At 57.7% G+C, this 57,671-nt stretch carries 50 protein-coding genes and 1 pseudogene (1 of these 51 running past the window's edge); 28 read left to right on the top strand and 23 right to left on the bottom strand.

The window, feature by feature from the left end; all coding sequences use genetic code 11:
* Nucleotides 1-233: the 3' portion of an MATE family efflux transporter gene (locus HC757_RS17345; RefSeq protein WP_169565654.1), read on the top strand. 1,120 nt of this gene lie to the left of the window's left edge; 233 of the gene's 1,353 nt are visible here — the last part of the coding sequence; the start codon falls outside the window, past its left edge; its stop codon occupies nt 231-233.
* Between the two features lie 151 nt (nt 234-384).
* On the opposite strand, the gene HC757_RS17340 is transcribed toward HC757_RS17345, so the two are convergent.
* The gene (locus tag HC757_RS17340) at nt 385-1,296 is read right to left on the bottom strand and encodes a LysR family transcriptional regulator (protein WP_169565653.1); all 912 of its coding nucleotides are present in this window, start codon (nt 1,294-1,296) and stop codon (nt 385-387) included.
* Nucleotides 1,297-1,417: 121 nt separating this feature from the next.
* On the opposite strand from HC757_RS17340, the gene HC757_RS17335 reads away from it, so the two are divergent.
* Nucleotides 1,418-2,500 (top strand): efflux RND transporter periplasmic adaptor subunit, encoded by a 1,083-nt coding sequence (locus HC757_RS17335; RefSeq protein WP_169565652.1) that lies wholly within the window; start codon nt 1,418-1,420, stop codon nt 2,498-2,500.
* Nucleotide 2,501: 1 nt separating this feature from the next.
* Entirely contained in the window at nt 2,502-5,594 is a 3,093-nt protein-coding gene (locus HC757_RS17330) for an efflux RND transporter permease subunit (RefSeq protein WP_169565651.1), read from the top strand.
* A 119-nt stretch (nt 5,595-5,713) separates the two neighbouring features.
* Here HC757_RS17330 and HC757_RS17325 read toward each other — a convergent pair whose 3' ends face one another.
* Nucleotides 5,714-6,403: an FxsA family protein gene (locus tag HC757_RS17325; protein ID WP_169565650.1), complete on the bottom strand. Its 690-nt coding sequence runs from the start codon at nt 6,401-6,403 to the stop codon at nt 5,714-5,716.
* Between the two features lie 245 nt (nt 6,404-6,648).
* Here HC757_RS17325 and cutA point away from each other — a divergent pair, with 245 nt between their 5' ends.
* The 6 genes from cutA to HC757_RS17295 all read left to right on the top strand — a co-directional run bounded on the left by cutA (nt 6,649) and on the right by HC757_RS17295 (nt 13,654).
* Nucleotides 6,649-6,972, top strand: coding sequence for a divalent-cation tolerance protein CutA (cutA, locus tag HC757_RS17320; RefSeq protein WP_169565649.1), 324 nt, complete (start codon nt 6,649-6,651; stop codon nt 6,970-6,972).
* A complete protein-coding gene (locus HC757_RS17315) occupies nt 6,969-8,804 on the top strand; it encodes a protein-disulfide reductase DsbD (protein WP_169565648.1) in 1,836 nt (611 codons plus the stop codon). Before cutA ends, HC757_RS17315 begins: the two co-directional genes overlap by 4 nt.
* A gap of 135 nt (nt 8,805-8,939) precedes the next feature.
* A complete protein-coding gene (locus HC757_RS17310) occupies nt 8,940-10,574 on the top strand; it encodes a cation:proton antiporter family protein (protein ID WP_169565647.1) in 1,635 nt (544 codons plus the stop codon).
* Nucleotides 10,575-10,782: 208 nt separating this feature from the next.
* Entirely contained in the window at nt 10,783-11,940 is a 1,158-nt protein-coding gene (gene galK, locus HC757_RS17305; protein ID WP_169565646.1) for a galactokinase, read from the top strand.
* A 162-nt stretch (nt 11,941-12,102) separates the two neighbouring features.
* Nucleotides 12,103-13,134: an aldose epimerase family protein gene (locus tag HC757_RS17300; protein ID WP_169565645.1), complete on the top strand. Its 1,032-nt coding sequence runs from the start codon at nt 12,103-12,105 to the stop codon at nt 13,132-13,134.
* A 124-nt stretch (nt 13,135-13,258) separates the two neighbouring features.
* On the top strand, nt 13,259-13,654 hold the full coding sequence (locus tag HC757_RS17295) for a DUF2391 family protein (RefSeq protein ID WP_169565644.1): 396 nt from the start codon (nt 13,259-13,261) through the stop codon (nt 13,652-13,654).
* A 152-nt stretch (nt 13,655-13,806) separates the two neighbouring features.
* Here HC757_RS17295 and HC757_RS17290 read toward each other — a convergent pair whose 3' ends face one another.
* Together HC757_RS17290 and HC757_RS17285 are read right to left on the bottom strand one after the other, a co-directional pair.
* Nucleotides 13,807-14,211, bottom strand: coding sequence for a hypothetical protein (locus tag HC757_RS17290; protein ID WP_169565643.1), 405 nt, complete (start codon nt 14,209-14,211; stop codon nt 13,807-13,809).
* Between the two features lie 296 nt (nt 14,212-14,507).
* Nucleotides 14,508-15,506, bottom strand: a complete 999-nt coding sequence (locus tag HC757_RS17285; protein WP_169565642.1) for an NAD(P)H-quinone oxidoreductase — start codon at nt 15,504-15,506, stop codon at nt 14,508-14,510.
* 391 nt (nt 15,507-15,897) lie between these two features.
* Between HC757_RS17285 and HC757_RS17280 the strand changes: the two genes are divergently transcribed.
* On the top strand, nt 15,898-18,990 hold the full coding sequence (locus HC757_RS17280) for a M9 family metallopeptidase (protein WP_169565641.1): 3,093 nt from the start codon (nt 15,898-15,900) through the stop codon (nt 18,988-18,990).
* Nucleotides 18,991-19,097: 107 nt separating this feature from the next.
* Here HC757_RS17280 and HC757_RS17275 read toward each other — a convergent pair whose 3' ends face one another.
* From HC757_RS17275 to HC757_RS17265, 3 genes are all read right to left on the bottom strand, one after another.
* Nucleotides 19,098-20,417, bottom strand: a complete 1,320-nt coding sequence (locus tag HC757_RS17275) for a leucine-rich repeat-containing protein kinase family protein (RefSeq protein ID WP_169565640.1) — start codon at nt 20,415-20,417, stop codon at nt 19,098-19,100.
* 208 nt (nt 20,418-20,625) lie between these two features.
* On the bottom strand, nt 20,626-21,252 hold the full coding sequence (ycaC, locus tag HC757_RS17270) for an isochorismate family cysteine hydrolase YcaC (protein ID WP_169565639.1): 627 nt from the start codon (nt 21,250-21,252) through the stop codon (nt 20,626-20,628).
* Nucleotides 21,253-21,315: 63 nt separating this feature from the next.
* Nucleotides 21,316-22,197, bottom strand: a complete 882-nt coding sequence (locus tag HC757_RS17265; protein ID WP_169565638.1) for a pirin family protein — start codon at nt 22,195-22,197, stop codon at nt 21,316-21,318.
* Nucleotides 22,198-22,331: 134 nt separating this feature from the next.
* On the opposite strand from HC757_RS17265, the gene HC757_RS17260 reads away from it, so the two are divergent.
* Nucleotides 22,332-23,261 (top strand): LysR substrate-binding domain-containing protein, encoded by a 930-nt coding sequence (locus tag HC757_RS17260; RefSeq protein WP_169565637.1) that lies wholly within the window; start codon nt 22,332-22,334, stop codon nt 23,259-23,261.
* A gap of 219 nt (nt 23,262-23,480) precedes the next feature.
* Here the strand turns inward: HC757_RS17260 and HC757_RS17255 are convergent, their stop codons facing one another.
* The 3 genes from HC757_RS17255 to HC757_RS17245 are packed head-to-tail and all read right to left on the bottom strand — an operon-like array spanning nt 23,481 to nt 25,829.
* Entirely contained in the window at nt 23,481-24,413 is a 933-nt protein-coding gene (locus tag HC757_RS17255) for an SPFH domain-containing protein (protein ID WP_169565636.1), read from the bottom strand.
* Entirely contained in the window at nt 24,410-25,348 is a 939-nt protein-coding gene (locus HC757_RS17250) for an SPFH domain-containing protein (protein ID WP_169565635.1), read from the bottom strand. Before HC757_RS17250 ends, HC757_RS17255 begins: the two co-directional genes overlap by 4 nt.
* Nucleotides 25,349-25,373: 25 nt before the next feature.
* Complete coding sequence (locus HC757_RS17245; RefSeq protein ID WP_169565634.1) at nt 25,374-25,829, bottom strand: NfeD family protein; 456 nt, start codon at nt 25,827-25,829, stop codon at nt 25,374-25,376.
* Between the two features lie 318 nt (nt 25,830-26,147).
* On the opposite strand from HC757_RS17245, the gene HC757_RS17240 reads away from it, so the two are divergent.
* Nucleotides 26,148-26,900 (top strand): outer membrane protein OmpK, encoded by a 753-nt coding sequence (locus HC757_RS17240; protein ID WP_169565633.1) that lies wholly within the window; start codon nt 26,148-26,150, stop codon nt 26,898-26,900.
* Between the two features lie 73 nt (nt 26,901-26,973).
* On the opposite strand, the gene udp is transcribed toward HC757_RS17240, so the two are convergent.
* Nucleotides 26,974-27,732, bottom strand: coding sequence for a uridine phosphorylase (gene udp, locus HC757_RS17235; protein ID WP_169565632.1), 759 nt, complete (start codon nt 27,730-27,732; stop codon nt 26,974-26,976).
* A gap of 278 nt (nt 27,733-28,010) precedes the next feature.
* Nucleotides 28,011-29,186, bottom strand: coding sequence for a type III PLP-dependent enzyme (locus HC757_RS17230; protein WP_169565631.1), 1,176 nt, complete (start codon nt 29,184-29,186; stop codon nt 28,011-28,013).
* A gap of 534 nt (nt 29,187-29,720) precedes the next feature.
* On the opposite strand from HC757_RS17230, the gene HC757_RS17225 reads away from it, so the two are divergent.
* A complete protein-coding gene (locus tag HC757_RS17225) occupies nt 29,721-30,560 on the top strand; it encodes a mechanosensitive ion channel family protein (protein WP_169565630.1) in 840 nt (279 codons plus the stop codon).
* 97 nt (nt 30,561-30,657) lie between these two features.
* Here HC757_RS17225 and HC757_RS17220 read toward each other — a convergent pair whose 3' ends face one another.
* From HC757_RS17220 to HC757_RS17205, 4 genes are all read right to left on the bottom strand, one after another.
* Entirely contained in the window at nt 30,658-30,975 is a 318-nt protein-coding gene (locus HC757_RS17220) for a putative quinol monooxygenase (RefSeq protein WP_169565629.1), read from the bottom strand.
* Nucleotides 30,976-30,984: 9 nt separating this feature from the next.
* A complete protein-coding gene (locus tag HC757_RS17215) occupies nt 30,985-31,458 on the bottom strand; it encodes a GNAT family N-acetyltransferase (protein WP_169565628.1) in 474 nt (157 codons plus the stop codon).
* Nucleotides 31,459-31,596: 138 nt separating this feature from the next.
* Nucleotides 31,597-33,180 (bottom strand): DHA2 family efflux MFS transporter permease subunit, encoded by a 1,584-nt coding sequence (locus HC757_RS17210; RefSeq protein WP_169565627.1) that lies wholly within the window; start codon nt 33,178-33,180, stop codon nt 31,597-31,599.
* A 3-nt stretch (nt 33,181-33,183) separates the two neighbouring features.
* A complete protein-coding gene (locus HC757_RS17205) occupies nt 33,184-34,242 on the bottom strand; it encodes an HlyD family secretion protein (RefSeq protein WP_169565626.1) in 1,059 nt (352 codons plus the stop codon).
* Between the two features lie 121 nt (nt 34,243-34,363).
* On the opposite strand from HC757_RS17205, the gene HC757_RS17200 reads away from it, so the two are divergent.
* On the top strand, nt 34,364-35,290 hold the full coding sequence (locus tag HC757_RS17200) for a LysR family transcriptional regulator (protein ID WP_169565625.1): 927 nt from the start codon (nt 34,364-34,366) through the stop codon (nt 35,288-35,290).
* Nucleotides 35,291-35,355: 65 nt separating this feature from the next.
* On the opposite strand, the gene HC757_RS17195 is transcribed toward HC757_RS17200, so the two are convergent.
* Nucleotides 35,356-36,273: an alpha/beta hydrolase gene (locus tag HC757_RS17195; protein ID WP_169565624.1), complete on the bottom strand. Its 918-nt coding sequence runs from the start codon at nt 36,271-36,273 to the stop codon at nt 35,356-35,358.
* A gap of 290 nt (nt 36,274-36,563) precedes the next feature.
* Here HC757_RS17195 and HC757_RS17190 point away from each other — a divergent pair, with 290 nt between their 5' ends.
* From HC757_RS17190 to HC757_RS17150, 9 genes are all read left to right on the top strand, one after another.
* Nucleotides 36,564-36,779, top strand: coding sequence for a hypothetical protein (locus HC757_RS17190; protein ID WP_169565607.1), 216 nt, complete (start codon nt 36,564-36,566; stop codon nt 36,777-36,779).
* 387 nt (nt 36,780-37,166) lie between these two features.
* Entirely contained in the window at nt 37,167-38,189 is a 1,023-nt protein-coding gene (locus HC757_RS17185; RefSeq protein ID WP_169565623.1) for a DUF4382 domain-containing protein, read from the top strand.
* A 237-nt stretch (nt 38,190-38,426) separates the two neighbouring features.
* On the top strand, nt 38,427-38,723 hold the full coding sequence (locus HC757_RS17180) for a c-type cytochrome (RefSeq protein ID WP_169565622.1): 297 nt from the start codon (nt 38,427-38,429) through the stop codon (nt 38,721-38,723).
* A 367-nt stretch (nt 38,724-39,090) separates the two neighbouring features.
* Complete coding sequence (gene nosR, locus HC757_RS17175; protein WP_211164478.1) at nt 39,091-41,190, top strand: transcriptional regulator NosR; 2,100 nt, start codon at nt 39,091-39,093, stop codon at nt 41,188-41,190.
* Between the two features lie 101 nt (nt 41,191-41,291).
* A complete protein-coding gene (nosZ, locus tag HC757_RS17170; RefSeq protein ID WP_169565620.1) occupies nt 41,292-43,187 on the top strand; it encodes a TAT-dependent nitrous-oxide reductase in 1,896 nt (631 codons plus the stop codon).
* Nucleotides 43,188-43,342: 155 nt separating this feature from the next.
* Nucleotides 43,343-44,659: a nitrous oxide reductase family maturation protein NosD gene (locus tag HC757_RS17165; protein ID WP_169565619.1), complete on the top strand. Its 1,317-nt coding sequence runs from the start codon at nt 43,343-43,345 to the stop codon at nt 44,657-44,659.
* A gap of 4 nt (nt 44,660-44,663) precedes the next feature.
* Nucleotides 44,664-45,650 carry an ABC transporter ATP-binding protein gene (locus HC757_RS17160; RefSeq protein ID WP_169565618.1) on the top strand — a complete coding sequence of 329 codons (987 nt, stop codon included), beginning with the start codon at nt 44,664-44,666 and terminating at the stop codon, nt 45,648-45,650.
* Nucleotides 45,647-46,465 (top strand): ABC transporter permease, encoded by an 819-nt coding sequence (locus tag HC757_RS17155; protein WP_169565617.1) that lies wholly within the window; start codon nt 45,647-45,649, stop codon nt 46,463-46,465. The genes HC757_RS17160 and HC757_RS17155 overlap by 4 nt, the downstream gene beginning before the upstream one ends.
* Nucleotides 46,466-46,473: 8 nt before the next feature.
* Nucleotides 46,474-46,968, top strand: coding sequence for a nitrous oxide reductase accessory protein NosL (locus HC757_RS17150; protein WP_169565616.1), 495 nt, complete (start codon nt 46,474-46,476; stop codon nt 46,966-46,968).
* A gap of 33 nt (nt 46,969-47,001) precedes the next feature.
* Here HC757_RS17150 and HC757_RS17145 read toward each other — a convergent pair whose 3' ends face one another.
* Nucleotides 47,002-47,781 (bottom strand): AraC family transcriptional regulator, encoded by a 780-nt coding sequence (locus HC757_RS17145; RefSeq protein WP_169565615.1) that lies wholly within the window; start codon nt 47,779-47,781, stop codon nt 47,002-47,004.
* A 190-nt stretch (nt 47,782-47,971) separates the two neighbouring features.
* Here HC757_RS17145 and HC757_RS17140 point away from each other — a divergent pair, with 190 nt between their 5' ends.
* Nucleotides 47,972-48,862: a DMT family transporter gene (locus tag HC757_RS17140; protein WP_169565614.1), complete on the top strand. Its 891-nt coding sequence runs from the start codon at nt 47,972-47,974 to the stop codon at nt 48,860-48,862.
* 48 nt (nt 48,863-48,910) lie between these two features.
* Here HC757_RS17140 and HC757_RS17135 read toward each other — a convergent pair whose 3' ends face one another.
* From HC757_RS17135 to HC757_RS17120, 4 genes are all read right to left on the bottom strand, one after another.
* Nucleotides 48,911-49,210, bottom strand: coding sequence for a hypothetical protein (locus tag HC757_RS17135; protein ID WP_169565613.1), 300 nt, complete (start codon nt 49,208-49,210; stop codon nt 48,911-48,913).
* A 99-nt stretch (nt 49,211-49,309) separates the two neighbouring features.
* On the bottom strand, nt 49,310-50,329 hold the full coding sequence (locus tag HC757_RS17130; protein ID WP_169565612.1) for an alpha/beta hydrolase: 1,020 nt from the start codon (nt 50,327-50,329) through the stop codon (nt 49,310-49,312).
* 88 nt (nt 50,330-50,417) lie between these two features.
* Nucleotides 50,418-50,939, bottom strand: a complete 522-nt coding sequence (locus tag HC757_RS17125) for a DUF1697 domain-containing protein (RefSeq protein ID WP_244623588.1) — start codon at nt 50,937-50,939, stop codon at nt 50,418-50,420.
* 121 nt (nt 50,940-51,060) lie between these two features.
* Nucleotides 51,061-51,498 carry an excinuclease gene (locus HC757_RS17120; RefSeq protein WP_169565611.1) on the bottom strand — a complete coding sequence of 146 codons (438 nt, stop codon included), beginning with the start codon at nt 51,496-51,498 and terminating at the stop codon, nt 51,061-51,063.
* A 376-nt stretch (nt 51,499-51,874) separates the two neighbouring features.
* Between HC757_RS17120 and HC757_RS17115 the strand changes: the two genes are divergently transcribed.
* From HC757_RS17115 to HC757_RS17100, 4 genes are all read left to right on the top strand, one after another.
* Nucleotides 51,875-53,167 (top strand): oligosaccharide flippase family protein, encoded by a 1,293-nt coding sequence (locus HC757_RS17115; RefSeq protein WP_169565610.1) that lies wholly within the window; start codon nt 51,875-51,877, stop codon nt 53,165-53,167.
* A 243-nt stretch (nt 53,168-53,410) separates the two neighbouring features.
* On the top strand, nt 53,411-54,427 hold the full coding sequence (locus tag HC757_RS17110; protein WP_169565658.1) for a phospholipase C/P1 nuclease family protein: 1,017 nt from the start codon (nt 53,411-53,413) through the stop codon (nt 54,425-54,427).
* A gap of 1 nt (nt 54,428) precedes the next feature.
* On the top strand, nt 54,429-55,793 hold the full coding sequence (locus tag HC757_RS17105) for a peptidylprolyl isomerase (RefSeq protein WP_169565609.1): 1,365 nt from the start codon (nt 54,429-54,431) through the stop codon (nt 55,791-55,793).
* Nucleotides 55,790-56,458 (top strand): hypothetical protein, encoded by a 669-nt coding sequence (locus tag HC757_RS17100; protein WP_169565608.1) that lies wholly within the window; start codon nt 55,790-55,792, stop codon nt 56,456-56,458. The genes HC757_RS17105 and HC757_RS17100 overlap by 4 nt, the downstream gene beginning before the upstream one ends.
* Nucleotides 56,459-57,450: 992 nt before the next feature.
* Here the strand turns inward: HC757_RS17100 and HC757_RS17095 are convergent.
* Nucleotides 57,451-57,671, bottom strand: a pseudogene (locus HC757_RS17095) (transposase); the annotation flags it as partial.

The following is a 57,671-nucleotide window of genomic DNA, read 5'->3' as shown; positions in this document are numbered from 1 at the left end:
TGATCATAGTGGCCACGGCGCTGAACGCCTACCACAGGCCCATGAGTTCGCTGGTGATCAACCTCTGCCGCCTGCTGCTGATCATGTTGCCGCTGGCGGCACTGGGCTCCTACATAGGCGGGGTCAAGGGCCTGTTGCTGGCGCTGCCGATCACCAACATCTTCATGGGGCTGGCCTGTTATGTGCTGGCGACCCGCATCAGCGAGCCCCCCAAGGTCGCCGCCCTGGCCTAGCCGGCGCCGCCCCGTCCCCCCTCCCTGGATGTGAGCCAGAGATTGAGCCAGAAGTTGAACCAAAAGTTGAGCCAAAAGTTGAGCCAGGAGCTGAGCCCAATTTGCAGGCCAGGGGCTAACTCCAACTGCCATCATCGCAGCAGTGGGCACTTTACATCGGCGTGGGCAGGCCATCCGGGGTCAATTCCTGCAAGATGAAATCGATGAAACGCCGACAGGCCAGGCTGACGAAACGCCGCGACGGATACACCAGGAAGCACTCGCCCACATGGGGCTCGTAGTTCGACAGCAGCTGCCGCAGTTGCCCCCCGGCCTCGTATTCACGACACATTTCCATCGGCAGATAGGCTATGCCCTTGCCCTGCAGGGCAAACTCACGTGCCAATATCAGGTTGTTGGTGCAGAAGTTACCCTGAACCGCGACCTTGAGGGTATTCTTGCCGGTTCCCACCTCCACCTCGTTGAACACCCTGCCGTTGACCAGGCGATACAGGGCAACGTTGTGTTCGGCCATTTCCGTCAGGGTCCCTGGCTCGCCTCTCTGGGCAAGATAGTCCGGGCTGGCGAAGAAACCCAGCGCAGTGGTCAGCACTGGCCTGGCCACCAGGTCCTGGGCCTCGATGGAGTGCTCGATGAGAAACGCCACATCCAGGTTGTGCTTGACCATGTCGACCACTTCGGTGCTGTCTATCACCTCCACCGTCAGCCTGGGATGCAGGCTCATGAAGCGGAAGATCAGATGGTTCAGAATGCTGTTCTCGGGCAGGGGAAACATCTGAATGCGCAGATGGCCGCTGAGCTCGGCATCGTCTTCGGTCATCTCTATCAGGGTTTCATCCAGCTGTGCCAGGATCCCCTGGGATCTCTGGTAGAAGTGACTCCCGGCCGATGTCAGGCTCATGGCCCGGCTCTGGCGATGGAATAGCTTGACCTTCAACTCCTCTTCCAGGGTCTGCAAACGGCGGCTCACAGTGGACTTGGGCAGATTAAGCAGATCGGCGGCGGCAACCAGGCTGCCGGTCTCGACTATGCGGTGGAATAGAGCCAGATCTTCGGTTTTCATTTTTTCACCAACAATCCCAAATAATGGAACTTATGATTCCAAACAATCCCATTTAATGCAACTCATTAAGCTGTTATCTTCGCGCCTGATAAATTTTTGACCTTACCAAGGAATAGCGCCGATGAGATCTGCCTTTATACTCCCACTCGCACTCACCCTGCCCCTGCTCGTTGCCGGCTGTATGCAGGCCGAGAGTGCCGTGCAAGCGCCGGTGATCCGCCCGGTGAAATTATTCGCCGTCGACAATCTCATCGCCAAGGACTACCGCAGCTTCCCGGCCAGTGTGACGGCCAACAGCCGCGCTGAGCTGTCGTTTCGGATCTCCGGGCAGTTGACCGAACTCGCGCTGCTGGAAGGCCAGCAGGTCACAGAGGGGAGTCTGCTCGCCAGACTCGATGACAGGGATGCCCGCAATAACCTGATGACCCGCGAGGCCGAGCATGAACTCCTGGCCGCGGATTATCAGCGCAAGGCGGCGCTGCTCAAGCGCAAACTGATTTCCCAGGCCGAATTTGACAGCACCCAGGCCCAGTTGAAAGCCGCCAAGGCGGCCCTGGCGGCTGCGCGCGATCAGCTGAGCTACACCCGACTGACCGCGCCCTTCGGCGGCACCATCGCCAAACGCCTGGTGGATAACCACCAACAGGTGCAGCCCAACCAGGCGGTGCTGACACTGCAGAATAACCGCCTGCTGGATGTGAGCGTTCAGCTGCCGGAGACACTGATCGCCGGCCTGAAACGGGTCACGGCCCCGGCAGATCTGGATGCCAGCGTCAGCTTCAGCGCCTTTCCCGGCCACAAGTTCAAGGCCAGCTTCAAGGAATACTCCACTCAGATAACCCCTGGCACCCAGGCCTATGAGGTGGTGTTCTCGCTGCCGCAGCCCGACACTTTCCAGCTGTTGCCCGGCATGAGCGCCGAACTGACCCTCAGGCTTGGCACCATGGAGGCCGGCAAAACCGCGGCCATAGTGCCAGTGAGTGCCATAGACAAACGCGATCTGGATGGGCTGGTCCAGGTATGGCGCTACCAGGCCGACTCGGGGCTGGTGACCCCGGTGCCCGTCACTCTGGGGCGGGTCAGCACCCAGGGCATTGAAGTCCTCAGCGGCCTGAGCCAGGGGGATGAGATAGTCAGCGCCGGAGTGAACCAGCTCAGGGTCGGCATGAAGGTCAAGCCATTGCATTGGCAGCGTGGAGTCTGAGATGAATCTTGCTGAATATTCGATTCGCCATAAAGTCATCAGCTGGATGTTTGCCCTGCTGTTGCTGCTCGGTGGCGGCATCGCCTTCACCGGCCTGGGGCAGCTGGAGTTCCCGGAATTTACCATCAAGGAAGCCCTGGTCGTCACGGCTTACCCCGGCGCCTCGCCGGAGCAGGTGGAAGAGGAAGTCACACTGCCGCTGGAAGATGCCCTGCAGCAGCTGGACGGCGTCAAGCATATCACCTCGATCAACAGCGCCGGCCTGTCGCAGATACGCATAGAGATCAAGGACAGTTACGACAAACACCGCCTGCCGCAGGTGTGGGACGAGGTGCGCCGCAAGGTGAATGACACCGCCGGGCAACTGCCGTCGGGCACGGCCACGCCCAAGGTGCTGGACGACTTCGGCGATGTTTACGGGATCTTGCTTAACCTCTCGGGCGCCGATTACAGCAACCGCGAGCTGAGCAACTATGCCGACTACCTGCGCCGTGAACTCGTGCTGGTCCCCGGGGTCAAGAAGGTCTCGGTCGCCGGCAAGGTGACAGAGCAGGTAGCGATTGAAATATCCCAGCAAAAGCTCTCGGCGCTGGGACTGGATCAGAGCTATATCTATGGCCTGATCAACAATCAAAACGTGGTCTCCAACGCCGGCAGCATAGTGGTTGGCGACAACCGCATCCGCATCCATCCCACGGGTGAATTCGGCAGCGTGCAGGAGCTGGCGCGGCTGATTGTCAGCCCACAGGGCAGCACAGAGCTGATCCACCTGGGTGACATCGCCCACATAGAAAAAGTGTACGACGAGACCCCGAATGTGCTGTATCACAACCAGGGGCAGTCGGCCCTGTCGCTGGGGATCTCCTTCTCCAGCGGGGTGAATGTGGTCGAGGTGGGTAACAAGATAGAAGAGCGTCTGGCCGAGCTCGAGTCGGAGCGGCCGCTGGGGATGACCCTGGATACCGTCTACAACCAAAGCCTGGCGGTCGATGACACTGTCAGCGGCTTCCTGGTCAATTTGCTGGAATCCATCGCCATCGTCATCACCGTATTGTTGCTGTTCATGGGGCTGAGATCCGGCCTACTGATGGGCCTGATATTGCTGCTGACCATACTGGGCACCTTCATAGTGATGAAACTCCTGGGTATCGACCTGCAGCTGATCTCCCTGGGGGCACTTATCATAGCCCTGGGTATGCTGGTCGATAACGCCATAGTGGTCACCGAAGGCATACTCATAGGCCTGCGCCGCGGCAAGAGCCGCCTCGAAGCCGCCAGCCAGATAGTGGCCCAGACCCAGTGGCCGCTGCTGGGGGCAACGGTGATCGCCATCATCGCCTTCGCGCCCATAGGCCTGTCGCAGAATGCCGCCGGTGAGTTTTGTCGCTCCCTGTTCCAGGTATTGATGATCTCCCTGTTTATCAGCTGGATAACTGCCATCACCCTCACGCCCTTCTTCTGCCACCTGCTGTTCAAGGATGCGGCACCGTTGGAGGATGAGGCCGCCGATCCCTATCAGGGCTGGTTCTTCGGCTTGTACAGCAGCTGCCTGAGGTTCGCGCTGCGCTTTCGCCTGGCGAGCCTGCTGCTGGTGCTGGCCATGCTGGTGTCGGCCGTGGTCGGCTTCGGCCACATCAAGAATGTGTTCTTCCCGGCGTCGAACACCCCCATCTTCTTCGTCGATGTCTGGATGCCGGAAGGCACGGATATCAAGGCCACAGAGCGCTTCAGCGCCGAGATAGAAGCGGCGCTGCTGAGGGAGAACGGCAAACAAGACGTTGGCCTGCAGCATATCACCACAGTGATAGGCCAGGGGGCCCAACGTTTCGTCTTGCCCTACCAGCCGGAGAAAGGCTACCCGGCGTTTGCGCAACTGATAGTGGACATGCGGGATCTGGACTCGCTCAAGGCCTATATGCCGCAACTGGAGCGTTTCCTGAAGCAGCACTATCCCCAGGCCCAGTACAGATTCAAGAACATGGAAAACGGCCCCTCACCGGCGGCCAAGATAGAGGCCCGCTTCTACGGCGATGATCCCAAGGTATTGAGATCCCTGGCCGCCCAGGCCGAAGCCGTGTTCAATGCCGAACCCAGCATGGATGGTGTACGGCACAACTGGCGCAACCAGGTGACCCTGATCCGGCCGCAACTGCAGACCGCCAGGGCAAGAGAGAGCGGCATCAGCAAGCAAGATCTGGATCAAGCGCTGCTGATCAATTTCAGCGGCAAACAGGTCGGCCTCTATCGCGAGGCCAGCCACTCGCTGCCCATCATAGCCAGGGCGCCGGCCGACGAGCGGCTGCAGGCCGACAACCTGTGGCAACTGCAGATCTGGAGCAGCGAACACGCCGGCTTCGTGCCCGTGTCCCAGCTGGTGAGTGACTTCAGCACCGAATGGGAAAACCCGCTGCTGATGCGCCGCGACCGCAAGCGCACCCTGACCGTGATGGCCGATCCCAAGCTGGGGTCGAACGAGACCGCAGATTCAGTGCTGAGAAAGGTCAAGGCCAAGGTCGAGGCCATCAGCCTGCCGGCGGGCTACAGCCTTGAGTGGGGCGGCGAGTACGAGACAGCAGGCGAGGCACAGGCCGCGGTGTTCAGCTCCATCCCCATGGGCTATCTGGTGATGTTCCTGATCACCGTGTTCCTGTTCAACTCGGTGCGCCAACCTCTGGTGATCTGGCTGACGGTGCCGCTGGCGCTGATAGGGGTATCTGCGGGTCTCTTGCTGTTCGATGCCCCCTTCAGCTTCATGGCGCTGCTGGGACTGCTGAGCCTGTCCGGGATGGTGATCAAGAACGGCATAGTGCTGGTGGATCAGATCAACCTGGAACTCAGTGAAGGCAAGCCGGCCTATGCCGCCCTGGTGGACTCCTGTGTCAGCCGGGTAAGACCCGTGATGATGGCGGCGATCACCACCATGCTGGGGATGATCCCGCTGATCTCCGACGCCTTCTTCGGCTCGATGGCGATCACCATCATCTTCGGCCTGGGGTTCGCCTCACTGTTGACGCTGATCGTCTTGCCGGTTCTCTACAGCTTGGCCTTCAAGATCACCGGCCTTAAGGAGGAGCGCACCCAGGAAAAACCTTAAGCTATTCGCTTCACCTTGCTTCCCGGCAACGCCGGCCAGTCTCCTGGCCGGCACTTTCACCCAGCTTCCCGAACTCGACAGCAAACTCTCTCCCCGCTTACCCTGCGCCCGGTGCGACCCTACTGCTTAGGGGGGTTGTCTTCGTCCGCTTGGCCCTGCTTTGGCTTTGGTTCAGGCTTGGGCGTTGACTCGGACTTGGGCTCAGAATCAGGCTTTGGTTCAGGCTTTGACTTGGGTTCAGGCTCGGACTTGGGTTCAGGCTTGGACTTGAGCTCAGATGCGGGCTTGGACGCATCCTGTCCCAGCTGCGCATCTGTCTCTGGCTTATGTTCATAATCCCCCTCCAGCGTGGTGCCCCGCCGGCCAGGCTCATCCCGACCATGGGCATCACCCTCGCCATGCGAAGGGGGCCGCGGCCCCAGGCCGCCGAAGAAGGGATCACCGGCAATCACCTTGAGTTGCAAGCGTTTATAGAGGTAGCTGGCGATGGGAACCCGGCTCAGGGGGGTCAGGAGCAGCAAGCCGATGAAGTCGGTCACAAAGCCGGGGATCAACAGCAAGACCCCGGCCAGCGCCAGCATCATGCCCTCGACAATTTCCTGCCCCGGGACCTCTCCCCTGGCCAGTTTTTGCTGCACCTGCATCAGGGTATGCAGCCCCTGGCTGCGCACCAGAGACACCCCCACTATGGCGGTGAGCAGCACCAGGGCTATTGTGGTCCAACTGCCGAGCACTTCCCCGACCCGGATCAGCACAGACAACTCTATCACCGGCAGCAATACCAGGAGTAAGAATAGGATCAGCAACATGTTGGCCTCATTTCGTTTGCGAGTGAAACTCTATTGCCCCAAGACGGGTCTACTAAGGCGAGTCCGTAAACCTGACTGGCCAGAGAAACCCAACGGGATTCACTATTTTAGCTAAGTCTTGATGCACACAAGAATTAAAACACGTAAAGTAGCTTAACTTAATTTGCTTGAGCGTTGGTCAGTATTTTCCGGCGCCCATGGCAGGCAAGCACGCTGGAAATCGGCGCGGGAAAGATGATAGCCGAATGCAAACAGAATTTTTGTTGGTCCTGACCACATGCCCGGATACAGAGCAGGCGAACGCCTTGGCCAAGGCCCTGGTGCAGGCGGGTGTTGCCGCCTGCGTGCAGATCTCACCCGGGCTGACCTCTGTCTATCACTGGCAGGGCGAGCTGTGTGAGAGCCGGGAGGCGGGCCTGCAGATCAAGTGTGCCGCCAACCACTATGCCGAACTGGAGCGACTCGTGCTTGAGCTGCATCCCTACCAGGTACCCGAGTTGATTGCCCTGCCCGTATCCCATGGGCTGCCGGCCTATTTAGATTGGATAAAAGAAACGACACTAAGATGAAGAACCTACTTAACTTACTCCTGAGCTCGTTACTCCTGCTGACCCCCCTGGCCCATGGCGATGGCATCTTCGGTGCAGGCAAGAATTTCCTTGGCGCCGAGCCCGAGCTGTTGCCGGTCGAACAGGCCTTCGATCTGGATTTTGAGCAACAAGGCAATCGACTCAAACTCAGCTGGGTGATAGCCGACGGCTATTACATGTACAAGGACAAGCTCAAATTCGAGACCCATAATGCCACCCTGGCAGAGATAGTCTTGCCCGAAGGCAGTGCCCATGAGGATGAGTATTTTGGCGAGCAGCAGGTCTATTACACCTATGTGGATATACCGCTGACCCTGCAACAGGCGGCCGACGACGCCAGCCTCACTGTCACCTTCATGGGCTGTGCCGAAGACAAGCTATGTTATCCGCCGACCAAACGCACCCTGGCGCTGACCCGCTTCGACCCCAAGGCGGCTCAGCCTGCCGGCTCAGGGACCGCGGGCGCCCAGGCCCCAGAAACCCAAGCCCCTGAGTCCAAGGCCGGCGCGACATCCGTCCCTGTGACCGAGCAGGACAGGCTTAACCAGATGCTGTCCAGCGGCAGTCTCTGGCTCACCCTGCTGGCCTTCTTCGGCCTGGGTATCGGCCTGGCATTGACCCCCTGTGTCTTCCCCATGTACCCCATATTATCCGGCATCATAGTGGGCCAGGGGCAGAAACTGTCCACCGCCAAGGCCTTCGGCCTGTCCATGGCCTATGTCCAGGGAATGGCGATCACCTATTCGCTGCTGGGATTGGTGGTGGCCTCGGCGGGGATGAAGTACCAGGCGGCGCTGCAACATCCCGTGGTGCTGGTGCTGCTGGCCCTGTTATTCCTGGTGCTCAGCCTGTCGATGTTCGGCCTGTACGATCTCAAGCTGCCCTCCTCCTGGCAGGATCGGCTGAACTCGGCCGCCAACCAACAGAAGGGCGGCCAGCTGCTGGGGGTGTTCCTCATGGGGGTGCTCTCGGGTCTGGTGGCTTCGCCCTGCACCACGGCGCCCCTGTCCGGCGCGCTCATCTATGTCGCCCAGACGGGCGATCTCCAGCTGGGCTTCCTCGCCCTGTATGTGCTGAGCATGGGCATGGGCTTGCCTTTGCTGATCATGGGCACCTCGGGCGGCAAGTTATTGCCCAAGGCCGGCCACTGGATGGATGTGGTCAAGACAATATTCGGTTTCCTGCTGCTCGCCGTGTCCATCGTGATGCTGGGCCGCATCTGGCCCGGGCTGGTGTCGGATCTGCTCTGGTCGCTGTGGGCCATAGTCCTGGTTGGCTATCTGATGCACCAGAACAAACTCAGCGAATTTAACTGGAAGCAAACCACCCGCTCGGTGCTCCTGCTGTTGGGCCTGCTGGCGAGTTTCTCCTATGGCTTGCAGGCGCTGATGCAGGGCCTGGGTTTCGACTCCGGCCGTCAGGGCTTGCAGAGCCAGAGCCAGCAGAGCCACGGCTTCAAGCGGATCAAGTCGCTGGCGGATCTCAAACAGGAACTGGCGACGGCGGCGGCCCAGGGCAAGCCCGTGATGCTCGACTTATATGCCGACTGGTGCGTGGCCTGCAAAGAATTCGAAGCCATTACCTTCAAGGCGCCCCAGGTGGTGCAACGCATGGATCATCTGGTCTTGCTGCAGGCGGATGTGACCGACAGCGATGCCATAGATGTCGAGCTGCTGGAGGCCTTCCAGGTGCTGGGGTTACCGACCCTGCTGCTGTTCGATTCCCGCGGCGAGCAACGCCAGGATCTCAGGGTCACTGGCTTCATGGGGCCGGACGACTTCGCCACCCACCTGGATCGCCTGCTGCAATAATAAAGCGACGGCCTTGGCTGTCGGCTAACAATAAGAAAAAGTGAACTTTTTTATCGAGTTCACTTTTTTTTTCATCTTAAGCACGCCGATTTCTTATAGAATGGTCTCATCCCTTCACCTGCCATTCGGTGCCCCATGGAACCTGCGATCCTCATCATCACTCTCATCTGCGGCCTGCTCGTCAGCCGGATAGGCCTGCCGCCACTGATAGGCTATCTGGCCGCCGGCTTCGTGCTGTTCGTCTTCGGCATAGAAGCCCAAAGCCTGCCGCTGTTACAGCAATTGGCCAGCCTGGGGGTGACGCTGCTGCTGTTCGCCATAGGGTTGAAGCTGGATATCCGCAGCCTGTTCAAGGCCGAAGTCTGGGCCGGCTCCAGTGTGCATCTGCTGCTGTCCATGCTATTTCTGGTGCCCGTGCTGAAACTCCTTGGGTTGCTGGGGCTGAGTCAGTTGACCCAGCTTGGGCTGGAACAATTGACCCTGGTGGCCTTCGCCCTGAGTTTTTCCAGCACAGTCTTCGCGGTCAAGGTGCTCGAAGACAAGGGCGACATGCAATCCCTCTATGGCAGGGTGGCCATAGGCATATTGATCATGCAGGACATTTTTGCCGTGCTGTTCCTCACCATCTCCAAGGGCCAGTTCCCTTCCGTCTGGGCCGCAGGTCTGTTGCTGCTGCCCCTGCTCAGACCCTTGATTTACAAGATATTCGATCGTGTCGGCCACGGCGAGTTGCTGGTACTCTTCGGCCTGGTGATGGCGCTGGTGGTGGGCGCCTGGTTATTCGAGGCCGTCGGCCTGAAACCGGATCTCGGCGCCCTGGCCATAGGCATACTCCTCGCCGGGCATAAGAAGTCCTCGGAACTGGCCAAATCCCTGTTCTATTTCAAGGAACTCTTCCTGGTGGCCTTCTTCCTCACCATAGGACTGAACGGCCTGCCGACCCTGGCCGACATAGGTCTGGCGGGGATCCTGGTCATGCTGCTGCCGCTGAAGATACTCTTGTTCGTCTACCTGCTGACCCGCTTCAGGCTGAGGTCCCGCACGGCCATGCTGGCCGGTTTCAACCTGGGTAATTACAGCGAGTTTGGGCTGATCGTTGCCGCAGTCGCCACCGGCAGGGGCTGGTTGGCGCCACACTGGCTGGTGATCATCGCGGTGGCGCTGAGCATCAGCTTCCTGCTGGCGGCACCATTCAATGCCACCGTGGGCAATATCTACCAGAAGTACCAGCACTGGCTCACCCGACTCGAGCGCCATCCGCTGCATCCGGAAGACAGGCGCATTCAGCTGGGGGATCCGCGCTTTCTCATCCTCGGCATGGGACGCATAGGCACAGGGGCCTATGATGAACTGAGCAGCAGATCCAGCGGTGAGATCCTCGGCATAGAACATAAGCAGGAGCTGGTCGACAGCCACAGGGCCAAGGGGCGCAACGTGGTCCAGGGCGACGCCGCCGACAGCGACTTCTGGGAGAAACTCGACAAGGCGCCAAATCTGGAGCTGGTGCTGCTGGCCATGCCCCATCACGCGGGTAACCTGTTCGCCATCGAACAACTGAAGAGGCTCGACTATCGGGGCAAGCTCAGCGCCATAGTCCAATACGGTGACGACGCCCAGTCGCTGCGGGACTTGGGGGTCCACAGCGTCTATAACCTGTACGATGCCGCCGGCGCCGGTTTCGTCGATCATGTGATCCATGAACTGTTGCATCCCGAGGCCGAGGTCGAGACCCTGGCGACGCCCAAGTCGGTGGCAAGTGCCAACAGCTAACTGATAAGTGCTAGCGGCTAACTGATGAGTGCCAACGGCGAATTCGAGAGTGCCGAGGCGGTCAGGCGCGCCCTGGACCGCCGCGGCCTAACCCGTCGGCCCAAGGCGGAACCCGGGATAAAAATCTCAGTTACAGAGGCGCTGCAGTCATGATATAAAGCCAAAATAGCCTCGACATTTTCAGTCTCATTTTGGAAGCCTCTCACGCATGTCAAACCCTGCCCAGCGCGCCACCAAGCTATTCGTCCAAACCTTTGGCACCAAAGCGGATGATTTTTATCAGGCGCCGGGACGCGTTAACCTGATAGGTGAACACACGGATTACAACGATGGCCTGGTGTTGTCGGCGGCGATCAACTTCCACACTGTGATAGCCGTGAAGCGCCGTGACGATGATCTCTTTCGCGCCGTCGCCGAGGCCTTTCCCGGCACGCTCAAGCAGTGGCGCTTCGGCCAGGAGGGCGAGATGGCGCCAGACGATGCCTGGGTCAATTACCTCAAGGGCTTCACCTCTGCCATGGCCTTGTCCGGCTTGACGGCCAAGGGGCTGGATATCGCCATCGTCGGCAACGTCCCGCTCGGTGCCGGGCTGTCGTCCTCGGCGGCATTGGAAATCGCCTTCGGCACCGCCATCAACGACACCAGTCAACTTCATCTGTCGCCCTTGGCGGTGGCGCAGCTGGCCCAGCGAGGCGAGAGCCGTTATGTCGGCCAGGCCTGCGGCATAGTGGATCAGATGATCAGCGCCCTGGGGGAGACGGATCATGCCCTGCTGATAGACTGTTTGGATCTCGACAGCGAGGCCATCGCCATTCCCGAACACCTCAGCCTGATAGTGATACTCGCAGATCCGGACCATGGCCTGGCCGAGTCCGAGTACCGGCTGCGGCGCACCCAATGCCAACAGGTAGCCGAACACTTTGAACTCGATGCCCTGCGTCACCTGGACTCGGCCCAGCTGGAGCGGGCCAGGGATACCCTGGAACCTCTGCTCTACCGCAGAGCCAGGCATGTGATAGACGAAAACCTGCGCTCCCAGGCCGCGGCCCGGGCGCTGGAACAGGGCAATATCGCCAGATTGGGGCAGCTGATGGCCGAGTCACATGCGTCCATGCGCGACAATTTCGACATCAGCTTGCCGCAGTTGGAGCAGCTGGTGGAGACAGTCGCGGCCGTCATAGGCGAGCGCGGTGGCGTGCGCCTGACGGATGCCGGCCTCGGCGCCTGCATCATAGCCCTGGTGGATCATGAATTGACCGAGGCCGTGGTGACCGCGGTGGAACAGGCATCGCCTGGGCCAGGCGGCCCCGAAGCCACCGTCTTCCTCTGCTCGGCCAGCGGCGGCGCCGGCAGAGTCGACGACTAGCCCAGGGATCCGAGTTTTCCCCGGCTAACAGTTTGATGTTAATCACTATAGCCGACATTTTGCCTGGCATTCTTTGGGGAAAAGTGGGATAACAGGTGGCAATAAAATAACTTCAATGGCGCGTAGCACGCGCGCCATCCCGGCTCAAAAGGAAATTACGGCATGGTACGCTTCAGTGTGCTCGAACCTTGGACAGATCCCCGTGGCGGTCAGATAGAGCGCGTCAGGATAGACAATGGCATTCTGGCACTCGAGGTATTGAGCCTGGGCGGCATAATACGTTCCTTGTGGGCACCGGACAGGGACGGCAACCGCGCCAACCTGGTATTGGGTTGTGACAGCGCAGAGGATTACCTCACCCAGGATGCCCATCTGGGTGCCATCGCCGGCCGTTACTGCAATCGCATCGCCAACGGCCGCATGCAGCACCATGGCGAGCAGTATCAACTGGACGTCAATCAGGCCAGCAATTGTCTCCATGGCGGCAGCGAAGGGTTCAACCGTAAGCTCTGGCACCTGGGTCCCCTCAGCGACGGCGTCCGCCTGACACTGCAGAGCCCGGATGGCGACATGGGCTTTCCCGGCAATTGCACAGTGCAGCTGGATTACCGCCTGGCCGGCAATAACCTCTACGTCGAAATCCTGGCCTCGGTCGACAAGGCCTGTCCCATCAGCCTGACCCAACACAGCTATTTCAATCTCGATGGCAGCGACAGCAATCACGGCCATTGGCTGCAGATAGATGCGCAGCGCTATCTGAGCATGAATGAGGTCGGCATACCGACAGGCATAGAGAGGGTCGATGACTCAGTGCTGGATCTGCGCCGACCGACCCCACTGGGCGCCGGCCTGGCCGATGCCATGCTGGCAGAGACCCAGGGCTATGATCACTGCTATCTGATGGATAATCCGCAAGCCGAGCTCAAACGCTTCGGCCGCCTGAGCAGCCCGGTCAGTGGCCGCGCCCTGAGCCTGTATACCAATCAGCCCGGGGTACAACTCTATGGCGCCAACTTCCTGCAAGGCACCCTGGGGCGCCAGCAGGAGGTCTTGCAACAACATCAGGCGGTGTGCATAGAGCCGCAGATGTTGCCCGATTCGCCGAATCAGGCCGACTTGTTGGGCAATGCCTGGGTCGAGCCGGGCGAGCTTTACCATCATATCAGCCGCTACCAATTCGACACCGACGCCTGAATGCCGACGACACGCTCGCCGGCCGAGGCAGGAGAAGATCCTGCGGCTCAAGCCCGATGTCGAGCCTATGGGATTCAAGTCAGACGGGAGTGCCGGCGCTCGGGGAAAGGGAGGAAATTGACTAATGGATCTGAAGTTTAATGCCGAGGATATAGGTCAAATCAGTATCGGCGCCTTCGCCCTGTCTGTGCCTGTGGCCTTTTCGGAGGAAGCCTGGAAAATGTCGGCCAGCCTGCCGCCACTGAATCTCCTGCTGGTGGTACTGCTGTCGCTGGGGTTTATCACCCTGTTCGCCTATCAGAGCGTATTTCAGGCGAATGTGGCCAAGCGGATCTGGGTGTTTGTCTTCAGAATTGCCGCGGCCTACTGCCTGACCTTGGTGGTTGTGGGAATTGTGTTGTTAGCGCTGGATAAATTGCCTTTATTGACAGATACTTGGGTGGCAATCAAACGTATCTTGCTCATCGCCATGCCGGCCTCAATGGGCGCCATCATAGTCGACAGCTTCGACAAGGAATAATCCGCACCGACTTATTCCCCGCTGGCCGAGCAGACTGTCATGCAGGCAGAGCGACTTCAGCGCTAGCATTTCAGGGTAGAAGTCGCCTCGCACTGCCACACCAGGTTGCCATCGCGGCGCAGTTTTCGCCTGCCTGGTGCCGACACTAAGCCTTAATCGTCAAAATCGTCCGCCCAATCATCATCGAAATCTGCGCCCATGCTCTCGGACTCCACCTCAGGTTCAACCTCAGGCTTGGCCTTGCGCACCGGAGCGGCTTCCTTGACATTGTTCAGCTCGACACGTGTCTGGTGTTTTGTCATGAACTGGGTGCGTGCCTCTTCCCAGGCGGCGCCGAATTTAGCTTCCGCCGCCTTTACACCGGCCTCATCCAAATCGTACAGATTTACTTTAACGATATCTTCCACATACTCGACTATCGTATTTCTGTCCGTGTTGTACAGATAGATACGGCCAGTCGCGGCGTCAGGCAGTTGGTTGTCGTGAACCACTATGGTGTTACCCTTGGAGGTTCTCAGTTCGCCAAACCAAAGCTGTTTCTTTGCTGTGTTATACATATATGCCAATACCCTTAAATCAACACATACACTAGGAGTTTCTCATTTTGAATCAGCGAAGCGTCGCTCACTCGTATCCGCAGAAGCCGCCCTCATTCAAGCGGCGGTTTCATCCGGGTATTTTTACAGAAAATTGCCGATAATCAATGCCAAAATTTATGAATTTTTTCCTAATTACCGATTAATTTTCACCTGCGCCCGACAAACATCTCAGTCACTACCGACTTTAGTCGAAAAAAGCAGCGCATCAAGTTTTCCCGGCGATTATTCCACCCTCCGGGGGACGACCCGGCGGCTCACACAGTGAGCACCAACTTGCCCCTGTGGCTGCCCGTCTCCATCAAGGCATGGGCCTTGGCCGCGTCGGCGAGCGGGAAGGTGGCAAAGATATGCGGCGCCAGCTTGCCTTCGGCCAACAGCGGCCAGACTTTCTCCCTCAGCTCGCCGGCAATCGCCGCCTTGGCGGCCACACTCTGGGGCCTGAGGGTCGAGCCGGTCCAGCGAATGCGCTTGGCCATCAGCCGAAAAATCTCCACCTCGGCCTTGGCGCCGCGCTGCATCGCCACAGACACCATGCGGCCATCCATTGCCAATGCCTGCAGGTTGAGGTTGATGAAATCGCCGCCGGCGATGTCGAACACCACATCCACCCCTTGCCCCCGAGTCAGGGCCAGTACCGGCTCGACGAAGTCACGGCTGCGGTAATTGAGCACCTCATCCGCCCCCAGGCCGCGACAATAGTCGACTTTATCGTCGCTGCCCGTGGTGGCTATCACCCTGGCACCCAAGGCATGGGCCAATTGGATTGCCGTGCTGCCTATGCCGCCGGAGCCGCCATGGACCAAGACGCTTTCCCCCGGTTTGAGGCCGGCGCGCATGAACAGGTTGCCCCAGACGGTGAAAAAGGTCTCGGGCAAGGCCGCCGCCTCGACCAGGCTCATCCCCTCGGGCACGGGCAGACAGTGGCTGGCATGGGTCAGCACATATTCGCCATAACCGCCCCCCGGCACCAGGGCGCACACAGAGTCCCCCAACTGCCACGCATTCACCCCCTCGCCCAGGGCACAGATCTCTCCCGCGACCTCCAGCCCAAGTATCGGGGATGCATCCGCCGGCGGTGGATAGGCGCCCACTCTCTGTTTGATATCCGGGCCATTGACCCCGGCGGCAGCCACCCGGATCAACACCTGGCCCGCGGCCGGCAGCGGCAGGGGGGAACGGGACAGATGCATCACCTCCGGGGCTCCCGGCTGGCTAAAGGCGATACGGGCATAATCCTTGGGTAAGTCAGGCATGGCTGTACTCCATCTTATTGGCGTCTGGGTAGGGCGTTGCTGGCTGCCCTGTCATGGGCACTATCGACAACAATTTCATCGCCATTGAGTGTACCCCATGGCGGCATGGGGTAGATCAAAAAGCTGTACCCGGCCTGAACGCATGCACAATAAAAAGCCAACAACGATAGCTATAAACACAATATAATCAATATATTGAATGGATGTCACGTTCATTTATACGCGCAGATACGGTTAAAAAACAAACTATTTATATTGTATATTATATATTCATTGCTATATTGTTTCTCACTTGTGACATCCGCGCCGCCGTCTCTGGCCGAATGCGCGCAAGCACCCGGTAACACCAAAGGAAAATCTGCCTGGCAGACAAAATAAAAATGGAGCTAATATGAAACACACCACCCTGGTTGCAGCACTCAGCCTGGCCATGAGCACAGCCTCTATGGCCGCCGGCTACCCCTCAGCGACACCTGCATCTCAAGCGGCAACGCAGGCGCCCTTATCCCAAAGAGCGCCACAGGCGGCATTGAGCAGAACTGCGACAAACGCGCCAGCGGCCGCGAGCCGAGCCCGTTATAACAGCAAGAGTGACAACAAGAGTGACAACAAGAATGACAGCAAGAATGACAACAAGCTGCTCGCCTCCCCCAACGAGCCGAGCAGACCCACAGAGTCGAGCCAGCCCAACAGCCGAATGACGCCGCTGGCGCTGAGCGCCAGCCAGGACTGCAGCAGTTTCATCGGCCAGTCGGGTCAGGCACTGGTCACGGCTCTGAGCCAAGCCACCCCTGTGTGTGTCGGGGCGCTGTTCAACATCAAGGGCAACGACGCCACGCTCACCTTTACCGAGGCTAACATGCTCAGTGTCGCCACCGCGATCCGCGACCGGGCGGCCGGCTATACCGGGGTCGATACCACGGGCATAGAGTCGCTGATCACCTTCCTGCGGGCGGCCCTGTTCGTGCAGTTCTACAACCCGGACGATGTGCCGGCCTACGGCGGCGCGGTCAAGACAGATATCCAGACGGCACTCACAGCCCTGTTTGCCAACGGCAATATCTGGACAGTCTCGAATGCCAACGCCAGCGTGCTCAAGGAGACGCTGATCCTGGTGGACTCCGCCAACCTGGGCGCCGCCTTCAACGACATCAGCATCAAGGTGCTCACCGACTATGATGCCGCCTGGCAAGCCAACGCCGGCATGAGCGCCGCCGCCAACGCCGTGTTCACCACCCTGTTCCGCGCCCAGTGGGACGATGAGCTGCAGGCGCTGTTCGCCACGGATCAGCGCATCCTGGATGCACTCAACAATTTCCAGGCGAATAACCGCCAGCTGCTTGGCACCAATACCGAGTATCTGCTGGTCAACTCGGTCAGGGAGCTCTCCCGCCTCTATTACATAGAGGCCATGCATGACAGGGTCGCCGAGCTGGTCAAAGGCGTGCTCAACAGCACCAGCAAGACGGACGCCAGCAAGGTGTTATGGCTGGCCGCCGCCGAAATGGCCGACTACTATGATCGCGCCCACTGCGATCAATACAACCTATGTGGCTTCAAGGCCCAGTTGGAGGCAGAAACCCTGAGCTTCAATTGGAAATGTTCCGACACCCTCAAGATGCGTGCCCAGGAGCTGTATCGGGATCAGGCCGGCTGGGCCTGTGACGTGCTGACCAGCCAGGAAAGTTATTTCCACAGCAAGCTGGAAACCAATCATATTCCGGTCGCCAACGACAACAACGACGATCTGGAGCTGGTGATTTTCAACAGCTCGTCGGACTATAAGTCCTTCGCCGGCAGCTTCTTCGGCATCAATACCGACAACGGCGGCATGTACCTGGAGGGCTCTCCCGCCAGCCTGAAAAACCAGGCCCGCTTCATCGCCTATGAGGCAGAGTGGCGCTCGCCGGACTTCCACATCTGGAACCTGCAACACGAATACGTGCACTACCTGGATGGGCGTTACAATCTCTCCGGCGACTTTGGCCGCGGCACCTCGGCCGACACCATCTGGTGGATCGAGGGCCTGGCGGAATACATTTCCTACCGGGATGCCAACACCCGCGCCATAGCACTGGGGGAAACCCGCGAATTTACCCTGTCGACCATATTCAAGAATAACTATGACTCGGGCCAGGACCGCATCTATCGCTGGGGCTACCTGGCGGTACGCTTCATGTTCGAGCGCCACATGGACGACGTGCGCCAGATCCTCAACTACCTGAGACAAGATCAATACACTGAATATCAGGCCCTGATCGACGGCATAGGCAGCCGCTACGACAACGAGTGGCTTGGCTGGCTCAGCAGCGGCTTAAGCAGCGCCGACAATGGCATAGTGGATAAGGGCCCGAGCGATAGCGACGCCCAGGCGAGCGGCACCGAGGGCAACTGGTCCGGTCCTGAGCCTACCACCAGCACAGACTATTCCCCCTGCGAGGTCACGGATGAAGCCTACCGTTATAGTCCTTCGGCCAGCCTGAAGCTGGAGACGCCGATGGAATGCATAGACGCACAGCAGGGCCGGGCCAGCTTCAGCTTCGCCAATACAGATCACTCGGCACAGGATCTCTGGATCAAGATAGGCGGCGGTTGGGGCGATGCCGACATCTACTACGACTCCCGCGGTTGGGCCAACGGTGAACAGAACCAGGGTGCCGGCATAGGCAATGGCAACTATGAGGTCATCAAGGTCAGCCTGAACCCGGATGAATTCTGGCATTACATCACCCTAGAGGGCGACTTCGGTGGCGTCGACATGCTGGTCAGCACCACAGAGCTGACCGCAGATCCCGATCCGGCCCAGGGCGGAGGCGGCGATTGCGGTGCCCCGACACTGGACTATGGCAAGCTGACCCTGGCCCGGAGCGAGTGTATTGCCGGCGGCAAGAATAGCTTCTACCTCTGGGTCGAAGAAGATAACACCCCCATCAGCATCAACACCCAGGGGGGCAGCGGCGATGCCAACATCTACTTCAACGCAGACAACTGGGCCAGCCAAGACAACGCCCAGGCCAGCAGTGTGCATCAGGGTAACCAGGAGTCACTGCAGGTCACGGCCAACCGCGGCTGGCGCTATATCACAGTGGATACGGACACAGAGTTCAGCGGTGTCAGCCTGACTGTGACCCAAGGCGGGACCGCCGGCATAGCCGACGCCTGTGCCAGCCAGAGCCCAGTCAGCAGTGGCCAGTTGGTGTCGGGCCAGGCGGTCTGCGCCGCCGATGGCATAGACTACTACAGCCTATGGGTGCCGGCCGGCACCAGCCAACTGCAGCTGGTATCGGATCACGGCAGCGGCGATGTCAGCCTCTATGGCGGCAGCAATTGGGCCAACGCCCAGAGCTATGAAGCGGCCTCAGTCACTCAGGGCAGCACCAGGGAATCCTTCAGCGTGACCAATCCGAGCGAGGGCTGGTACTACATCACGGTGCAGAGCGAACCCCAGAGCAGCGGCGTCGCCGTACAGGCCACACTGCAATAAATCTTTGTAAAACCTGGACTTCCTGGGTTTAACCGCAAAAAACAAGCCCCGCGCTGTCGTTGACAACCCGGGGCTTATTTTTTGCCGCTGGGCGGCCAGGCCTGAACCTAACCGACTTGCAGCCTGTCGGCCAGGGCATCGAAGCCGGGCCTGAGGGCCACTTGACCCTGCATGCAGCTCTGTGCCAGCGCCTGCAGTTCGGCCCTCTGCGCCCTATCCTCGCCGGCATTCTGCCCCAATAAATCGTCCAGCAAACAGCCGAAGGCACGGACTTCTATGGCTTCCATCGCCCTTCTTTGTGCCGCGGGCAAGGCGGCCAGATTAGAGGCGGCGCCGAAGTCGCCGAACAGGATGTCGGCCGCGGCATTGGCCATGATGTTATGGGCATAGACGTCGCCATGACTCACCCCCCGGCGATGCAGGTGTGCCAGGGTGGCGGCCATCTGCCGGGCCATGGCGGCTATCTCGGCCGTGCTGAACTCGGTGCCGGGCGCGAACGTATCCCGGGTGCAACTCGCCAGCGACGGCGGCAGCCCCAGGTTGCTGAAGTCATCCGGGATCAACTCCATCACCAACCCCAGCTGTTCGGGCTCGGCAATCTGGCCTATGACCCGGATCAGATTCGGGTGGCCACCGGCTGTCAGGCAGCAATCGAGTTCGTCCTCCGGGTAACCGTCGCTGGTCACTGCGCCCTTGAACAACTTGACCGCTATCTCGGACTCGGCGCCGGCAAGCCCGGCGACAGCAGGGCGCCACTTGCCCCGAAAAATGACCCCCGAGGCCCCCTCGCCCAGCCGTTCTGTCAGTGCTATGTCGGCCAGTTTCACCTTGGGCACGGTCGCTGCCACCGGCTCGCCCGCCACGGGCCGGCACAGGGGATTACCGCCGAAAGCCAACCAGGCGAGTCTGGGGAGTTGCAGCAACCAATCGGGCAGTGCCGTCAAACGGTTGGCCGACAGACGCACCAGTTCCAAGCCATGACAGTCGGCCATGGTGTCCGGCAGGGAAGTCAACTCATTGCCCGCCAGGGCCAATTTCTGCAAGCGATACAGCTTCCCCATGGACTCGGGCAGTTGCCTCAGCTTGTTATCCGTCAGGATCAGCCAACGTGTCCGCTCGGGCAACGCTCCTTCGGCGAGGCTGTGGATACGATTGGCCTTGAAAGCTATCATCTCCAGCTTGGGGCATTTCCCCAGCACCCTGGGTACCTGTTCGAACTGGTTATTCGACAGAAACAGTATCTTAAGCCGCTGCAAACGATCGAAATCGTCGGGCAAGCTGCTCAAGCCATTGTTGGACAGATCCAGCACTTCGAGGGAATCGGCCAGGCTGAAAATTTCACGGGGGAACTCGGTTAAATTTTCCGCCAGTTGTAATCGTGTCACCCGGCCTAACCGGCCGGCTCTGAGCTGCGCTAAGGTTTGCAAGCCACCATCCCTCTATTCGCCGTTAAAATCGCGGCTATGGTAATGCCTGCCGGGCGCAGATGCCAGCCGCCCGCCCCAGAAAGCCATAGCCACGAGTGGCATCAGCCGAGAACCACAGTGGGAATATAGGACAGGAGACGGGAGCAGAGCATGGCTCAGCATGCTCTACCGGATGAGTCGACCTGGGCCCGAGCCCGGTCGGTCGCTATCACTTACCCGAGGTCAAAGCGGTGTAACTGGTTATCAGGTTGCGATAGTCGGGAATGTGGTTGGAGAACAGAGCCCCCAAGCCTTCGATATCGTTGCGCCAATCTCGGTGCAGCTCACAGGCAACCCCGAACCAGCTCATCATCTGCGCCCCCGCCTGCTCCATCCGGCGCCAGGCGGCATCACGGGTGACCTCGTTGAAGGTTCCCGAAGCGTCCGTGACCACAAAGACATCATAACCTTCTGCCAGTGCCGACAATGCAGGAAACGCCACACAGACCTCGGTCACCACACCCGCAATGATCAACTGTTTCTTGCCTGTGGCTTTCACCGCCTGAAGAAAGTCTTCATTGTCCCAGGCATTGATCTGCCCGGGCCTGGCGATATAGGGCGCCTCGGGAAATGTTTCCTTCAGCTCGGGAACCAGGGGGCCGTTGGGGCCATTCTCGAAGCTGGTGGTCAATATGGTGGGTAACTTGAAGTACTTGGCCAGATCGGCCAGTGCCAGGACGTTATTCTTAAACTTATCGGGATCGATATCACGCACCAACGACAGTAAACCCGCCTGGTGATCGACCAAGAGTACCGCGGCCTGATCTTTATCTAAACGTACATATGGCTTGCTCATGTGAAGCTCCTCTTTGCTGTGGTGGGATGGCAAAGCCATCCCTGATGTTTCATCTGCCTGGGACTAACGCGGCATGGCACCGAAGCGGCCGTTGTTGAAGTCCTGTATCGCCTGCGCTATCTGCTCATGGGTATTCATCACGAAGGGACCATAGCCGACTATGGGCTCGTCCAGCGGCTCACCGCTGAGGATCAGCAACTTGCTGTCCGCCTTGGCACTCAGGGATACCGCCTCGCCTTCGCGGGTCAATACCGCCATCTGCGCCTTGGCAATTGGCTTGCCATCGGCTTTATCGCCATCCGAGACCTCGACCTCCCCCGCGAGCACCACCACAGCCAGGGTGCGCCCCGCCGGCAGACTGAAGTCCAGTGTCTTGCCGGCATTGAGACGCAGATCCCAGACGTCCATGGCCGAGAAGGTGTGCGCCGGCCCCCTATTGCCCAGATATTCCCCGGCAATCACCCTGACCACACCCGCGTCGTCCGCCAGCGCCACCGCAGGGATTTCCTTATCCACTATGCCCTGGTAACCGGGTTTGGCCAGCTTGTGTTCGGCGGGCAAGTTGACCCATAACTGCGCCATCTCGAATGGCCCGCCCGTCTTGGCGTAGTGGTCGGAATGGAACTCTTCATGCAAGATGCCGGCACCCGCCGTCATCCACTGCACATCGCCCGGGCCTATGATGCCGCCGGCGCCGGTCGAGTCTCTGTGTTCCACCTCACCGTCATACACTATAGTCACAGTTTCGAAGCCGCGATGGGGATGCTGACCCACGCCACGCCTGTGGCTGGTGGGACCGAACTCATGGGGACCGGCATGGTCCAGCAACAGGAAGGGGCTCAGCTCTTCGCCTAACTCGCTGTAGCTGAACAGGGAACGCACAGGAAAGCCGTCGCCGACCCAATGCTGTGCCGGGCTGTTATAGACACCGATAATCTGTTTCATCTGTTTCTCCAACGCACTGCTGGCAGCGCAATACTGATCTTGCCTATGAGCATAGTTTCGCGACGCTGGCTTTGGTAGACGGCAATATCTACACTTAGCGTTCCACCAATAGAACGACAAGAACCGGAAATACCATGCAAGACTTAAACGATCTCTACTTTTACGTACAGGTAGTGCTGCACAATGGTTTTTCTCCCGCCAGTCGCGCCCTGAACCTGCCCAAGTCCAAACTCAGCCGTCGGGTCGCGCTGCTCGAGGAGCGCCTGGGGGTACGCCTCATTCAACGTTCCTCGCGCCAGTTCATAGTCACGGACATAGGCAAGGAGTACTTCAGCCACTGCCAGGCCATGTTGGTCGAAGCCCAGGCCGCCCAGGCGGTGATCGACATGAATCAAACCGAGCCCCAGGGACTGATCCGTCTGAGTTGTCCGCCGGCGCTGCTCTACTCCAGCCTGGGCGACATGTTGGCGCGCTTCATGGTGGATAACCCCAAGATCCAGATGCAATTGGATGTCACCAACCGCAATGTCGATGTGCTGGCGGAGGGACTGGATCTGGCGCTCAGGGTGCGTTTTCCACCGCTGGAAGACACGGATTTGGTGATGAAGGTACTGGCCGAGAGCCCACAGAAACTGGTCTGCCATCCAGGATTACTGCAGGGCATCCCCGCACCCCAAGTCCCTGAGGATTTGGCGCAGTTGCCCAGCCTGGGGCTGGATGGCGCGAGCCAACAAGGGATCTGGCAGCTGGAGGGCCCGGCAGGCGCCACTGTGCAGTGGCGCCATGAGCCCAGGTTGATAGTCAACGACATGGTCGGCCTGCAGGCCGCCGCCCTCCAAGGAGTCGGCATCGCCTCACTGCCCGCCTTGATAGTGCATCAGGACTTGCTGGCCGGGCGCTTGGTCGAAGTGCTGCCTCTATGGGTGCCCCGCAGTGGCATACTGCACGCCATCTACCCCTCGCGCCGCTGCCTGCTGCCTAAGGTCAGGTCGCTGCTCGACTTCCTCGCCGCCGAATGCAGCCGCCTGAGTCAGGCCGATATCGGCTTGCGACAGACGGGTTAAGCTGCTGAAACTCATGTGCTGAAGCTAAGGTGGTGAAATTCATGTGGTGAAACAAGCTCTCGCCAGCTGCCTGAATTGCGCACCGGCAGCGGGCAACCGCCTTGTTGCAGGCAAAAAAAAAAAGCCCCGCTTCATCGGGGCCTTTCTGGGGCGTGACAGCCCTGTTGAAGGAGCCACTACATGGGCTCACCAAGGCTGGGGTTTCGACGGCCTAGGCTTTCACGCCTTTTCCTTCAAGCCTATGCTATCCATCCAATAGTCGAAGTTGACCATGTTGCCCGGCAGCACTATGCGGCTGCTGTTGTGGCTCAGGCCATCGAGCTGCCGCATGTATTGCTCGCCCAGCTGCATCCGCAACGCGTTGTGACCGCCGGGAGCGGCGATCACCTCGGCCAGACGTTCTATGGATTCGGCGGTGGCCCGTGCCAGGGTGAGAATCTCCTCGGCCTTACCCTCGGCCTCGTTGATGCGGCGCTGCATTTCCCCCTCGGAACGGTTGATGGTTTCCGCCTTCACCCCCTCGGAGCGATTGATCTTGCTCTGCTTATCACCCTCGCTCTTGGCCAGCAGGGCGCGGCGTTCCCGCTCGGCATTGACCTGCATCTCCATGGCGTTCTTGACGGTTTCCGGCGGGGTGATGTTCTTGATTTCGTACCTGTGCACCCTGATGCCCCACAGGGCACCGGCCTGATCCAGCACTTCCACCACCTTGGCCGAGATCAGATCCCGCTCCTCGAAGGTGCGATCCAGATCCAGGGTGCCTATCACAGATCTTGTCGTGGTCTGCGCCAGCTGGATCGCGGCGTAGCGATAGTCTGTGATGCCATAGCTGGCCTTGACGGGATCCATCACCGAGATGTAGATGACGCCGTCGACCTCGACATTCACTTCGTCGCTGGAGAAACACTCCTGGGGCGGCACATCTATGGTCTCCTCTTTGAGATCATGCACATAAGCCACATTGTCGACGAAGGGGATCAGCGCATGGAAGCCGGCATCCAGGGTCTTATGGTACTTGCCGAGACGTTCGACTATGTAGGCCGACTTGGTCGGCACCAGGCAGATGGATTTGAATAACTTGATGATGAAGATGGCGAAGATCAGTCCCCAGATCGCCATGACTATCAGGTCTGTGTCTATTCCGTTGATCATGAACGTGCTCCCTTTTCGGTTTGAACATTGGCGCCGACGGCATGAGTCACTTGCTCCATGCCCTCGAAGAAACCTTCCAACTTGGCCATTTCGGCCGGCACCACAGACACTTCGGCCTGTTGCAATATCTTACCCACCTGACCTATGAACTGCTCCTTGAGCAACATGTTCATCGCATCCGTGCCGCCATTGAAGGCCAGCGCCTGGGAGATCATCCCCATGCCTTCGGCCTTGGCCCGAGCGACTATGGCGATCTCCTGGCCTGTCCCCTTGGCCTCGTTGATGCGTTTCTGTTTCTGGCCCTCGGACAGGTTGATCGCCTCCTGGCGCTCGCCTTGGGACATGTTGATCATCGCCGCCTTCTCGGCGTTGGCCAGGGTGATCTCGGCGCGTTTGCGGCGCTCGGCCTCCATCTGCTTCTCCAGGGTGTGGATCACATGCCGCGATGGGGTGATATTCTTGATCTCGTAACGCAATACCTTGATGCCCCAGGGATCCGAAGCCTTGTCTATCTCGCGCACTATCGACTCGTTGAGGCTGTCGCGCTCGGAGAAGGTCTCGGTCAGGGACAGCTTGCCTATCTCGGATCTCATTGTGGTCTGGGCCAGGTTCACCGCCGCCTTGCGGTAGTTTTCAATCCCATAGCTGGCGAGCTTGCCGTCCATCACCTTGAGGTACACCAGGCCATCCACTTCCAGCTGGGTGTTGTCTTTGGAGATGCAGCTCTGGGGCGGCACGTCCAGCACCTGCTCACGGGTATCGTGGCGATAGGCCACCCGATCGAAGAAGGGGATCAGAAAATGAAACCCTGGATAGAGCACGGTGCGGAACTTGCCCAAACGTTCGATCACATGGACCTCGCGCATGGGGACTATCAGCATCAGCTTGTAGAGGATAAACAGGACGAAGAGTACGACCAGAGTAAAAATAAACATGGATTCCTTCCTTATTAACTTAAGATTATTCGCCCTGGACCGGCTCGACCACCAAGGCAATATTTTCCCGACATATGACTCTGACGCTGGCGCCGACGGGGATCTCGCTGCCGTCCCCCAAGGCCGGCCACTCCACCCCGTGGAATTCGACCCTGCCGGGTTTTTCCCCGGGTCCTATGACCTCTTTGACCAGTGCCAACTGGTTAAAGATGTCCAGCTCCTCATCCGTGTTGCCCACATGAGCATCACCGCCAACCCATTTCTGGGTCAGCTGCCTGAAAGCAAGCAGCAAGACGATGGAGGCGATAAACCAGAGGGTTAGGCTCTGGGCCAGGCCCGTCACCAAGCCAAGGCCAAGGGCGCCGGCAACCAGAATACAGGCGGCGCCGAGCAGGACGACTATTCCCCCGGGAAGGATAAGCTCCGCCAACATGAGGACAGCCCCAAGGGCAGCCCAGGCCATAACCGAATCTGTGAACATCCTATTCCCTCCTTAGCCGGCTGCGGTGGCAGCCTGTCGCACTCACTCTCGCGCTAGTGCACCGGCACTCACGCAATAGCACTATAGCAGCCGGCTTGCGCTTTATCGACATATTATGTCATAAAAATTATTCCCTGCCCCGGATACAGACTAAGACGGAGATCCAGGGCACATAGATACTAAAGCAAAGATGCCAACTTGGTATAAAAAAGTTAGAATTCAGCGCCTTTGCAGCCATATCCCCCGCCTCTGCTTGCCCGTTAACGGCGAGATTTGCATTCGGACTGCCAGGCCCCCTACTCTACCAAGGACATAATAATGAAAAAAACTGCCCTCTGTCTCGCACTCATGTTGAGCCCGCAGGCCTTTGCCGACAACTTAGTGCAATGGACAGATTTCAGCATCACAGGCCTCTATGGTGACGACTATAAACTCGCCCCTTCGGACGAACAGACCGGCTTCACCTTGGAGACGGCCGGCGGCTGGCAATACGGCGACTGGTTTGCCTTTCAGGATCTCATCTATTTCGATGGCAACAATGGCGGCCAGGACAGCAGCACTTATGGTGAGCTTTCCACCCGCTTCAGTGCCGGCAAGATCCTGGGGGAAAACATCACCTGGGGCGCCATCACGGATGCCTCGCTGGCCTTGACCTACGAGGAAGGCGAAGGCCCGGTGAATAGCCTGCTCTATGGCCTAGGACTGGATTTCGCCTTGCCCTATTTCAACTACTTCAGCCTCAACACCTATCGCCGTGAGGCCCTGAGCAGCGGCAATCACAGCGATGGCTGGCAGTTCACCCCAGTGTTTCGCATCGACTTTCCCCTGGGTGACTCGAAGCTGGTGCTGGACGGTTTCGCCGACTGGGTATTTGCCACGGACGACGACGGCTACCATAGCAACTTCCACTTCAACCCTCAGCTGAAATACGATCTGGGGCAGCTCATCTTCGGTGGCCACAAGCAGGATAAGCTGTTTGTCGGCATAGAGTACGACCTGTGGCAGAACAAATATGGGGTGAAGGGCGTAGATCAACATACCTACTCGGTGATCGCCAAGTACCATTTCTAACTGCGCCTCGCCTTGCCGCAGCTTGAAACCAAAAAAGGCGCCCGGGGCGCCTTTTTTGAACTCACAGCATGGCTCAGGCCAGCAATTTTCTCGCCGCGGCCACCACGATGGAGACGGCATGGCTCTCGGTCTTCTTCATCACAGCCTCATCGGGAATTTCCTGTTGCGTACGGTTGACTATCACACCGGCAACACAGGCAGCACGCCAGCCCTGAGAGGCACACATGGTGAACAGAGTCGCAGACTCCATCTCATAGTTGAGCACGCCCAGATCTTGCCATTCCTTCATGGAACCGGCGAAACGTCGGATCACACGGCCTGAGACAGTGTCGTAACGCTCCTGTCCCGGATAGAAAGTATCCGAAGAGGCCGTGATGCCGACATGGGGTTCGACGCCCATGTCGCGGCAGGCGGCGACCATGGCTGTGGTACATTCGAAGTTGGCCACGGCAGGATACTCCATGGGGGCGAAGTGCAAACTGGCACCATCCAGACGCACCGAGGCCTGGGTCACTATCACATCCCCCACCTTCACCTGAGGCTGAATCGCGCCCGTGGTGCCGATCCGCAGGAAGGTATTGACGCCAAGCTGCGCCAGCTCCTCCACCGCGATAGAAGTCGAAGGACCGCCAATACCCGTAGAGCAGATGACCACAGGCTTACCGTCCAGGTACGCCAGGTAACTCGTGTACTCTCTATGGCTCGCCAGGAAGGTGGCATTGTCCATTAAGTCGGCAATACGCTTAACCCGCTCAGGATCGCCAGGCACTATCGCCAGGCTGGCGCCATCCAACATTGCCTTAGTTAAACCCAGATGAAATACATCGGCCATTGTGAAAACCCCTTTCTTTTTTGATTATAAAATTCTTATCGATAGACTCTAACCCAGTCCCGAAGCGGCTAAGGTTAACTTGATCACAGAATTCCCGGCAACCAGTAAATAATTTATGTAACCGAATGACAAGATCCGCATCTGCGCCTAGCTAGAAGATAGCAGCTGTTGGGCAGGGAGGGCGAACCTCGGGTCCAGAGTCCGCTCAGGCCCCTTGGCTGGCGCTAAAAATACAGAGGGCGCCTCATGGGCGCCCTCATACCTGGCCTGATAACAGACTAGAGATAATAGTCTTTCAGCGGCGGGAAGCCGTTGAAGCATACCGCCGAATAGGTGGTGGTATAGGCTCCGGCCGTCAGCCAGTAGAGGCGATCCCCTATGGCCAGATCGTTTGGCAGGCCGTAGCTGTAGTGCTCATACATGATGTCGGCACTGTCGCAGGTCGGGCCGGCGATGACGCACTTCTCCAGCTCGCCTTGCCTGTCGGTATAGATGGGGAACTTGATCGCCTCATCCATGGTTTCTATCAGGCCGGAGAATTTACCCACATCGGTAAACACCCAGCGCTCCAGCGCGGTGTAGGATTTCTTGCTGATCAGCACCACTTCCGACACCAGCACGCCGGCGTTGGAGATCAGTGAGCGACCCGGCTCCAGGATGATCTCAGGCAAGTCGTCACCGAAATCCTCCTGCAGGAAATGGGTGATCTGCTCGGCATAGGTGGCCAGGGCATTGGTCTTGTCTATGTAATTGGCCGGGAAGCCCCCACCCAGGTTGATCATCTTGAGTTGGATGCCATGCTCGTCACGCAGACGATCGAAGATGCCCTTCACCTTGCCTATGGCCGAATCCCAGGCGCCTATGTCCCGCTGCTGCGAGCCCACATGGAAGGAAATGCCGTAGGGTTCCAGCCCCAGGGTCTTGGCCAACACCAGAAGCTCGTAGGCCATCTCGTTCTGGCAACCGAATTTGCGCGACAATGGCCAGTCGGCGGTGTCTGTGCCCTCGGTGAGGATACGCACATAGACGCGGGCGCCCGGTGCTTCCTCGGCCAGCATCCGCAGATCCGCTTCCGAGTCAGAGGCGAACATACGCACCCCGCGCTCGAAGAAGGCGCGCACATCCTGACGCTTCTTGATGGTGTTGCCATAGCTGACCCTGTCCGTGGTCACGCCTATCTTGGTGACCATGTCCAGTTCATAGATGGAGGCGATGTCGAAATTTGAGCCCTTATCCCGCAGCAGGGACAAGATCTCCGGCGCCGGGTTCGCCTTGACTGCATAATAAACACTGGCGTAAGGGAAGTTATCAACCATGTCATCGTATTGTTTCGCAATGATACTGGTATCTATCACCACAAAAGGGGTCGCTTTATCTTTGGCAAATTCCTCGATGCGTTTAAAGGTATCTGCATCATAATAATCAGCAACATCAATAGATTGAAATTGGCTCATCTGGCCAGTGTCTCCTTAAGGTCGAGAGTGAACAATATTATCAGGCGTGTAAAAAAACAGGCGCAGTAGACGACATTTTCACGTCGGATGCAACGAATTTTTATTCCCAATAATCAACTTTTTATTCACCCGAAATCCACTAACAAGAATCTGAAAAATAGTCATTTAAATACAAATAGATATAAGCAGAACTTGTCACCCGCCTCGCCCGCTACCCTGCCATTGCCTGGAGATAAAATTCACTGCTTGAAGGCATTTTCACAATTCTTACGCCACTGAACCTCTGAGCCCCTGAGCCGAGCCGAGGCAGCAGGAGCAGGGCCGGCCCAATGGCTGCTATTAACTATAATCCAATAACTCTAAGTTGACAGGCCATAGACAGACCATAGACAAACACTGGCCGGCGTTGAACTTTGGCCTAGCCTGGGGGCCGGGTCCGGCAGGACTCACTGGGGCTGTTGTCGAGATTTTGATTATCAAGTCGGGCGTTTTTAAGTAAGCTTCGGGTCATTGATTCAATACAAGGACCTAGAGATGGCAGAGCCAGGACTCGAGCAAGAGCTGCAACAGTTGCAGAACGTCTACAACCTACTCACAGAATTTCTGGTGAAGTACAGCTTTCAACTGATTGGCGCCATCCTCATCTTCCTCATAGGACTCTGGCTGGCGAGCAAGGCGGCGCGCCTCATCGCCCGTCAGTTGGAGAAGCATAAGGTAGACATCACCCTGAGCAATTTCATCACCAATCTGGTGCGGATCTTGGTCATAGTCATGGTGGGGATCATTGCCCTGGGTAAGCTGGGGATCAGCATCACCCCCATGGTGGCCGCCATAGGCGCCGCTTCCCTGGGGGCCGGCTTGGCATTGCAGGGCATGCTGTCCAACTATGCCGCCGGCATCACCATCATAGTCACCCGCCCCTTCATCGTCGGCAACACCCTGAGCGTCAAAGGGGTGACCGGGGTCGTCCAGGACATACACCTGGGGCTGACCATACTGACCAACGAAGAAGGCGAGCGGATCAGCATACCCAACAAGCATATCGTCGGTGAGATATTGCATAACTCCTACGAAAACAAGCTGGTCGAAACCCACTTCAACCTGAACTACCAATGCGATCTGGAGCAAGCGATAGCCCTCATCCAGCACGTGCTGAACCAGAGCCTGCAGGTTTCGCGGGAAAAAGAGCCCCAGATAGGGGTGAACGACTTCAACAGCGTCGGCGTAGAGATAGGCATCAGGTATTGGGTGCCGACCCAGAGCTATTACCAGGATAAGTACCAGATTAACCTGGCGCTGATCCGCGCCATGAAAGCGGCCAACATAGAGATCCCCAGGCCGCTGCAACAGGTCAGCATACTTGAGCGTCGCTGAGAGACTGTCTCAGTAAGGGAAGGTCTCAGTAAGAGAGTGCCGCTTCGGTACTCAATGACACAAGCCAGGCGCGCCTGGCTTGTTGCCAGGCCGAACCTTAGACGATCACCTGATGGTAGGTTTCCACATGATGGGATTCCACCAGCTCGGGCATTATGTGGTGGAAGTAATGCTGAATCGCATCCTTGGCACAATGGGCCTCGAAGGCCGCCAGGTCGACAAACTTCTCCACGAAGGTAATGCGCCGCGGCTCGTCGCGGCTGACATTAAGCTCATAGCGTATGCAGCCGGCTTCACGGCGGGTATCTGGGATCAGTTCCGCCAGGGCCGCCAGCAGCGCCGCCTCCCGGCCCTCTCTGGCGAGGAAGCTGGCGACACAAACCAGTTGTTGATTATTGAGCTTGAATTCCGACATACATTTTCCTTATGTTTGACTCGATTGAATTTCCTCGAAAAGCATATCCAGATGGGGAATACCGTCCTCCAGATACACCTGCGAATGCGGCATGAAACCTAACTTCTGATAAAAATGGCGCAAATAATCCTGGGCCCCTATCTGGATCCCCTGTTGCGGCCAAGCCGCCTGGGTAAGGGTTATGGCCTGCTGCATCAGCGCCAGCGCCAGTCCGCTGCCGCGGCCGGCTTTCGCCACCGCGACCCTGCCTATGCTGGCCTGGGGATAGCTCAAGCCGGGCGCCAACAAGCGCGCATAGGCCAGCAATTGCCCGGCGGCATCGACCCCCAGCAGATGCAGGGTCTGGGGGTGCCTGTCCTTGTCATCCAGCTCTGGATAGGGACAGGCTTGCTCCACCACGAAGACATCGACCCTGAGCTTGAGCAGCTCGTAGAGTTGGTCTCTGGTCAATTCATCGAATCTCAGGCTATGCCACTGTAACATCCCGGGCTCCTGTCGCTGCGCTCGGCTAAAAATGGGATAAGAAAATCGAGTCTAACATGGCCAACATCCGACAAAAAGCCAAAAAAAAAACGCCACAGATCCTAAGACCCATGGCGCCAGAAATCCCCTGATTCTCAGTTAAGCCGAAGGTTTGGCCTTGCGGATGGACAACACGGCCACCACGGCGATCAACAAGGCCCCGCCCATGATGAGAAACACGTCGTTGTAGGCCTGAATATAGGCCTGCTGGGTCATGGTCTTGCCCAACAGGAGCCTAGCCTGGGTCGCCGCGGTATAAGGATCGGATCCCGCCGCCTGCAACATGCCGGCCCGCTGCAGCAAGAAGTCCTGCGCCTGGGCGCTGACCGCCGGCAGAGACTCCTTGATGCGCGCCAGGTGGCCACGGGCCAGGTTATCCGTCAGGGTTGCCACCAGGGCTATGCCGAAGGCCCCGCCCAGGTTGCGCATCACATTCAACACGGTCGACGCCGAGGCATTTTCTTCCGGCTTGAGATGCATGGTCGCCAGTATGCCTATGGGCACCAGCACGAAGGGTTGCCCCAGCGCCCTGACAACCTGCGAGGCTATCATCTGTGGCCCGGCATAGTCGGCCGTCATATGGCTGTTCATGTAATAACTGATGGCGAACATCAGGAAGCCGAAGGCCGCCAGATAACGGGGATCGAAACGCTCCACCAGCCTGGGCACCAGGGGCAAGACCAGCAGCTGGGGAAAGCCCATCCACATGATGACCAAGCCAATTTCCAGCGGGTTATAGTCGTGAACCTGGGTCAGATACAGGGGGATCAGATAGATGGCACCGAACAGCGCCATCCCCAACAGAAAATACGCCAGGGTCGAGATGGCAAAGTCCCGCTTAGCCAATAACCTCAGGTTCACCAGCGGCTCACGGCTGCGCAGCTCGACCCAGACGAACAACAGCAGGTTGACGGCGGCGACGATCGCCAGGTTGCGGATCAGATCCGAGCCGAACCAGTCCTTGCGGTTGCCTTCCTCCAGCACCACCTCCAGGCAGCCCATGCCCAGCGCCATGGTGACTATCCCGGCCAGGTCGACCCGCCTCAGGCTATCCCAGACTATGGCCTTCTTCTCCAGGCCGTAGGCCAACATGGCCATCACCAACAGACCCGGTGGCACATTGATGTAAAACAGGTAATGCCAGCTGAACTGCTCCGTCAGCCAACCGCCCAGGGTCGGGCCTATGGAAGGAGCGAAGGTGGCCGTCACCCCGAACAGCGCCATGCCGACGGCACGCTTATTGTCGGGAAGACATTCGAGGATCAGCCTGAACGCCAAGGGGATCAAGGCGCCACCGAAGAAGCCCTGCAGGGCCCGAAAGGCGATCATGGATTCCAGATTCCAGGCGAAGGAACACAGGAGTGAGGCGAAGATGAAGGCCAGCGAGTTCCACAGCAGGTAGCGCCGCACCGACAACCCCTTGCTGAGCCAGCCGGAGAGGGGAATGGCGATCATCTCGGCCACCAGGTAGGCGGTGGCTATCCAACTGCCCTCTTCCAGCGTCGCCCCCAGGCTGCCCTGAATTTCCTTCATCGAAGCGTTGGTGATCTGTATGTCGAGGATCGCCATGAAGGCGCCGATCAGGCCGCCGAAGACGGCGATCCAGGCGCGACGACTGCCGCGCTCGAAGCCTTGGGGGGCGGCGATCGCCTCTGGGGCGAGCGCACTCACGGAAGCCGACATGGCTTAGCGTCCCGCCCTGGCAGCCGTTGCCGACTCCAGCGCCACGGATTCCGTATCTACCTTCACCACGGCACTCAAGCCGGGCAGCACCCTGACCTCTTCCTGTGACAGCGCCAGGCGTATGCGCACCGGAATACGCTGCACTATCTTGGTGAAATTGCCCGTGGCATTTTCCGCCGGCAGCAGACTGAATTTGGCTCCGGACGCGGGTGCCAGGCTATCTATGACCCCTGTCAGGGTCTTGTCGGGAAACGCATCCAGACTAACCTGCACCGCTTGTCCAGGCTGCATATGCTGGATCTGGGTTTCTTTAAAGTTCGCCGTGATCCATACGGCCCCGTCCGGAACCAAACTGTAGAGCGCCTGGCCCGGCTGGACATATTGTCCCACCATGGCGCCGCGCTTGCCTATGACGCCGGAGAAAGGCGCCGTGACCCTGGTGTCATCCAGCTGGATCTTGGCCAGTTCCAGGCTCGCCTGGGCCAACGCCACATCCGCCTCAGCCTGGGGCAACTGCGCCTCGAACACGGCCAACTCGCGGCGCTTGGCCACCAGTGCCGCCTTGGCCTCGTCCAAACGGGCCGCCGCCGAATCGAAACCGGCCTGCAGTTGATCCACATTATCCTGGGAACTGTAATTGCTCACCTTGAGTTTTTGCGAGCGGCTCAGCTGCTGCTGCGCCCTGAGCTTGTCGGATTGCGCCGCCTGCACCCCGGCACCGGCCTGGCTGATCAGCGCCTGTTGCAATTCCACCTTGGCCGACAGTGTCTGCAGATCGGCCCTGGCACTGGCCAAGGTCGCCTGGGCCTGACTCAGCTTGGCGCTGAACTGACTGTCTTCCAGCTGCGCCAGCAACTCGCCCTTGCGCACGTGTTGATTATCTGTGACCCCGGACATGACCACATAGCCGGGCACCTTGACGCTGACATGGGAGATGTCGGCTTCGACATAGGCGTTATCCGTGGTCTCGATGAAACGCACCTGGGTCCACCAGTAATAACCGCCGCCAACCAGGGCGGCCAGCAGTAGCGGGGCTGTGATAAATAACTTGCTCTTGGACATGATTGACTCCTGGATTGATGAGTCATAGTCTACTACTGTCTCATAAGATTTATTAGATAGTTAAAATTCAACCCACTGTTCCACAGCTGTAACAATAGAACCCATAAGCAGGTAACCTCCCATGGATCTCAATCGCGTACAGATCTTCGCCCAAGTGGTAGAGCAAGGCAGTTTTACCGGCGCCGCCAAGGTGCTGGGCACCACCAAGGCGACGGTGAGCCGCAAGGTAGCCGAACTGGAAGCCGACTCAGGGGTGCAGTTGTTATACCGCACCACCCGCGCACTCAAACTCACCGAGGCAGGTTCGAACTATTACAATCACGTCAATAAGATACTCGCAGACCTGCAGAGTGCCGAGCACCAGCTCAGCGCCAGCCAGCAGAGTATCAGGGGCAACCTCAGGATAGTCTGTCCCATAGAGCTGGGGCAGCTATTTCTGGGGCGTATCTTCGCCCAATTCCTGCAGGCCTACCCGGATATCAGCATCGAGGCCGAACTCACCAACCGCAAGGTGGATGTGATAGAGGAAGGGATAGACATGCTATTCCAGATCATAGACAACCAGGACTCTCGGCTGCAGAGCTATGCCCTGGTGAATAACCACAAGACGCTGATGGCGAGCCCGGACTATCTGGCCCGCCACGGTACCCCCAAGGTGCCCCAGGATCTGGCCTCGCATAAGGCGATCAAGTTGCTGTCGGCCCACATAGATGGAGCCTGGAAGATTTTCGATGGCAAGCAGTGGCTGGTCATGGAGCCGGCGTCGCAGCTGACGGTCAACAACGTCACCCTGGCGCGGGAGGCGGCCATAGAAGGCTTGGGCATCACAGCCGTGCCGACCTTCATAGCCCAGGATGCCCTGGATAAGGGGCTGCTGGTACCGCTGCTGGAAGACTATCCCATGGTGCAGACCAAGGTGAGCCTGTGTTGCCCCCAACGCGCCTATCTGCCACGCAAATACAAGGTCTTCATCGAATTCATCTATGATTCACTGTTTAAACGTTGGGGCGATCAGGTACTGGAAGTGCCCGACTTCATCTCCCGCTGACAGTGATTGGCCGCCAACTGAAAGCCTGCCCCAGCTGCAGTTCAAGGGCGCGGGTCTGTGGCTCTTCACTCTGCCGCTATGATGCCGGCCAACTGGACTATGGCCTCCCGCGCCGCCTGACTCACGCCCGACAGCTGAAAGAAGCCGTGGATCACCCCCAGGTACCTGCGGCAGTGGGCGTTCACCCCGACTGCCAGCAGGTTGCGATAGCATAGCTCGCCTTCGTCAACCAAAGGATCGAACTCGGCCGTGAGTATATGGGTTTCGGGAAGACCCGCCAGATCCTGGCGATACAGGGGGCTGGCTTCCGGGTGCATGCGGGGTAAGTCATTGAGATACAAATCGAAGCCGCTCAACAATGTGTCCCGGGTGATGATGTAGTGATCGCCATTATCCCTGTAGCTCCGGCTAGCGGCCGTGGCATCCAGCATGGGATAGATGAGCACTTGCTTGCGTGGCAACCAATCGCTGCTGTCGCGCAGACGCAGACAGGTGACCAAGGCTAAATGGCCACCGGCGCTGTCGCCTGCCAGTATGATATTATCCGGATCGCCACCCCAGCCGCGGCAATGGCGGCGCACCAGCTGGGTCGCCTTAAAGGCATCGTCATGGGCGGCAGGATAGCCATGTTCCGGGGCCAGGCGGTACTTCACCGCCACTATCAGAGCGCCGGATAAATTGGCCAGCCTTCGCAGCTGCTGCTCGTGGGTCTCGAAGCCACCGCTGACGAAACAACCGCCATGAAAATACACCAACACGCTTGCATTATTTCCCTCGCCTGACCGATAGAGTCGCAAGTCGATCCCCTCCAGGGTCATGTCCTCGACCCTGGCCACAGCCTCCTGCGGTCCGGCCAATGCCACACTGTCCAGGTAACCCTGGCGCCGCTCGGCGATGGTCTGCGTCTTGACCGAGGGGCAACCCGCCGCGATGAAGGCTTGCACCAATTGACCAATTCCCTGTTCCAAATACAACTGACTCATGCCTCTCTCCAACGTTTAGCTTGGCTTGTATGACGCTTTGATACGCAATATGAATAGGATACTGCAAGTCTAAACAACTGTATATAAACACAGTCAGATAACAACAGAGCTGCCGATGACCCGGCCTGTAGAGGGGCTAAATATCAAATTTACCCAGCAAACCGCCGCCGATAGCTATAATTATTCTAAGCAGGGCCGGTCATTTTTCGTACCGATAAATGATAAGCTTCCTACTGCTGGAAATGCGCTGGAATAACAAGCAGATTCAGAGCATATACGAAGATTTGTGATTGAAAGCTGTTGATTCAAAGGGGACCGAATTGCCGCAGGCATACATGAGTCCCGGGATAAACCTGAACTGGAGCACCAACATGAGCAAAGAGCGAAAGAACAGAAAAGAAGCCAAGAAGAAGCCCTTGATGACGGCGAAGGAAAAACGGGCGGCGAAACATGCCCGTTCTGGCTCGAAAGATTTTCTGGACACCACCAAAGGCAGCCAAAGCTAGCCCTATGCCGGTCGACGGGTGCACAAGGAGCACCTGCTCCGGCAAGACACTAGGAACATAGGGCTGCAACATGCATAACACAGGGCCGATGACAGCGTCATTGGCCCTGTTATTTTTGAGCCTGTTATCTGCCTGAATGCCGACCAAAAACAACAAGGATTCCACCGAGATAAGTGACTTTCCCCGGGAGAGTCACTGCGTCAAAGCCACGCAGTGACTGGCTTAGGCCCAGACTATGACTGGAATTACGCCCCCAGACACACTATCCTAGCCGAGGCCGCTTGGCGGCAAACAAGGATAATGTTGCATAGAGATAAAGAAGGACACCAGGAATGCACGACTAACCCTTTTTTCTTTTTTTTTTAGGTTAGCTACATGAGGTAAGTTATGAATTACTCTAAGACACTGATCGCAATGACACTGGCAAGCCTGTTGGCAGGCTGCGGTGGCAGTAACAAAGACAATGCACCGGAAATGGCCTTCTTCAATCTGGGGGTTTCAGACAATCCCGCAGATGCCAAAGAGGTGAATATCGCCTTCAAACAGGTAGTGTTGAAAAACAGCACAGGCTCCTTCTCGTTCGATGTTTCCAGCAATGGCGAGCTGAAGCAGGTTAACCTGCTGGATTTTCAGGGTGCCGACATAGAGACTCTGGTCAGTGGCCAGCAAGTCCCCGTGGGCGAGTACCAGATGTGTATCTACATGCAGAATGACGAGACTGCCAACGCCGACGGCTCCCATATACTGACCCAGGATGACATGCTCCAGGGGCTGGTGACCAACAGCAACGGCTCCTGTGGTGGTATCGGCGCCGACGAACCGGGAACGGGCCGTTTATTCTTCAACAAGAGTTTCACCCTGGCGGCGGGAGCCAACAACTTCGTGGCCGAATTCAATCTTGGCCAAGGACTGCAGGACCCCCATGGCAGCAAGGCCTACTGGACCTTGAAGCCCACGGCGGTGCAGCTGATGAATACGGCCGAGGTAGGTAGCATCAAGGGGCAGATAAGCCCGGAGACCATGACCGACTGCGAGACGGCTGCCGGGGGTTCGACCTTCAGCCCCGCTGTGTACTTATATCCTGGCGACACGGCATTGGCCGACATGGCCGATTTCCGCCCCGAAGCGGATCTCGGGACCCAGGTTGCTCCCATAGCGTCGGCCAGAGTCAACGAGCTGCTGGATGACAACCAGCAGGTCATAGGTCACGCTTACGAATTTGGTTTCGTGGTGGCCGGGACTTACAGCCTGGGCTATAGCTGCGTCGCCCAGAATGACGATCCGGATCTGGTCAATGCCCCTACGGATACAGACAACGCCTTCTTCCTGCACGCCGATGAACAAGCGGTCGTCGTCAGCGATGGCACAGCCACAGACCGCAACTTCCCCGAAGGCTTCGTGGCAAACTAATAACCCAGCTTATCCAAGGCGATAACAAGGACATAAGGGCACCCAGATGGGTGCCTTTATATTTTCCCGCCCTATCTGTGGCAAAGGCCCGTCTCACAGGCATTCCGTTATATCTGAGCAATCCTTGATCTTAATCACAGGCAAAATAATCGGACACATTTAATATCCAGTTATGGATTTCCCCAATGAAGTCTTATAAGTTGAACACAGCAATGCACTAATAATTAAGGACGCAAAATGAAAAAAGTGGCAATTATACTGTTAGGCACTCTCTTATCTATTCCGGCATTCGCAGCAGACATAGAGGCAGGCAAGGCTAAAACCGCCATGTGTGCCGCCTGTCATGGCGCAGATGGTATTTCAATGATCCCCATGTACCCCAACCTTAAGGGCCAGAAAGCGGCCTATATTGAAAAACAACTGAAAGCCTTCAAAGATGGCTCACGTCAGGATCCAACCATGGCGCCAATGGCGGCAACCCTGAACGATGAAGACATAGCCAACATCGCAGCTTATTACGCCAGCCTGCAATAAGTTCCTCTGCCCAGGTGGGGACGGCAGTCCCCATCTGGTTTTCTCCCTGCTGTTGCCCTTTTCGCCATACTTTCAATGGCCTTGACTCATCGACTCTTCCATAATTGCCTGCCGGCCGGCAATTATTTCCCAACACTATTCCCTCACACCATTCTCAATATTATCCCCGACAACATAACCACATTAATATTATGGGTTTTATCATAGACTTAGCTTTCATGGCATTTATTGATCTCAATCATTAATGCACCAGGTCATGCGCGTAGAATGCAAATTAACTTCCGACCTGCGACATTTTGTCACAGGGTGAAATTAATGCTGCAGGAGCTTCCTCGTGTTTCACTACCGCGTCTCATGCCACTCTGTCCTGGGCTTGTTCACTGCAATTCTGCTCCTCCTGGCGGTCAGTACACCGAGTTACGCCCTCTTTGTCAGCCCGCCCAAGGCGCCCGAGCCCTTGATCCAAGAGATCTTCGGCGACGCCACCCAGATCTCCGAGAAGCAAGGCGAGATCCCGGTTTGGACCATATACGAAGATCAGCAAGTCCTGGGTTACGCCTTCGAGACCAATGACATAGCCAGAATACCCGCCTACTCGGGCGAACCCGTCAACATGCTGGTGGCGATAGACCCTCAGGGGCAGTACCTGGATGCCAAGGTGCTGGAGCACCATGAACCCATCATTCTCGCCGGTATTCCCGAATACAAACTCTGGGACTTCATCAGCCAATACCAGGGCCTGCATGTTCAGGACAGGTTAAAGGTGGGTGGCAATACCAACGAAGGCTATGTGGCGGTCGATGGCCTGTCGGGCGCCACTGTGACCGTGATGGTGATGAATACCGCCATCACTAAGGCCGCCACCAAGGTGGCCCAGTCCCTGGGGATCATCAAGCACACTTCCGACATTATTCAGCCCATCTCCACAGTCAAATCGGCTCTGTTCGCCCCCGCCGACTGGCAACAACTCACGGGCGATGGCTCCATCCGCCGCCTCTATCTGACCCGGGAAACGGTAGATCAGGCGTTCGTAGGCACAGAGGCCGAACACCTAGATGCCGCCTCCCCGGCGCAGAAACAGGATAGCTTCGCCGAAATTTATTACACCCTGGCCGACATCCCCAGCATAGGCAAGAACCTGTTCGGTGAGGCCGATTACCTGTGGTTGATGTCGACCCTCAAGCCGGGCGAACACTTGGTCGCCTTATTCGGCAATGGTTACTCCTTCAAGGGTTCGGGTTATGTCCGTGGTGGCATTTTCGACCGCATCCAGGTACATCAGAATGACAACGCCATCTCGTTCCGCGATCTGGATCATAACCGCATCACCGACCTATACATCCAAGGTGCGCCGCACTTCCAGGAAATGTCGGTATTCAGGATTAGCCGGCAACAGGCCTTCGATCCCGGGGCCAACTGGCAGCTGGAGCTGCTGGTGCGGCGTCAGACCGGAGCCGTCGACAGCATTTTCACCAGCTTCAAGGGCGACTACCAGATGTTGGCCAAGTATGTCGATACCCCTGCCGCCATAGTGCCGGCGCCGGAACTGACACTGACCCAGCAGATTTGGCACGACAAACGGCCCCAGGTGATAGTGCTCACCAGCCTGATCTTGGTGTTGCTGTTGATCCTCTTCTTCCAGGATGTACTGGTGCGCCATCCCAGCTTCATGCATAACTTGCGTCATGTCTTCCTGGCGATCACTGTGGTGTTCATCGGCTGGGCCTGGGGCGGACAGTTGTCGGTGGTGAATGTGTTTACCTTCCTGCATGCCTTGATGAAGGACTTTTCCTGGGATCTCTTCCTGCTCGACCCTGTGATCTTCATCCTCTGGTGCGCCGCGGCCGTGACCATGCTGCTCTGGGGCCGGGCGGTTTACTGTGGCTGGTTATGCCCCTTCGGGGCCCTGCAGGAGCTGGTCAACACCTTCGCCCGCTATGTCAAGATCCCCCAGTTCGAACTGCCCTATGCGGTGCACGAACGCCTGTGGGCGATCAAATATCTCATTCTCCTGGTGCTGTTTGGTATTTCCCTCGATTCAGTGGCGATGGCGGAACAGTTCGCCGAAGTCGAGCCGTTCAAGACCACTTTCCTGCTGAAATTCGATCGCGAATGGCCATTCATCGCCTGGGCACTATTTTTGATCTTGCTTAACCTGTTCAATCGCAAGACGTTTTGCCGCTACCTATGCCCGCTTGGGGCGGCATTGTCCGTCAGCAACAGCGTGCGCTTATTCAACTGGCTCAAGCGGCGCCCCGAATGTGGCAGCCCCTGTAAGACCTGTGCCAAGGAATGCGAGATCCAGGCGATAGCACCCGATGGGGTGATCAACATGCGCGAATGCCACTACTGCCTGGATTGCCAGATCACCTATTTCAATGACCAGAAGTGCCCGCCATTGAAGAAGCAGGCCTACAAGAAAAACCGTTATCAGGAACATCCCATTCCAACCCGGGTGACAGACTGATTGCAGTCGAGCAAGACCCGGCACTTTGGCGTCCCGGGAAAGATAGAACGCAGAACACCAAGCAGTAATACCTAAAATCAACAGAGTACGGAGAGTTAGCCATGCACAACAATGATGATACAGGTCAGGATAAGAAGTCAGGCTTGCAGAGTGCGGAACGCCGCAACTTTATCGGTCGCACAGCCTTGTTGGGGGCCGGTGCCGTCGCCGCACCCATGACGGCGACCATGTTCGCCACCATGGCCAAGGCCAACGCCGCCGAGGCGGCCAACAGCCCAGTGGTGCATCCGGGTGAGCTGGATGAATACTATGGTTTCTGGAGTGGCGGCCATTCGGGTGAAGTGCGCATCATGGGTGTCCCTTCGATGCGTGAACTGATGCGCATTCCCGTGTTCAACACCGACAGCGCCACCGGCTGGGGTCTGACCAACGAGAGTAAACGCATCAAGGGCGACAGTGCCCACCTGCTGACCGGCGACTCCCATCACCCCCATATGTCGATGACAGACGGCAGATACAACGGCAAGTATGTGTTCATCAACGACAAGGCCAACTCACGTGTGGCCCGTATTCGTTGCGACGTGATGAAGACGGACAAGATGATCACTGTGCCAAACGTGCAGGCCATTCACGGTCTGCGGGTGCAGAAGGTGCCTTATACCAAATATGTGATCTGTAACGGCGAGTTCGAGATCCCCATGAACAACGACGGCAAGGGCAGCCTGGAAGATGTCAGCAGCTACCGCTCACTGTTCAACGTCATAGATGCCGAGACGATGGAAGTGGCGTTTCAGGTGATGGTCGACGGTAACCTGGACAACACGGACGCGGATTACGACGGCAAGTACTTCGCCTCTACCTGCTATAACTCAGAGATGGGCATGACACTGTCCGACATGATCGCCTCGGAGCGGGATCATGTGGTGGTCTTCAGCCTGGAGCGTTGTGAAGCCGCCTTGAAGGCCGGTAAGTTCAAGACCTACAATGGCAACAAGGTGCCCGTGCTCGACGGCCGCAAGGGCTCGGAACTCACCCGCTACATTCCCGTGCCTAAGTCACCCCATGGTTTGAACACCTCGCCCAATGGCGAATATTTCGTTGCCAACGGCAAGCTGTCGCCGACGGTATCTGTGATTTCCATCAAGAAACTGGACGCGCTCTTCAACGACAAGATCCAGCCAAGAGATGCCATAGTTGCGGAACCCGAACTGGGCCTGGGCCCCTTGCATACGGCGTTCGACGACAAAGGCAACGCCTATACCACACTCTTCCTCGACAGCCAGATCGCCAAGTGGAGCGTCAAGGATGCGATCAGGGCCTACAAGGGCGAGAAGGTCAACTACCTGCGCCAGAAGCTGGATGTGCATTACCAACCGGGCCACAACCATACCTCCCAGGGTGAGACCCGTGATGCCGACGGTAAATGGTTGGTTTCATTATGTAAATTCTCAAAGGACAGATTCCTGCCCGTTGGCCCGCTGCGTCCGGAGAACGATCAACTGATCGACATCTCCGGCGATGAGATGAAACTGGTTCACGACGGTCCGACCTTCGCCGAGCCCCATGACTGCATCATGGTGCACCGCAGCAAGCTCAAGCCGCAGAAGCTCTGGACCCGTGACGATCCCATCTTCGCCGAGACGGTTGCCATGGCCGAGCAAGACGGGGTCAACCTGATGGCCGATAACAAGGTCATACGCAAGGGCAACAAGGTCACAGTCTATATGACCTCCATCGCCCCCACCTACGGCCTGTCCGAATTCAAGGTCAAGCTGGGCGACGAAGTCACTGTCGTGGTCACCAACCTGGACCAGGTGGAAGACGTGACCCATGGTTTCTGTATGACCAACCATGGGGTACAGATGGAAATTGGCCCTCAGGCCACCTCTTCCATCACCTTCATCGCCGATAAGCCGGGCGTGCAGTGGTATTACTGCAACTGGTTCTGCCACGCATTGCACATGGAAATGCGCGGCCGTATGCTGGTAGAAGCCTAAGCCGGGCCCGGGTGGCGCCCGCCGACGCAGGCGCCACCCGGACTTTTTTAGGTTTACGCCTGCGATAGCGAGCGACAAACCCTTTGACACTGAAGCACTTTTCAAGACCAAATGACTTTTGAAACCGGACGGCTAGGGGGCTACATCTGATTAATATGCTAACACTGCGCCTGCCCTGGTTACTGCTCTGCTGCCTGCCCGCACTGGCGCTGGCACAGACCCTGGAGGCGACCCCGAATGGCGGGCTGCAGGCCCTGCTCGACTCGGCGACAGACGGGGACATCATCCGCCTGGCGCCCGGCGAATATAAGGGCAACTTCGTCATTCGCCACGGCATCAGCCTCACCACAGACACACCGGGCAGTGCCGTCATCAACGCCGGCGGCCAAGATCACGCCCTGCTGCTGCTGGGCTCCAACATACGCATAGAGAACCTCAAGATCATCAACTGGGGCCATGATCTGACGGCGCAAAATGCCGGCATTTATTCCGACAAACAGGCCAGCGACATCATCATTCGCCACAACAGCCTCAGAGGCGACGGCTTCGGCATCTGGCTGCAGAAAGGCCGGCAACTCAAGGTGTTGGATAACCAGATCCGCGGCAACCCTGAGCTGAGATCCGCAGACAGGGGCAACGGCATCCAGCTGTCGGCAGTGCAGGACGCCGAGGTGGCGGGCAACGATATCGGCCAGACCCGGGATGGCATCTACATCATCTCCAGCCAGAATAACATAATACAAAACAACACCATGCATGACCTACGCTATGGCGTCCACTACATGTACTCCCACAGCAACAAGGTGATGGATAACTTCGCCTACGACATCCGCGCCGGTTACGCCTTGATGAGTTCACGCCTGCTCACTGTCACGGGCAATCGCAGCCTCAACAGCGAAGACTATGGTTTCCTGATGAACTTCATCACCTCGTCGACCATAAGTCACAACCGGATTAAGCATGTCTGGACCAAGGCCGAGCATAAGGTACTGGGGCGCGAAGGCAAGGGCCTGTTCGTCTATAACTCTGGCTATAACACCATAAGCTACAACAGCATAGATACGGCCGAAATTGGCATTCACCTGACGGCGGGTTCTGAGCATACCCAGGTTTACGGCAACAGCTTCAGCAACAATCCGGTGCAGGTGAAATACGTCTCCAATCGCGAGCAGGAATGGAGCAAGGACGGCCAGGGCAACTTCTGGAGCAACTACCTGGGCTGGGATCTCAACCGGGATGGCAAGGGGGATACCCCCTTCGAGCCCAACGACGGCATAGACAAGCTGGTCTGGCAATATCCCGAGGCCAAGGTGTTGCTCGACAGCCCGGCCATCTTGATCCTCCGCTGGATCCAGCGCCAATTTCCGCTGCTCAAGCCGGCCGGCATCAAGGACAGCTTCCCTCTCATGCAGGCGCCCAACCCAATATCCGCCCCGACTCGGGTCGAGGCACTCACAGCGGGGCATAACTAATACCATGAGCTCAGTCATAGTCTCACTCAACAACACGGGTAAGCAGTACCAGCATACCCGGGTCTTGCACAATATCGACCTCCAGCTGCAAGCCGGCGAAGTCCTGGGTCTGTTCGGCCACAATGGTGCCGGCAAGACCACCCTGATGAAGATCATTCTCGGAGTCATCAAGGCCAGCGAAGGCCAGGCGAAGGTGTTTGGCGTCGACCCCTTATCCAAACAGGCCTGGCAGGGACGCAGGCAAATAGGCTATTTACCGGAAAATGTCAGCTTCTACGACCAGCTCACGGGCAAGCAAGTGCTGACCTACTTCGCCCGCCTCAAGGCCGTCGAGGTGGCCAGTGTCGGCGAGCTGCTGGACAAGGTTGGGCTACGCCAGGCCATGGACCGCCCGGTCAAGACCTACTCCAAGGGCATGCGTCAACGTCTGGGGCTGGCGCAGGCATTCCTCGGCGATCCCAAATTGCTGCTGCTGGATGAGCCTACCGTGGGGCTGGATCCCACAGCAACCCAGGAATTTTATCAGAGCGTGGATCAACTCAAGGGGGATGGCGCCAGCATCATACTCTGCTCCCACGTGCTGCCCGGGGTCGAACAACACATAGACAGGGCGATGATCTTATCCGGGGGCAGGTCGCTTGCCATGGGCACCCTGGCCCAGTTACGCCGGGACGCCAACTTGCCCGTCTCCATTCGCACCCAGGGGCTCAATGGCGCCCTGCAGGCGAATGCCAACCTCAGCCAATTGTTGGTGGCCCAGGGACACCTGCAGGTCAGTGAACAAGACAAGCTGGCGGTGGTAAAACAACTGCTCGACTATCCGGAACTCAGGGATCTCCAGCTGGAGCCGGCCGATCTGGGCCGGCTCTACCAACATTATCTTGGCACGGCAGCAGGCAACACAGCCAAGTCCGCCGGCGGCCTCAATGGCGGCCACAATGACGGCCAGAGTGCCAACATCCAATCCCAGGCGGAGGTAAAACCCCAATGAGTCCAGTGCTTGCAGTTGCCATCAAAGAATTCCAGGATGGCCTGAGAAACCGTTGGTTGGTCTCGATCACCGCCATCTTCGCCATACTCTCGATAGGATTGAGTTACTACGGCTCGGCGGCATCGGGCGAATTGGGGCTGGTATCCCTGTCATCCACCATCGCCAGCCTGTCCAGCCTGGCGGTGTTCCTCATCCCTCTGATCGCCCTGTTACTCAGCTATGACAGCTTCGTCGGCGAGCAGGAATCCGGCACCCTGTTGCTGTTGCTGACCTACCCGCTCAGCCATACCCAGCTGCTGCTCGGCAAGTTTCTCGGTCAGGGCGCCATCATCACCTTGGCAACCATACTGGGGTTCGGCTGCTCGGCATTGCTCCTGACCGGCCAGGCCGAGCTCGGCCGGCTCTTACCCGCCTTCGGCCTGTTCATTCTCACCGCGACCCTGCTGGGACTCTGTTTCACCAGCATAGCCTATGTCATCAGCCTGTCGGTTAACGAGAAATCCAAGGCCGCCGGCATCGCCCTGGTGGTCTGGTTCTTCTTCGTGCTGGTGTTCGACTTGGCCCTGTTGGCGGCGCTGGTCGGCATCAAGGAAGGCCTGGATCAACAGAGTCTGGTGCAGGTGATGATGTTCAACCCGGCCGATCTCTTCCGCCTGATCAACCTGGCGGCACTGGACACCAAAGATGTCAACGGTGTGCTGGCGGTGGCGATCAACAGCAGTTGGTCGGCAGCCTCCCTGCTGCTTATCATGTTTGCCTGGGTCCTGGCCCCACTGGCAATCGCCAGCCTCATCTTCAAACGGAAAACCCTGTGAGCCCCTGCATGAAAAAACTGTATCCACTGAAACTGTTACTCTTGACCCTCCTGACCATGCAGCTGCTTGCCTGTGGCGAGCAGAACGCAGACAGCCAGCCCCGTCAAGCCGTGGCCATGGCGCGCGCGGATGAATGCCACCTCTGCGGCATGCTCATAGGCACCTTTCCCGGGCCCAAGGGCGAGCTCTATACCAAGACCTCGGACACTGTGAAGAAGTTCTGCTCTACCCGGGATCTATTTACCTTCCTGCTGGATCCCGAATATCGGCATCAGGTGAAGGAGATCTATGTGCATGACATGAGCAAATCTCCCTGGGAAGCGCCGCTGGACAGCCATTTCATCGATGCCCGCAGCGCCTGGTATGTCATAGGTTCGAGCAAAACCGGCGCCATGGGCAAGACCCTGGCCAGCTTCGGCGACGAGGCAGGCGCACAAGCCTTTGCCAAGGCCCATGGCGGTACGCTTTATCGGTTCGAACAGATCCCCCTGGCGCTGCTCTAACCGAACCGGCGCACTCAGGGGCTAACTCATGGGCTAACTCAGGCGACGGCGATACTGCTCCGGCGGGCACTGGGCATATTTCTTGAACATGCTGATATAGGGGGAAGTCTGGTTATAGCCCAGGCTCAGGGCGATCTGTTTGATCGACGCCCCCTGGCGCAATAACTGCAGCGAATAGATGAACTTATGCCGCTGGCGCAGCTCGGTAAAGCTCATGCCCAGCAGCTGTCGACAGCGGCGGGCCAGGGTGCGCTCTGTGGTATGCAACTCCAGCGCCCAGCGACCGAAACTCCTGTTGTCGGTCGGCGCGGCCTCCAGCGCCGCCAATATGGGTTGCAGCAACTTGTCTGTGCTGCTCGGCAGAAATGCCCGGGACACACTGGCGCCGGCCAGCTGATCCAGCAGCACCCTCACCAGATTCTTATCCTCAGGCGTTTGCGGCACAGTCACCCCCCGCTGCCGCAGATCCGCTATGATGGCATGCATTATGGGCGACACCGTCAGCAGGCAGGTCTCGACCGGCATAGACCTGGCCAGTTCCGGCACTATGTTCATGGAGTAGTAGTTGATGCTGCGGCGCATGAAGCTCTCGTGCACCACCCCGGCGGGGACCCACAGGGCATATTGGGACGGCGACAGATAACGCTTGCCCTCGACATCCAGCTCCAGAACACCGCCACTGACCAACTGCAGCTGCCCCCAGGCATGGCTATGCATGGGCACTGTGGTATTGGGGCTGAATAACCTGTGACTGAAAAAGACGTCGGCCTCAGGGGCCTGCGAACCCGGCGTTGGCCGGTAGATGTTTGCCATAACGGGGCTCCAGGGCAAGGTCGGCATTCACAGCGGCAGCGGATTGAGGCCTTTGACGCGGCCATTAATGTCCGACCTCAGACTGACACTGTCCGCTAACAGATATTTATATCATATAAGACCTGAGATAATCTCAATCCACAAGCTTTGTTCCAGATGACCCGGGCGGGTCGACTCACTGAGGCAACCTATGTTTTACCTATTTCCCCTGATGGCCGTCGTCATCTGGGCCGGCAATACCATTATCAACAAACTCGCCGTCGGCATCATAGCCCCGGAAGCCATCTCCTTCTATCGCTGGTTCTTCGCCCTGCTGCTCCTGAGTCCCTTCATGGCGCTCAAGGTATGGCGCCGTCGCCGGGCCATAAGCCCACATCTGGCAAAACTGACCCTACTCGCCCTACTCGGCATGGTGCTCAACCAGAGCCTGGCCTATTTCGCCGCGACCACCACCACTGCGACCAACATGGCCTTGATCATCTCCCTGGTGCCGCTGTTCAGCCTGTTACTGGCCGTCCCCCTGCTGGGGCAGCGCCTGTCTAAGCTGGCCCTCCTGGGGACCGGCTGCGCGCTCGCCGGTCTGGTGTTCATGCTGAGCCAGGGCCACCCGGCGACACTCACCCATGGCGTCACCCAGGGCGATCTCCTCTTGCTGCTGGCCGCACTGATCTACGCCCTCTATGGGGTGCTGTTGAAACGCTGGCCGCTGCCATTGAGCACCTGGGAGTCAGTGTACGTCCAGATAGGCATAGCCGTGCTGTTATTGAGCCCACTGCTGTGGAGTGCCAGCAGCATAGGCATAGACACTGAGTCATTGCCGCTGATCGCCTTCGCCGCCATCGGCGCCTCCATCCTGGCGCCTTGGGCCTGGATGAAAGCCATCGCGGCCCTGGGCACGGCCCGCACTTCGATATTTGTCAATCTGATGCCGCTGCTCACCGCCTTGCTGGCCCATCTGGGCCTGGGGGAACGCCTCAGCCATTACCATTACCTGGGCGGCACCCTGGTGCTGGTGGGGGTCATGCTGGCCCAGCGCCAGGGGGCCGCCAAGCCACCCAAGCCCATCGCCACCCAGGCATAGAATCCCCGTACAGGCTCACTGTGATTGCCGGGCGGCTAAGGCCAGAGATCACAGCCCCAGCCAGAAGGCGCCACTGTGGGTCAGCCATAAATCACTCAGAGGAAAGTTACTCAGAGGCAAGTTGCTCAGAGGCAAGTTGCTCAGAGGCAAGTTGCTCAGAGGCAAGTTGCTCGGCAACAAGTAGAGCGCAGGCAACCCCAGGAGCAAGCCCATCAGCCTGTCGAAACGGCAGCGCCTCCCCGGGTGAGACAAGTGGGCCGACAGCCCCAGCCCCAGAGGGTAGAATTGGGTGACTATTTCTGGTTGGTGACGCCGCCCAACCGGCCCGTGACGCCCAAGCTGAAGCATTTCAGCCTATGGCTCAAGACCCTGGCTCTGAGCTGATGTTTAGCAGGTTTGATTTAGGTGAGCCAGGGCGTGGAGAAATTTCACAATATATTCAGCGACTCATTTCATGTGAATCGATAATGCGTCAGCCGGTGGCTGGATTGCTGCCTTATACCAAGCCGACAGATATTCGAACGACTGGCTGTTATCTATGATATTCATATGATTCGCGTCGCTCACTATGTGCACCTCAGTGTCTGCCTCCGAGGCATCGAATAGCGGTTTGAATTGCTCCGGATAAAAGCTTTCATCCTTCTCCCCCACGAGCACCAGCGTGGGAACCGCAATGCTTGCAATATCTTCGAGGTAGTCATTGGGCGAGAAATTCACCATCATACGGTACGAATAACCCGGGAGCTGCAAAGCGTCGTTCCAAGCCTCGGGGCGATTGAAACTGAGCACATCCAGATGATTAAAGCCGCTGATGCCGACTTTATTCAGCATGGAAAGCCCGATTATGCGCTTCAGCGCCACAGTGACCCAACCGCCACTATCGGGTTTGACGCTGGGCGCATCGTGGCCAAGATAGGGTGAGAACAGCAGCAAGGCACTGGGTTGCTTGCCTAAACCACTGCCGACATACCTTAATGCCAAGCCTCCACCGGACGAATGCCCTCCCAGCACTATTTTGCTGCCTGCATATTTTGTCTGCAGATGAGTAAGCACATCTTCTATGTCGTGCTCCAGCTGGCCAATATAGTCGATATCGCCGCGCCGTCCCGCGTTGCGCCCATGCCCCCTGAGATCCGGGGTCACAACCCTGAATAACCCGGCACTCGCCAGAGATGAGGCTATGCGACTCAGGTATCTGCTTTCTGCACCCGAGCCATGCAGCAAGACCAGGGTCGCACTCGCCTTGGATTCATAGACCCTGGTAAACAGTTGGCTGCCATCCCTCAACGCGATCCATTGCTCTTGCCCAACCCCCACCCGTTCGGCACTCTTGCTCAAGGAGGCGTAATTGAAATTTTCCACATCCGTCTTTTTCTGTATTGGCCAGTAAATGAGCAGCAAACAGATGAGCAGATAGATAACCGGCGCACAAATTAACAGGGCGGTTAGCTTGGTTATCACTGTCATTTAACCCCCTGGGCAGACGCTGGCGGGCAAGTCACGCCTTGAGACAAATCGACACCCATGGCATTGGCATCCCGACCGGCAAGGTCAATCACACGCTTGCAGACATTTGCTGCAGCTTATTAACAGTATTGAGGTTTCTGCCTGTGGCTTTAACCCCAAGGCAGGACTCCAGGTTGGCGACCAGCTTGGATCTGCCTATGCCGTTGGGGGCGTGCAGATAAAAGACTCTGTCTATGAGGCGGTATTCTTCCGTGTCCGCGACCAACCGCTCCAGCCTTTCCTGATTGAGCCTTGGCGACTCGTTACAAAAATAGCAGTGCAGGGTTTTCCCCTCCGCCGCGACGAAGGGATTATTGGCCACACAGGCATCAAACTCGGCTTTCTCGAGTGCCATCATCTCTGGCCTGAATCCGAATCTGGCTTCCAGCGCCGCGACGACCTCGGCCCCGGGCGGATTGTTTCCCTTGAGGATGAGGTTGCCACTCTGGATATAAGACTTAACGCCCTCAAACCCCAGAGCCTCGAGCAGGGACACCAACTCCTTCATTGGCAGCACATTTTTACCACCGACATTGATGGCTCTGAATAACACTATATAGGTCTTCATCATATCCTCAGACTAGAGTGGCGTACCGGATTAAGCCCCGAATACCCACGAGGCATCTTGCCGCCGGCCGCATCAAGATGGGCGGATGCGGCCCAGGGCGAACCATGGCCATGGTTCAAGGGTTTTACTTTAACTTGACCATTTTTCCAGTCAAAGCCACGCCGCTAACGAAAGTCCCGGCACCACATTGAAATGTGTCATTACTGGAGGTCAAATTCCCTTTGTAATTGGACTTGATATCGACAACGGCGTTGGCCCCCTCCTTCAGCGCCCTTTCCTTCAGCGTAATCATCGCGGAGAGGAAAACCCACTGACAGGCTTCGAGATCAGATTTATTGAAGGCGTTGGTTTTCTTATTCGTTTTAAATTCACCAAAATCTTGAACCGTTTCGCCGTATTTCTGATCACCAAAATAAAATGCAACCTCATCCCCAAGTTTAATTTTGGCCTGCTCAACACTCAGCGCATCCTGGATTGAATAATCACTTATATCATTTCTGGCGTAGCAGGAAGACGACAACATAACCAAGGAGGAGGCTAGCAAGGCTGCATATTTTTTCATGAGATATAATTCCGTTATATAAAATTGTGATTAGTGCATACATGCGGCGCTGAGCCCAGGAGCCATCGCCGCCCTATTGACACTAAGCCGTGACCGAGCGGACGACCTCAGCTAACAGGTCGAGTTCCATGTTTTATCCCCATGACTATAAAGACTTTTTATTTTTTGTACAATTGCTGGGTATGCCAAATGACGTGCAACACCCGACGGCCACCAGACGCATAGGGTCTACACGAAGGAAAATACTGCTGCCACGCCATCTGAGCCCAGGCTTAGCATTGGAACCCATCTCTGCCGTTGGCTTGTCAACACCGGGAGATAAATACATAATCCTTTAACAATCAAGAATAAACTCACATCAGCCTTCGGATTAGCCATGCCAAATACGGATATTGCCACCACACCCGCCAGCGACTACTTGAAACAGGGCAGCCTGGTCATGCTGCTGAGCGTGGTGCTCGGCTTTGCGGCCGATTATCTGTTTAACCTGACACTGAGCAAGGCGTTGCCGCCCCATGAATATGGCGATTACAAGGTGGCCTTCGCCTTCGCGGCGCTCACGGGCGTGCTGGTGCTGCTCGGGGGGGACAGGGTCGCACCGCGAGTCCTGGCGGCGCCTTTGGCACGGGGAGATAACCGCAGCGTCTGGGAGTTTTTGCGTTTCTATTTGTGGATAGCGGCGGGACTTTCCCTGCTGGTCATTTTCTGTACCTGCATCGCCAGCTTGCTGCATCTAGGCTCGACCGATCTCCGGGATCACCATCCCCTGCTCCTGATGTCGTTCGCCATTCCGCTGATTGCCGTAGGCGCACTCCTGAGCCGGATACTGCAAGCGGCCAAACTCCTGATGTCATCCAACCTGCCCTGGCGAATTGCCTTGCCGCTGCTGAAGGTCAGCTTGCTGTTGATGCTGATGACGGCCCTGACCCAGGTTGAACTCTGGCAAGTCATCGCCAGCGGCGCCGCTTCGGTTGGCATCATCATCGCCTGGCAATGGTATGAAATCCGCCGCCGGGGGCTGCTGACGGTGGCGCGCTGCCCCGAGGCATTTCCCGGCCCACAGATATTGAAATTGTCTGTTCCCATGATGCTGGCCATGCTCATCACCCTGGGGCTGAACCAGCTGGATCTCTTCATGCTTGAGGCCCTGGGAGACGAGCATGAGGTCGGCTATTTCGCCGCCGCCGCGACCACGGCCCATATGCTGCCCGTGGCACAAGTCACCATTGCCGGTCTGTTTCTGCCCCTCATAGGCCCGGCGCTTGAGCAAGGCCGGCAGAGTGCCAAGGCGCTATTCTGGCAGGGACAGAGGCTCATAGTGCTGACAGTGCTCGCGCTCAGCCTCTTCCTCGGTATGGCGGGCGGCGGGTTACTCTCCTTGTTTGGCAGCGGCTTTCTGCAGGCGGAGCAGGCGCTGCATTACCTCACCCTGGCCTATGGCCTGTGGGCCCTGGTCGCTTTCGCCTCCACCTGGCTACAGTATGCGGGCAAAGGCAGCTTGGTGGTGCTGGTCGGCTGTGTCACCCTGGTCATAGACGCAGGCTGCAACCTCTTGCTCATCCCCCTGTATGGCATAGACGGCGCGGCGCTCGCGACCCTGATCGCCATGACGCTGGCGGCCATCATGATAGCCGCGGGCTACTACAGGCATTCGGCCCAGAACAGCTAGCCGCGCTTAAATCCACTTTCAGCCACTCACTGTCGTTCGGGCATCCCGGTCCCCCTCCCTGCCCGCACCACTCTCCTCGAGAGTGGCCGGTTGCCCATGTCATATTTTTGCTGTTTAGATTTCATCCAATTGCCGCAAACCTGTCATTTTCCCTTCCTACACTGGCCCGCGTTCGAGTAAATACTCGTCGATTTACCGCATGATATTCAATAAATTCCAATAACATAAAAGGGTTTTACCATGATGAACAAACTTCTGCTGGCGGCGGCCCTGTCCTCTGCCCTGCTCTGTGGCGAGGCCAGTGCCTTCAGTCAGATCACCCACAAACGCATAGTGATAGATGCAGTCAACTACATGAAGGCCCATCCCCAGAGCACCAACTTCGCCAAGCTGCAGGCCATGGCCAACGCCGCCGGCATCAGTGTCGATGAGCTGGGCGAACGCCTGGGCCAGGGTGCCTACGATGTGGACGACTTCGAAGATACCTTCATCTGTGGTGCCGTATCCGGGGACTGTGTGCAGGCTCCCCTCTGGGGCTCTGCCGAGAGCATAGTCAAATACACTTCCTATTGGCACTTCCAGAACCATACCCAGGGTCCGGATGCCCATGGCAATGACTTTGGCGGTTACGACTACGACAAGCTAACCGTCTGGGGCACGGTGGATAGCATGGCAGCCACCTGGCTCAAGGGCGATCATCTGGATGACGGTGCCGGCGGTCAAACGGGTTGGTTCGGTGCCGAAGACAGCGAATACAACAGCTATGGCATCACGGAAGCCCACTATCGCCAGGGCAGCAGTTCCAACTACGCCATGTACAAAGATTTCGAGAAGATCCCCTTCCAGCCCATAGATAACCTGGGCCAGTATTGGTACCACCAATTCTGGCAGCAGCCAACGGTGCAATCCCTGGGGTTCGTCTTCCATACCACAGATCTGTTGCAGCCCCATCATGTGTGGACCACCTCGGATCTCAACCACTCGAGCTGGGAATCCTGGGTACGCGACTACTATGACGGCGAACAGCTCAACGACAGTGAGCTGGTCACAGCGGCGCTGGCAGACTTCTCTCCTCTGGATCCCCAGAGTCCGGAGATCCGCCCCTTGCTGACCCAAGGCGGTGACTTCGCCTATGCCAACGGCGGTCAGGTGCTTTACAGCGAAGACCATGCCGAGCGCCGCACCGTCGGCAGGCTGGTGATCCCCCATGCCATCGCCATGGTAGTGCTGCTGCTCAACCACGCCACCAACAGGTTCTGATATGAGAGCAGTCTTGTTGATAGCGCTGCTGTTACTCCTGGTCCCGGGGCAATCCCGGGCCGATGAGATGACAGCCGAACCTTGGCTGAGCCGGGGATTGGAAGCTCGCCTCTATGCCCTGGCCAATGCCGAGACGCCCATGACCCTTGCCGCCTTCGAGCAGGAAATGCGGGAGCAGTGGCGACTGGCGCGGCATCACGACCAAGCCATGGGGGTTAATCTCTGGCAGCAGAGCAGCACTGGCTTCGATCCCGCTTACCTGAAACGCGCCAGCCTGTCACGCACCCTGGAGCAGCTATTCCCCACTAAAGCCGACAGCCGCTGGCTCGCCGGCAGCCGTGAGGCACTACATTTGAATATACCTGATGCCGCAGAGCTCAAGGCCCTGATCGGCGACGCCAACCCCCTGGGCTATGAGCTGACCCCAAGTCAGCAGGAGAGACTGGGCAAACGCATGCTGGTGCAGTTTCCCGGCGAGGGCCCCTTGAACCTGAGGCAAGTATTCGAGGAACAATCAGTGCAAGGCAGGCTGCGGCTGCTGCAGGCGGATGGCAAGTTTCTGCAACAGCTGCTCGAGCGCAGGGTATTCCAATATCAGCAGCGTCACTGGTTGCTGGAAACCGCGGCGCTCTCCGAGCGGGAGCTGACCACCCTGGGCTTCCTGGTCCGCGCCAGGCAACTCTACCCCAAGATCCTCGGCTACTATGGCGTCGCCGCCGAGCAGCATGGGGAGAATCCCCGCCTGACGGCGCTGGCGGCCGCGGTAACAGACAAGGAGATAAGCGACTTTTACCGCCAACAGCCGCAGTTATTCCGCCGTCTGGAACAAGCGGGGGCCGACTACTGGCGTTTCGATACCCAAGCGGCGGCCATAGAAGTGCGGCGCCAGCTGGCAAATGCGGACCCGGCCGCCCCGAGTGCCACGGGCCGGATAAGCCTGGCCGGAGCCCAAGCACAAGAGGGGAACAGCCGGGACTGGTTGACGAGCCTCGCCGCCGCCCTGCCCGCCGAGCGGCTGAGCCAAGCCATCCGCAGCCCAGAGGGGCAATGGCTGCTGCTGCGCACCCGAGCCAAGGCGTTCGGCCTGTATCCTGAACATAGCGAAACGGTCGCCTTCATCGCCAGGCGTAAACTCGCGGCCCTCAAGGCCAAGGCTCAATGGCAGGCGCTGCGCCAATCCTTGGGATTGGCCAGGTCCGATGCCGCCACCCCTGATAGCGTAAGGCCTGATAGCGCCAGGCCTCATATCGAAAAGCCTTATACCATGGAGAAGAGCACGGCTGCGATCGCAGCGCAAACTGCGGGCATGAGCAACTCGAGCAGAGGCGGAATAAACGGACCCGAAACAGGCAGGCACGGCAAATGAAGACAGGCCAGACGAAGCCTGCGCCCGGGGGGCACATTTGGCTGCGCCGCTTCGGCGGTCGCATAGGGCTCGTCGTCGGCTTTATGGCTAGCGGCTATCTCATCTTGAGCCAGACGCCGGAGGCTGCCACTGCATCCCTGGCCGTACAGAATCGGCTGCAACAGCCGCCCAGGCAGGCCATGCCTGGCGCCGCTCGCGGCGGCAGGCCACAGCTACAGCCGCGGCCTGATGGACAGCTCCCGGTGGAGGAAGAGCTTGTTGAAGCAGAGAAGGACGTTGCAGCAGCTGAGGCGGAACCACTGGCCCCAGATGCGCTAGCCAGCCTCAAGGCTTCTCTCTATGCCGGCGATCCCAGGGCGCCAACCCTAGGCGCCGGCACTCTGGCGCCCATGCCGACCCGGGAGCAACTGGCCACTCCTGAGGCCTACCAAAGCTTCATCGCCGACCAGCGCCAGGGACTGCTGCGCCGCTTCGCCCATGCAGTGCCTGCCAAGGTCAAACAGCTGGAAGAGGCCATCGCCAGGGCGGAAGCCGCGGGCATGGACCCTGCCGAAATAGCCTTTGCCCGTGACAAGATAGCCCGCCTGCAGGCCATGCAGCGCCAGGTGACCACAGAGGCTGATACCTTGCTGTTGAGCCATCCTGAGCTTGAGCCGGCGCCTTAGGGCAGCTGTCTCAGCGGCCCAGCCTTAGCGACAGTTGCCGCTCAAGCTTGCTTAATAAATTGAAGAAAGTCGGTTATGGATACTTTACACCTGTCATTCATTAATTCTTGGCACTGACGGCAAACAGGACAAGGTATTCTGGTTGTCATGCTCAAGAAAAATCAGCAGACTTGGGTATTTTCTCCGGTGTCACCAGATAACGGCGCTGCCCTAAACTGCCCGCCCTGCTGGCGAACACTGAACACTTCTACCGGAAAGCGCTGCCCAGGCTGCTGGTCGAATTGCCCGGTTTCAGGCAAGAAAAAGCCCCAAGGAAATGGGGCTGATTGCCAATTAGAGCTGCCTAATAATAGGCCACGAGATGTAGGTTGATAATGGCATATAAAAAAATAAAAAAATGAAAAAATATGAACACTTCTTTATCCTCTTACTTACATCTTCCGTGTGAAAATCTATATCTCTAAACAGACCTTTCTTACTGACATAAATCTCAAAGGTAATACCTAACATAACTGCAAAACCAATGACCAAGTAAATAATGTTTGAGTTTTCAAACTTTAAATACTTTAGTAACAGAACTAGCCAAGGAGTAAGAGTAAACATGATAAACACGCCTACTTGAGCGACAGCAAGACTACAAGCACGATCGTCTGACGCACCACGCCGTCTTGCGTACGCCCACCCACCAATTAACAAGTCGTCAAATAAAAATGTCTTCATAAATCAATCACCGGTACTCCAAAAGTAGTAGTATGAGGCCAAAGTAGTATGAGGCCAGCCATATTAAAACAACAACATAATGCACTTTCAGTGAGTGCTCAAGCCTGGGGAAGTGGTTTAGCCCAGAAACAGTCGACTCAACAGGATACAAACGGGGAAGATTGACACCACAGGGCTAATTTATTCAAAAACAGTGATTTTTGGCATCGGTCACTGAACCCATTTCCTAAGATGGGGTCTTGAAAGGTATCGCTTGAAAAATGAAGTTAACATCAGCCCGCGTTGAGGTGCCGACAACAGGCGGAGAAATGCCGTCGTCGCTTCTCTAAATGTTCACAATAGCTGCTGAGTTCTTGCAGAGTCCCAACGGGACCATGGAACAGCTTGCCAAATTCAGTGGTGAGCCTTAGCCAGTTTTCTTGCGGGATATTCAATCTTGTTAGCAACTTAGCGCTGTTTTCACCGATAGCGCCACGCTTGTCATCTCGGATAA

Origin of the sequence: Shewanella salipaludis (assembly GCF_012911865.1) — a bacterium.
Taxonomy (GTDB): Bacteria; Pseudomonadota; Gammaproteobacteria; order Enterobacterales; family Shewanellaceae; genus Shewanella; species Shewanella salipaludis.
This window is presented reverse-complemented; position numbering and strand designations above follow the sequence as displayed.

Excerpts from the sequence above, each read along its gene's own strand:
- HC757_RS17340 (WP_169565653.1), bottom strand. The coding sequence starts at position 1,296 with ATGAAAACCGAAGATCTGGCTCTATTCCACCGCATAGTCGAGACCGGC.
- HC757_RS17335 (WP_169565652.1), top strand. The coding sequence starts at position 1,418 with ATGAGATCTGCCTTTATACTCCCACTCGCACTCACCCTGCCCCTGCTC.
- HC757_RS17330 (WP_169565651.1), top strand. The coding sequence starts at position 2,502 with ATGAATCTTGCTGAATATTCGATTCGCCATAAAGTCATCAGCTGGATG.
- HC757_RS17325 (WP_169565650.1), bottom strand. The coding sequence starts at position 6,403 with ATGTTGCTGATCCTATTCTTACTCCTGGTATTGCTGCCGGTGATAGAG.
- cutA (WP_169565649.1), top strand. The coding sequence starts at position 6,649 with ATGCAAACAGAATTTTTGTTGGTCCTGACCACATGCCCGGATACAGAG.
- HC757_RS17315 (WP_169565648.1), top strand. The coding sequence starts at position 6,969 with ATGAAGAACCTACTTAACTTACTCCTGAGCTCGTTACTCCTGCTGACC.
- HC757_RS17310 (WP_169565647.1), top strand. The coding sequence starts at position 8,940 with ATGGAACCTGCGATCCTCATCATCACTCTCATCTGCGGCCTGCTCGTC.
- galK (WP_169565646.1), top strand. The coding sequence starts at position 10,783 with ATGTCAAACCCTGCCCAGCGCGCCACCAAGCTATTCGTCCAAACCTTT.
- HC757_RS17300 (WP_169565645.1), top strand. The coding sequence starts at position 12,103 with ATGGTACGCTTCAGTGTGCTCGAACCTTGGACAGATCCCCGTGGCGGT.
- HC757_RS17295 (WP_169565644.1), top strand. The coding sequence starts at position 13,259 with ATGGATCTGAAGTTTAATGCCGAGGATATAGGTCAAATCAGTATCGGC.
- HC757_RS17290 (WP_169565643.1), bottom strand. The coding sequence starts at position 14,211 with ATGTATAACACAGCAAAGAAACAGCTTTGGTTTGGCGAACTGAGAACC.
- HC757_RS17285 (WP_169565642.1), bottom strand. The coding sequence starts at position 15,506 with ATGCCTGACTTACCCAAGGATTATGCCCGTATCGCCTTTAGCCAGCCG.
- HC757_RS17280 (WP_169565641.1), top strand. The coding sequence starts at position 15,898 with ATGAAACACACCACCCTGGTTGCAGCACTCAGCCTGGCCATGAGCACA.
- ycaC (WP_169565639.1), bottom strand. The coding sequence starts at position 21,252 with ATGAGCAAGCCATATGTACGTTTAGATAAAGATCAGGCCGCGGTACTC.
- HC757_RS17265 (WP_169565638.1), bottom strand. The coding sequence starts at position 22,197 with ATGAAACAGATTATCGGTGTCTATAACAGCCCGGCACAGCATTGGGTC.
- HC757_RS17260 (WP_169565637.1), top strand. The coding sequence starts at position 22,332 with ATGCAAGACTTAAACGATCTCTACTTTTACGTACAGGTAGTGCTGCAC.
- HC757_RS17255 (WP_169565636.1), bottom strand. The coding sequence starts at position 24,413 with ATGATCAACGGAATAGACACAGACCTGATAGTCATGGCGATCTGGGGA.
- HC757_RS17250 (WP_169565635.1), bottom strand. The coding sequence starts at position 25,348 with ATGTTTATTTTTACTCTGGTCGTACTCTTCGTCCTGTTTATCCTCTAC.
- HC757_RS17245 (WP_169565634.1), bottom strand. The coding sequence starts at position 25,829 with ATGTTCACAGATTCGGTTATGGCCTGGGCTGCCCTTGGGGCTGTCCTC.
- HC757_RS17240 (WP_169565633.1), top strand. The coding sequence starts at position 26,148 with ATGAAAAAAACTGCCCTCTGTCTCGCACTCATGTTGAGCCCGCAGGCC.
- udp (WP_169565632.1), bottom strand. The coding sequence starts at position 27,732 with ATGGCCGATGTATTTCATCTGGGTTTAACTAAGGCAATGTTGGATGGC.
- HC757_RS17230 (WP_169565631.1), bottom strand. The coding sequence starts at position 29,186 with ATGAGCCAATTTCAATCTATTGATGTTGCTGATTATTATGATGCAGAT.
- HC757_RS17225 (WP_169565630.1), top strand. The coding sequence starts at position 29,721 with ATGGCAGAGCCAGGACTCGAGCAAGAGCTGCAACAGTTGCAGAACGTC.
- HC757_RS17220 (WP_169565629.1), bottom strand. The coding sequence starts at position 30,975 with ATGTCGGAATTCAAGCTCAATAATCAACAACTGGTTTGTGTCGCCAGC.
- HC757_RS17215 (WP_169565628.1), bottom strand. The coding sequence starts at position 31,458 with ATGTTACAGTGGCATAGCCTGAGATTCGATGAATTGACCAGAGACCAA.
- HC757_RS17210 (WP_169565627.1), bottom strand. The coding sequence starts at position 33,180 with ATGTCGGCTTCCGTGAGTGCGCTCGCCCCAGAGGCGATCGCCGCCCCC.
- HC757_RS17205 (WP_169565626.1), bottom strand. The coding sequence starts at position 34,242 with ATGTCCAAGAGCAAGTTATTTATCACAGCCCCGCTACTGCTGGCCGCC.
- HC757_RS17200 (WP_169565625.1), top strand. The coding sequence starts at position 34,364 with ATGGATCTCAATCGCGTACAGATCTTCGCCCAAGTGGTAGAGCAAGGC.
- HC757_RS17195 (WP_169565624.1), bottom strand. The coding sequence starts at position 36,273 with ATGAGTCAGTTGTATTTGGAACAGGGAATTGGTCAATTGGTGCAAGCC.
- HC757_RS17185 (WP_169565623.1), top strand. The coding sequence starts at position 37,167 with ATGAATTACTCTAAGACACTGATCGCAATGACACTGGCAAGCCTGTTG.
- HC757_RS17180 (WP_169565622.1), top strand. The coding sequence starts at position 38,427 with ATGAAAAAAGTGGCAATTATACTGTTAGGCACTCTCTTATCTATTCCG.
- nosZ (WP_169565620.1), top strand. The coding sequence starts at position 41,292 with ATGCACAACAATGATGATACAGGTCAGGATAAGAAGTCAGGCTTGCAG.
- HC757_RS17165 (WP_169565619.1), top strand. The coding sequence starts at position 43,343 with ATGCTAACACTGCGCCTGCCCTGGTTACTGCTCTGCTGCCTGCCCGCA.
- HC757_RS17160 (WP_169565618.1), top strand. The coding sequence starts at position 44,664 with ATGAGCTCAGTCATAGTCTCACTCAACAACACGGGTAAGCAGTACCAG.
- HC757_RS17155 (WP_169565617.1), top strand. The coding sequence starts at position 45,647 with ATGAGTCCAGTGCTTGCAGTTGCCATCAAAGAATTCCAGGATGGCCTG.
- HC757_RS17150 (WP_169565616.1), top strand. The coding sequence starts at position 46,474 with ATGAAAAAACTGTATCCACTGAAACTGTTACTCTTGACCCTCCTGACC.
- HC757_RS17145 (WP_169565615.1), bottom strand. The coding sequence starts at position 47,781 with ATGGCAAACATCTACCGGCCAACGCCGGGTTCGCAGGCCCCTGAGGCC.
- HC757_RS17140 (WP_169565614.1), top strand. The coding sequence starts at position 47,972 with ATGTTTTACCTATTTCCCCTGATGGCCGTCGTCATCTGGGCCGGCAAT.
- HC757_RS17135 (WP_169565613.1), bottom strand. The coding sequence starts at position 49,210 with ATGCTTCAGCTTGGGCGTCACGGGCCGGTTGGGCGGCGTCACCAACCA.
- HC757_RS17130 (WP_169565612.1), bottom strand. The coding sequence starts at position 50,329 with ATGACAGTGATAACCAAGCTAACCGCCCTGTTAATTTGTGCGCCGGTT.
- HC757_RS17125 (WP_244623588.1), bottom strand. The coding sequence starts at position 50,939 with ATGATGAAGACCTATATAGTGTTATTCAGAGCCATCAATGTCGGTGGT.
- HC757_RS17120 (WP_169565611.1), bottom strand. The coding sequence starts at position 51,498 with ATGAAAAAATATGCAGCCTTGCTAGCCTCCTCCTTGGTTATGTTGTCG.
- HC757_RS17115 (WP_169565610.1), top strand. The coding sequence starts at position 51,875 with ATGCCAAATACGGATATTGCCACCACACCCGCCAGCGACTACTTGAAA.
- HC757_RS17110 (WP_169565658.1), top strand. The coding sequence starts at position 53,411 with ATGAACAAACTTCTGCTGGCGGCGGCCCTGTCCTCTGCCCTGCTCTGT.
- HC757_RS17105 (WP_169565609.1), top strand. The coding sequence starts at position 54,429 with ATGAGAGCAGTCTTGTTGATAGCGCTGCTGTTACTCCTGGTCCCGGGG.
- HC757_RS17100 (WP_169565608.1), top strand. The coding sequence starts at position 55,790 with ATGAAGACAGGCCAGACGAAGCCTGCGCCCGGGGGGCACATTTGGCTG.